At 28.1% G+C, this 55,826-nt stretch carries 51 protein-coding genes, 1 pseudogene, 1 riboswitch and 3 other annotated features; of the genes and pseudogenes, 5 read left to right on the top strand and 47 right to left on the bottom strand.

The features are described from left to right. Window positions 1-158: 158 nt before the first annotated feature. The 10 genes from NSA23_RS14670 to pdaB all read right to left on the bottom strand — a co-directional run bounded on the left by NSA23_RS14670 (window position 159) and on the right by pdaB (window position 10,941). Window positions 159-1,613 (bottom strand): glycoside hydrolase family 1 protein, encoded by a 1,455-nt coding sequence (locus NSA23_RS14670; protein ID WP_042683278.1) that lies wholly within the window; start codon window positions 1,611-1,613, stop codon window positions 159-161. 23 nt (window positions 1,614-1,636) lie between these two features. Then, complete coding sequence (locus tag NSA23_RS14665; protein WP_042683277.1) at window positions 1,637-1,942, bottom strand: PTS sugar transporter subunit IIB; 306 nt, start codon at window positions 1,940-1,942, stop codon at window positions 1,637-1,639. A 17-nt stretch (window positions 1,943-1,959) separates the two neighbouring features. After that, on the bottom strand, window positions 1,960-2,289 hold the full coding sequence (locus tag NSA23_RS14660) for a PTS lactose/cellobiose transporter subunit IIA (RefSeq protein ID WP_042683276.1): 330 nt from the start codon (window positions 2,287-2,289) through the stop codon (window positions 1,960-1,962). Window positions 2,290-2,309: 20 nt separating this feature from the next. Continuing rightward, window positions 2,310-3,410 (bottom strand): DUF871 domain-containing protein, encoded by a 1,101-nt coding sequence (locus NSA23_RS14655; protein WP_257490682.1) that lies wholly within the window; start codon window positions 3,408-3,410, stop codon window positions 2,310-2,312. A 111-nt stretch (window positions 3,411-3,521) separates the two neighbouring features. Beyond that, the gene (locus tag NSA23_RS14650) at window positions 3,522-4,799 is read right to left on the bottom strand and encodes a PTS sugar transporter subunit IIC (RefSeq protein WP_257490681.1); all 1,278 of its coding nucleotides are present in this window, start codon (window positions 4,797-4,799) and stop codon (window positions 3,522-3,524) included. A 44-nt stretch (window positions 4,800-4,843) separates the two neighbouring features. Further along, entirely contained in the window at window positions 4,844-6,796 is a 1,953-nt protein-coding gene (locus tag NSA23_RS14645) for a BglG family transcription antiterminator (RefSeq protein WP_257490680.1), read from the bottom strand. 582 nt (window positions 6,797-7,378) lie between these two features. After that, complete coding sequence (gene hpt, locus NSA23_RS14640) at window positions 7,379-7,897, bottom strand: hypoxanthine phosphoribosyltransferase (RefSeq protein WP_257490679.1); 519 nt, start codon at window positions 7,895-7,897, stop codon at window positions 7,379-7,381. A gap of 383 nt (window positions 7,898-8,280) precedes the next feature. Next, complete coding sequence (locus tag NSA23_RS14635) at window positions 8,281-8,973, bottom strand: single-stranded DNA-binding protein (RefSeq protein ID WP_042683272.1); 693 nt, start codon at window positions 8,971-8,973, stop codon at window positions 8,281-8,283. A gap of 92 nt (window positions 8,974-9,065) precedes the next feature. Then, entirely contained in the window at window positions 9,066-10,136 is a 1,071-nt protein-coding gene (locus NSA23_RS14630; RefSeq protein WP_257490678.1) for a UDP-N-acetylmuramoyl-tripeptide--D-alanyl-D-alanine ligase, read from the bottom strand. 40 nt (window positions 10,137-10,176) lie between these two features. Further along, window positions 10,177-10,941 (bottom strand): polysaccharide deacetylase family sporulation protein PdaB, encoded by a 765-nt coding sequence (pdaB, locus tag NSA23_RS14625; protein ID WP_257490683.1) that lies wholly within the window; start codon window positions 10,939-10,941, stop codon window positions 10,177-10,179. A 242-nt stretch (window positions 10,942-11,183) separates the two neighbouring features. On the opposite strand from pdaB, the gene NSA23_RS14620 reads away from it, so the two are divergent. Continuing rightward, the gene (locus tag NSA23_RS14620; protein ID WP_257490677.1) at window positions 11,184-11,387 is read left to right on the top strand and encodes an alpha/beta-type small acid-soluble spore protein; all 204 of its coding nucleotides are present in this window, start codon (window positions 11,184-11,186) and stop codon (window positions 11,385-11,387) included. Window positions 11,388-11,484: 97 nt separating this feature from the next. Then, complete coding sequence (locus tag NSA23_RS14615) at window positions 11,485-12,012, top strand: DUF4364 family protein (protein ID WP_257490676.1); 528 nt, start codon at window positions 11,485-11,487, stop codon at window positions 12,010-12,012. Window positions 12,013-12,014: 2 nt separating this feature from the next. Here NSA23_RS14615 and NSA23_RS14610 read toward each other — a convergent pair whose 3' ends face one another. The 6 genes from NSA23_RS14610 to pgsA all read right to left on the bottom strand — a co-directional run bounded on the left by NSA23_RS14610 (window position 12,015) and on the right by pgsA (window position 19,877). After that, complete coding sequence (locus NSA23_RS14610) at window positions 12,015-12,947, bottom strand: YncE family protein (protein WP_257490675.1); 933 nt, start codon at window positions 12,945-12,947, stop codon at window positions 12,015-12,017. A gap of 90 nt (window positions 12,948-13,037) precedes the next feature. After that, window positions 13,038-13,259 (bottom strand): hypothetical protein, encoded by a 222-nt coding sequence (locus NSA23_RS14605; RefSeq protein ID WP_257490674.1) that lies wholly within the window; start codon window positions 13,257-13,259, stop codon window positions 13,038-13,040. Window positions 13,260-13,316: 57 nt separating this feature from the next. Beyond that, window positions 13,317-14,609, bottom strand: a complete 1,293-nt coding sequence (locus NSA23_RS14600; protein ID WP_257490673.1) for a bifunctional folylpolyglutamate synthase/dihydrofolate synthase — start codon at window positions 14,607-14,609, stop codon at window positions 13,317-13,319. Window positions 14,610-14,637: 28 nt separating this feature from the next. Next, entirely contained in the window at window positions 14,638-16,287 is a 1,650-nt protein-coding gene (locus tag NSA23_RS14595; RefSeq protein ID WP_147525007.1) for a hypothetical protein, read from the bottom strand. A 78-nt stretch (window positions 16,288-16,365) separates the two neighbouring features. Further along, complete coding sequence (locus tag NSA23_RS14590) at window positions 16,366-19,017, bottom strand: valine--tRNA ligase (RefSeq protein WP_276506792.1); 2,652 nt, start codon at window positions 19,015-19,017, stop codon at window positions 16,366-16,368. 43 nt (window positions 19,018-19,060) lie between these two features. After that, window positions 19,061-19,280, bottom strand: a binding site (T-box leader). Window positions 19,281-19,340: 60 nt separating this feature from the next. Continuing rightward, window positions 19,341-19,877 (bottom strand): CDP-diacylglycerol--glycerol-3-phosphate 3-phosphatidyltransferase, encoded by a 537-nt coding sequence (gene pgsA / locus NSA23_RS14585; protein ID WP_042683264.1) that lies wholly within the window; start codon window positions 19,875-19,877, stop codon window positions 19,341-19,343. A gap of 96 nt (window positions 19,878-19,973) precedes the next feature. On the opposite strand from pgsA, the gene NSA23_RS14580 reads away from it, so the two are divergent. Continuing rightward, window positions 19,974-20,984, top strand: coding sequence for an ABC transporter substrate-binding protein (locus tag NSA23_RS14580; RefSeq protein WP_257490672.1), 1,011 nt, complete (start codon window positions 19,974-19,976; stop codon window positions 20,982-20,984). Window positions 20,985-21,017: 33 nt separating this feature from the next. On the opposite strand, the gene NSA23_RS14575 is transcribed toward NSA23_RS14580, so the two are convergent. From NSA23_RS14575 to NSA23_RS14555, 5 genes are all read right to left on the bottom strand, one after another. Next, on the bottom strand, window positions 21,018-21,509 hold the full coding sequence (locus NSA23_RS14575; protein ID WP_050069896.1) for a VanZ family protein: 492 nt from the start codon (window positions 21,507-21,509) through the stop codon (window positions 21,018-21,020). A gap of 28 nt (window positions 21,510-21,537) precedes the next feature. Continuing rightward, the gene (locus NSA23_RS14570) at window positions 21,538-22,302 is read right to left on the bottom strand and encodes a YwaF family protein (protein ID WP_257490671.1); all 765 of its coding nucleotides are present in this window, start codon (window positions 22,300-22,302) and stop codon (window positions 21,538-21,540) included. Window positions 22,303-22,413: 111 nt separating this feature from the next. Then, window positions 22,414-23,283, bottom strand: a complete 870-nt coding sequence (gene pdxS / locus NSA23_RS14565) for a pyridoxal 5'-phosphate synthase lyase subunit PdxS (RefSeq protein ID WP_042683260.1) — start codon at window positions 23,281-23,283, stop codon at window positions 22,414-22,416. 135 nt (window positions 23,284-23,418) lie between these two features. Beyond that, window positions 23,419-24,417, bottom strand: a complete 999-nt coding sequence (trpS, locus tag NSA23_RS14560) for a tryptophan--tRNA ligase (RefSeq protein WP_042683259.1) — start codon at window positions 24,415-24,417, stop codon at window positions 23,419-23,421. A 51-nt stretch (window positions 24,418-24,468) separates the two neighbouring features. Beyond that, window positions 24,469-24,675, bottom strand: a binding site (T-box leader). A 51-nt stretch (window positions 24,676-24,726) separates the two neighbouring features. Next, complete coding sequence (locus tag NSA23_RS14555; protein ID WP_257490670.1) at window positions 24,727-26,523, bottom strand: thioredoxin domain-containing protein; 1,797 nt, start codon at window positions 26,521-26,523, stop codon at window positions 24,727-24,729. A 240-nt stretch (window positions 26,524-26,763) separates the two neighbouring features. On the opposite strand from NSA23_RS14555, the pseudogene NSA23_RS14550 reads away from it, so the two are divergent. Next, window positions 26,764-27,345, top strand: a pseudogene (locus NSA23_RS14550) (IS3 family transposase); the annotation flags it as partial. 524 nt (window positions 27,346-27,869) lie between these two features. Here NSA23_RS14550 and NSA23_RS14545 read toward each other — a convergent pair. The 11 genes from NSA23_RS14545 to NSA23_RS14500 all read right to left on the bottom strand — a co-directional run bounded on the left by NSA23_RS14545 (window position 27,870) and on the right by NSA23_RS14500 (window position 39,150). Next, the gene (locus NSA23_RS14545; RefSeq protein WP_042683257.1) at window positions 27,870-29,633 is read right to left on the bottom strand and encodes an ABC transporter transmembrane domain-containing protein; all 1,764 of its coding nucleotides are present in this window, start codon (window positions 29,631-29,633) and stop codon (window positions 27,870-27,872) included. Between the two features lie 18 nt (window positions 29,634-29,651). Next, window positions 29,652-30,704 carry a M55 family metallopeptidase gene (locus tag NSA23_RS14540; protein WP_257490669.1) on the bottom strand — a complete coding sequence of 351 codons (1,053 nt, stop codon included), beginning with the start codon at window positions 30,702-30,704 and terminating at the stop codon, window positions 29,652-29,654. A 16-nt stretch (window positions 30,705-30,720) separates the two neighbouring features. Further along, complete coding sequence (locus NSA23_RS14535) at window positions 30,721-32,070, bottom strand: radical SAM/SPASM domain-containing protein (RefSeq protein ID WP_042683255.1); 1,350 nt, start codon at window positions 32,068-32,070, stop codon at window positions 30,721-30,723. A gap of 38 nt (window positions 32,071-32,108) precedes the next feature. Beyond that, complete coding sequence (locus NSA23_RS14530; protein ID WP_042683254.1) at window positions 32,109-33,470, bottom strand: radical SAM/SPASM domain-containing protein; 1,362 nt, start codon at window positions 33,468-33,470, stop codon at window positions 32,109-32,111. A gap of 45 nt (window positions 33,471-33,515) precedes the next feature. Next, window positions 33,516-33,971 (bottom strand): site-2 protease family protein, encoded by a 456-nt coding sequence (locus NSA23_RS16800; protein ID WP_368666062.1) that lies wholly within the window; start codon window positions 33,969-33,971, stop codon window positions 33,516-33,518. Between the two features lie 336 nt (window positions 33,972-34,307). Continuing rightward, on the bottom strand, window positions 34,308-34,469 hold the full coding sequence (locus tag NSA23_RS14525; protein ID WP_187116711.1) for a hypothetical protein: 162 nt from the start codon (window positions 34,467-34,469) through the stop codon (window positions 34,308-34,310). A gap of 157 nt (window positions 34,470-34,626) precedes the next feature. Beyond that, a complete protein-coding gene (locus tag NSA23_RS14520) occupies window positions 34,627-35,208 on the bottom strand; it encodes a SagB/ThcOx family dehydrogenase (protein WP_042683252.1) in 582 nt (193 codons plus the stop codon). A 155-nt stretch (window positions 35,209-35,363) separates the two neighbouring features. Then, the gene (locus NSA23_RS14515) at window positions 35,364-35,882 is read right to left on the bottom strand and encodes a GrpB family protein (RefSeq protein ID WP_042683251.1); all 519 of its coding nucleotides are present in this window, start codon (window positions 35,880-35,882) and stop codon (window positions 35,364-35,366) included. A 125-nt stretch (window positions 35,883-36,007) separates the two neighbouring features. Next, window positions 36,008-36,718: a hypothetical protein gene (locus NSA23_RS14510; protein ID WP_042683250.1), complete on the bottom strand. Its 711-nt coding sequence runs from the start codon at window positions 36,716-36,718 to the stop codon at window positions 36,008-36,010. Beyond that, on the bottom strand, window positions 36,696-37,571 hold the full coding sequence (locus NSA23_RS14505) for an ATP-binding cassette domain-containing protein (RefSeq protein WP_257490668.1): 876 nt from the start codon (window positions 37,569-37,571) through the stop codon (window positions 36,696-36,698). Before NSA23_RS14505 ends, NSA23_RS14510 begins: the two co-directional genes overlap by 23 nt. A 25-nt stretch (window positions 37,572-37,596) precedes the next feature. Beyond that, window positions 37,597-39,150 carry a hypothetical protein gene (locus NSA23_RS14500; RefSeq protein ID WP_257490667.1) on the bottom strand — a complete coding sequence of 518 codons (1,554 nt, stop codon included), beginning with the start codon at window positions 39,148-39,150 and terminating at the stop codon, window positions 37,597-37,599. A 484-nt stretch (window positions 39,151-39,634) separates the two neighbouring features. Continuing rightward, window positions 39,635-39,891: a binding site (T-box leader), on the top strand. Between the two features lie 127 nt (window positions 39,892-40,018). Between NSA23_RS14500 and NSA23_RS14495 the strand changes: the two genes are divergently transcribed. Beyond that, the gene (locus NSA23_RS14495; RefSeq protein ID WP_042683247.1) at window positions 40,019-40,546 is read left to right on the top strand and encodes a tryptophan transporter; all 528 of its coding nucleotides are present in this window, start codon (window positions 40,019-40,021) and stop codon (window positions 40,544-40,546) included. 123 nt (window positions 40,547-40,669) lie between these two features. Here the strand turns inward: NSA23_RS14495 and NSA23_RS14490 are convergent, their stop codons facing one another. The 15 genes from NSA23_RS14490 to NSA23_RS14420 form a co-directional block, all read right to left on the bottom strand. Next, complete coding sequence (locus NSA23_RS14490) at window positions 40,670-41,704, bottom strand: PocR ligand-binding domain-containing protein (protein ID WP_042683246.1); 1,035 nt, start codon at window positions 41,702-41,704, stop codon at window positions 40,670-40,672. Window positions 41,705-42,147: 443 nt separating this feature from the next. Next, the gene (locus NSA23_RS14485; RefSeq protein ID WP_257490666.1) at window positions 42,148-42,837 is read right to left on the bottom strand and encodes a radical SAM protein; all 690 of its coding nucleotides are present in this window, start codon (window positions 42,835-42,837) and stop codon (window positions 42,148-42,150) included. Between the two features lie 2 nt (window positions 42,838-42,839). Further along, window positions 42,840-43,397, bottom strand: a complete 558-nt coding sequence (locus tag NSA23_RS14480) for an ECF transporter S component (RefSeq protein WP_257490665.1) — start codon at window positions 43,395-43,397, stop codon at window positions 42,840-42,842. A gap of 140 nt (window positions 43,398-43,537) precedes the next feature. Continuing rightward, window positions 43,538-43,581: riboswitch (PreQ1 riboswitch) on the bottom strand. 127 nt (window positions 43,582-43,708) lie between these two features. Then, on the bottom strand, window positions 43,709-44,650 hold the full coding sequence (locus NSA23_RS14475; RefSeq protein ID WP_257490664.1) for an alpha/beta hydrolase: 942 nt from the start codon (window positions 44,648-44,650) through the stop codon (window positions 43,709-43,711). Window positions 44,651-44,846: 196 nt separating this feature from the next. After that, a complete protein-coding gene (locus NSA23_RS14470; RefSeq protein ID WP_257490663.1) occupies window positions 44,847-46,064 on the bottom strand; it encodes a hypothetical protein in 1,218 nt (405 codons plus the stop codon). Between the two features lie 127 nt (window positions 46,065-46,191). Next, window positions 46,192-46,878: a 5'-methylthioadenosine/adenosylhomocysteine nucleosidase gene (locus NSA23_RS14465; protein WP_042683242.1), complete on the bottom strand. Its 687-nt coding sequence runs from the start codon at window positions 46,876-46,878 to the stop codon at window positions 46,192-46,194. 33 nt (window positions 46,879-46,911) lie between these two features. Further along, complete coding sequence (locus NSA23_RS14460; protein WP_042683241.1) at window positions 46,912-47,577, bottom strand: class I SAM-dependent methyltransferase; 666 nt, start codon at window positions 47,575-47,577, stop codon at window positions 46,912-46,914. Between the two features lie 16 nt (window positions 47,578-47,593). Beyond that, window positions 47,594-48,010, bottom strand: coding sequence for a class I SAM-dependent methyltransferase (locus NSA23_RS14455; RefSeq protein WP_050069892.1), 417 nt, complete (start codon window positions 48,008-48,010; stop codon window positions 47,594-47,596). Continuing rightward, window positions 48,007-48,276 carry a methyltransferase domain-containing protein gene (locus NSA23_RS14450; protein WP_050069891.1) on the bottom strand — a complete coding sequence of 90 codons (270 nt, stop codon included), beginning with the start codon at window positions 48,274-48,276 and terminating at the stop codon, window positions 48,007-48,009. The genes NSA23_RS14455 and NSA23_RS14450 overlap by 4 nt, the downstream gene beginning before the upstream one ends. Window positions 48,277-48,358: 82 nt before the next feature. Then, a complete protein-coding gene (locus tag NSA23_RS14445) occupies window positions 48,359-49,075 on the bottom strand; it encodes a lysoplasmalogenase family protein (protein ID WP_042683240.1) in 717 nt (238 codons plus the stop codon). A gap of 120 nt (window positions 49,076-49,195) precedes the next feature. After that, complete coding sequence (locus NSA23_RS14440) at window positions 49,196-51,274, bottom strand: methyl-accepting chemotaxis protein (RefSeq protein ID WP_050069890.1); 2,079 nt, start codon at window positions 51,272-51,274, stop codon at window positions 49,196-49,198. Between the two features lie 313 nt (window positions 51,275-51,587). Beyond that, window positions 51,588-52,727 (bottom strand): DHHW family protein, encoded by a 1,140-nt coding sequence (locus NSA23_RS14435; RefSeq protein ID WP_042683239.1) that lies wholly within the window; start codon window positions 52,725-52,727, stop codon window positions 51,588-51,590. 19 nt (window positions 52,728-52,746) lie between these two features. Continuing rightward, the gene (locus tag NSA23_RS14430) at window positions 52,747-54,153 is read right to left on the bottom strand and encodes an MBOAT family O-acyltransferase (protein ID WP_042683238.1); all 1,407 of its coding nucleotides are present in this window, start codon (window positions 54,151-54,153) and stop codon (window positions 52,747-52,749) included. Window positions 54,154-54,193: 40 nt separating this feature from the next. Next, window positions 54,194-54,688: a DUF4358 domain-containing protein gene (locus tag NSA23_RS14425; protein WP_042683237.1), complete on the bottom strand. Its 495-nt coding sequence runs from the start codon at window positions 54,686-54,688 to the stop codon at window positions 54,194-54,196. A gap of 33 nt (window positions 54,689-54,721) precedes the next feature. Further along, on the bottom strand, window positions 54,722-55,549 hold the full coding sequence (locus NSA23_RS14420; protein WP_050069889.1) for a GDSL-type esterase/lipase family protein: 828 nt from the start codon (window positions 55,547-55,549) through the stop codon (window positions 54,722-54,724). Between the last annotated feature and the right edge of the window lie 277 nt (window positions 55,550-55,826).

Below are 55,826 nucleotides of genomic sequence, written 5' to 3'. Positions count from 1 at the left end.
CTATACCTAAAATTAGACTAAGAAAAATATATTTAAATTTATGGAAACTTAGGTACTTCAGTTGTCAACTTGAACATAAAAAAAGAGGCGTTTCATAACTGATAAATCAGTTATGAAACAGCCCCTTCTTTGAGTTTTTTCTGCTAATCATTATATTTTTAATCTAAATTTTTACCATTAGACTCTATTACTTTTTTATACCAGAAAAAAGAATCCTTCTTTAATCTTTTTAAACTTCCTTTACCATAGTCATCCATATCCACATATATAAATCCATATCTTTTAGACATTTCAGATGTAGAATCACTTACTAAATCAATGGGTCCCCAAGTTGTATAGCCCATTAAATCTACTCCATCTTTAATAGCTTCTCTCATTTGAATTATATGTTTCTTTAAATAATCAATTCTATATTCATCATGGATTCTATTGTCTTCTTCTAATTTATCATATGCTCCTAATCCATTCTCAACTATAAAAATTGGTATTTGATATCTATCATATAGATCATTTAAAGCCCATCTTAAACCTATTGGATCAATTTGCCATCCCCAATCCGTTGTTTCTAGATATGGATTTTTTACTCCTGTGAATAAACTATCTGGCAGTCTTTCAGCATCAGAATTAGAGCTTTCTGTAACAGATTTATAATAACTTATTGAAATAAAATCTACTGGATGAAGTTTTAGAATTTCATCATCGCCAACCTCTTTTTGTATAGAAATATTATTTTCTCTAAAATATCTTAAAATATAACCTGGATATTCTCCTCTTGCATGGACATCTGTAAAAAACAAGTTTATTTGATTTGCCTTTTGAGCTTTTATAATATCTAAAGGATTATTAGTTTCTGGATAGGTTACAGCTCTCGCCAACATACAGCCAACTTTATTATTAGGATTAATTTCATGAGCTATCTTAGTAGCCAATGCACTAGCAACAAATTGATGATGGGCTGCTTGATAGCTTAGTTGTAAAGGATTATCACTATCTTCTAAAAATACTCCCCCACCGGTATAAGGGTTCTTTGACATAACATTGACTTCATTAAAAGTTAACCATAAATCTACCTTATCCTTATATCTTTCAAATACTGTTCTCACATACTTAGCAAAAAAATCGATTAACTTTCTATTAGACCATCCATTATATTTTAATGCCAAATTTAATGGCGTATCATAATGGGACAATGTAACTAAAGGTTTTATATCATATTTCTTGCACTCATCAAACACGTTATCATAAAACTTTAATCCTTCTTCATTAGGTTGTTCATCATCTCCATTTGGAAATATCCTACTCCAACTTATTGATAATCTGAAAACATTAAAACCCATTTCAGCCAATAGTTTTATATCTTCTTTATATCTATGATAAAAGTCTATTCCATGCCTTTTGGGGAAGTAATAATCATTTTCATCCTTCAACATTTGTTGAATTTCCTTTCTGGTTACACTAGGTGGCCTATCGCCTTTTCTTTGTTCCTTGGGAACAAATTTAACCATATCAGCTGTAGATAAACCTCTCCCACCTAAATTATATCCACCTTCTATTTGACAAGCTGAAGTAGCTCCTCCCCATAAAAAACCTTCTGGAAATCTATTACTATCCATACTTAACCTCCTATTTAAATATTTTATAATTCTCCAAGTAACTTTCTAGCCTGATCTAATACTTTTTTTCCATCCATCATTCCATATGCAGTCATGTCTACTACATCAACAGGAATATTTTTAACTTCTTCTTCTACTCGCTCTTTATCAAATCTAACTTGAGGTCCTAATAGGATAACATCTGCTTCATCTTTTATATCTTTCAAATTAGCTAAAGATGTAGCAGCAATATCATATTCATAGCCTTGACTTTTTGCAGCCTCTTTCATTTTATTTACTAACAAGCTAGTTGACATACCTGCTGAACATAATAAAAATATCTTTTTCATAGTCAACATCCTTCCATTTAATATTTTTTTATTGTTTTATACAAATCTATAATTTCCCTTGCTAAATCATTAAAGGTTATACAATTCATTAAATGATCTTGAGCATGAACTATTAATAAATTTAATTCTATCCTTTGTCCATCAGATTCCTTAGCCAATAACTTAGTTTGTGCATTATGTGCTAATAACTCAGAATCCTTTGCTAACTTCAATTTTTCTTCAGCTAATTCAAAATCAAATTTTTTAGCAGCTCTAATAGCACCTATTGCATCAGATTTAGCATTTCCTGCATTAATTATAATGTTCATTATCACTTTAATTAAATCTTGATCTGTATTCTTTTCCATATAATCACTCCTATAATTAACTAATTATTAGCTATGATAAAATTAAATTTTTGATTTGGTTTTATAAAATCCAATATAAAAATTTCTTCTTCTTTGATTCTAGCAACCACATTAGATTTTCCACTATTCTCAAAATCCTTCAAAGCTATTTCTAGCTCTCCCTTGTAATTTCCATACTCATCACTTTCTATTAGAACATCTCCTCTTTTTATATTTTTAGGGACATTGTGAATAGGAAAGCTCTTATCCCCATATTTATCTCTACTATTTTTAGTAGACCTAATAACTGTATCAGAAACGTCCCCTCGCCTAAAGTGAATTTCATCTAGCAATATTGCTTTCTCAATTTCTGTAATATCTTCTTCAAAAATTATTTCAAAAGATACCATATCTAATCTCATGTTTTTTATTTTTAAGAATTCTTCTTCAGTTGCAAAACAATTAGATATAATAATATCATCAATATCATTTAAAGCTATCATATGCTTCAATTGAACTTCAATAGGCATATATCTGTGCATTTCCAAAGTTGGAATCTGCTTACCAATTGGCCAAGGCCCAAAAGCATTATCGTTTTGACTAGTAATAAAAGCAGCTGTATTCAGTCCATACTTTTTAAAATTATTAGTACATTTTTTGAAATAATCTAATGATAATCCAGTATGTTTATGAGGATAAAAATTATGGCAACCCATTAAATTATATCTGTTAGGCATATGATCCATAATTGTATCTATATATCTAGTATCATTGCTCATATTTATTTCAATTTTTAAATTATAGTCATTATATGTCATCATAGCCTCTTCACACCCAGAATATCCTCCATCCAATCTAAATCCACTTGCTTTAATGTCTTTAAAAAAGGATAAATCTTTACCATCAACTTTTAGCTTTTTTAATACAGATGGATTAACATCTACAATTGTTTCAAATCCTTTTTTATTTGCATAACCTATAATATTAGAAAATCTATGGACAATTTCGTCCTTTGATTTTTGAACTGATAACAAACAGGAAAATATTCTTTTAAATCCTACATCCTTTGCCATATCAATATAATCAAGCAATTCTCTATCTGTAGATTTCTCAGGATAAACTGAAATTCCTAAATTTTTCATTTATATCTCCCCTATTTTTATAATATATGTCATAAACTTAAATGAAAAATCGAGGACTTCTATCTCCTATAATGCAATGAAGTCCTCACACATTCATTCTAACTACTGATTCTATAAAGATTCTTTTTCTAATTCTAACTTATCAACTACTCTGAAAAATGGATAATAAATCAATCCATCTATGATTATCAATACTATCTGATGTAAAGCACCTCTCCACCCGCAAATAATCAATCCCGATAAGATAGGTGGTGTTGTCCATTGAATATTAATACCATTAGCTAATGGAACAATACCTGCTGCCATTACAAAATAAGTTAATAATATATTTACCAATGGTACCACTATAAAAGGTATTAACATAATTGGATTTAACACAAGTGGTAATCCAAAAATTATTGGTTCGTTAATATTAAATATACCAGCACCAACGGATAACTTACCCAGTGATTTAAATCTTTCTGATTTTGCTAAAAATAAAATTATTAAAACCAATGCTAAGGTTGCTCCTGCTCCACCAATATTAACATAGTTAGAATAAAATTGATAATTTAAAATATTTGGTAGTTCTTTTCCTGCTGCAAAGGCCTTAGCGTTTTCTGCTGTTTGAGCAAACATAATAGGTTTTGTAATTCCATCTGTTACATTTGAACCATGTATACCAAACATCCATAATATTTGCTGGATGATTACTACTATAATTAAGAAAATCAAGTTTCCTCCAATATTAGTTAAAGGTTTTTGAAGTATAGTATATACAAAAGCTTGTACTGTTTTAAAACTTGTAAAAGAAAAACCAATTCTAATAGCTGTAAATATTATAATAACAAATAGTTCAGGTACTAAAGCATTAAATGAAGTAGCTACATTCCCAGGAACATTTCCTGGCATATTAATAGTCCAGCCTTTATTCTGTACTACAGAAAATATTTTTAATGCAAATATAGTAGTAAATATACCAACAAATAATCCAGTTGCTGTAAAATTAGCAACAGGTAATCCTTCTCCCCCATCATTTATAAGTTCTACCATTGGGGTCAAAATAAGGAATGCTACAAGAGATGTTACAATACTTGTTACATCATCAACATCAAAAGATCTTCCTAAGCTTTTTGCCATACCAATAATTACAAAAATAGTCATCAAGTTCATAGTAGCATTAAAAGGAATTAAAATATAATCTGACCAATTCTCACCTAATTTACTTGCCATGAAATTTTGATATCCTTCACTTGGAATATTTGGTATTAAAAGAAATAATGAACCTATTATCAATAATGGCATTACCGCAAAAAAACCATCTTTAATTGCAGTTAAATATCTGTTCTGATCTAGCTTTCTGGCTACTGGCACTAATTTAATTTCTAAAAATTTCATCAATCCGTCCAAAATAATTCCTCCTTATATGATAATTTTATTAGTGAATAATATTTTTACCAATTCAGTTTTGCCATAAATTCATCAAAATTCTTAGATTGAGATATGTTTTCAACAATAGTCTTAGATTCTACTATTTTTTGAAGTAATCCATATAATAACTTTAGCTTTTCGTTTTCCTTGGCATTAAAAGCAAATAAAAGAAACATTTTTACTTTTTTACCACAACATATAACTGGATTCTTAAACACTCCAACTGCTACTACTGTGATTTTAGACATAGATTCCATAGGGTGAGGTATAGCTATCATACCTTCTAAAATAGTAGAAAATAAGTTTTCTCTTTCAACAACAGAAGCATAAAACGCTTCTACATCATCTATATAGCCTTGAGTCTTTAACACTTTACTGAATCTTAATATAGCTTTAAAGAAATCAATTTCCTCATCAAAATATTCAAATAGTTCATTTTTAAAAAATTCCTCTTTTATTCCGCTTATGCTTGTTTCTTTAGTTGTTATTAGGGGATTGCCTACGTAGTGTTCTATTCTCATCAGATCATCCCCAGTAATCAATGGATTTACCTGAACTATTGGTATATTACTTTTTGTTGTTAGTGGAATAGTTGAAATTATTAAATCTACTTTTCCATACTCACCTTTTAAAATATTATTTAATTTATATACAGGAAAATATCCTAAAATATTTACCCGTTCATTATAATAAGACACTATTTTACTCTTTACAAACTGAGCAGTACCTAAACCCGACCCACAGATAATGGCAATATTAGTTTTTCTATAGATTTTATCTAAGGCTACAGCAACATGTAAAGCTATATAAGAAACTTCTCCTTCGCTAATTACTATATTTAATTCTTTGTTAATTATTGGAACTATAATCATAGAAATTTCAAAAGCAAAAGGGTAATTTGTCTTTATTTGATTTTTAAAAGGATTATCTTCAAAATAATTAGCCTTTATTCTTTCAAGCATAGGATTTAAATGAAGTATAAGATTTCTTTTAAAATTAGTATTCTGTCTAAAATCAATATTGAATTTATTTCTAATCCCCTCTAAGAATTCATCAACTATGCTTTCACCTTCTTCTTTCAATACGCAAACTTTGCTGGTAACATTTAACAATCTTTTACTATTAAAACTTTGTTGAAAATATTCAAGTTCCTTATTATTTAGAGAAATATTAAAATAGCCTTCAATTTCTTTTTTAATAGCTTTTGCTATAGTTAAATCTAAATCTTCTCCTATTTCCTCTGTGATAGTAAAACCCATTTGAATTCTTTTTATACTAACTAAAATATCTTTCACTAACAAACTTACGTCTGCATCTGTTAAAATATATCCATATTTGTTCAAGACATTTATAATCGTTTCATATAAAAACAACATCTCTTTATTAAGATCTAAGTTTTCATCAGTAAAAGCATAATAAAAACTCCTACTTAACATTAATTTATCATTTTTCTTTTCCCTCTTAAGTACATTTGAAATTATAAGTCTCTTTGATCTTTCATCACCTTTTAATTTTAGTCCTCTTATAGGGGAAATTTCTAATGATAAATTTGAGAACTCATCTAAAAATTCAATTATGCCTTTTACGTCTAAATAAATAGTTGTCTTTGAAACAAATAACATATCTGCAAAATTTTCCATAGTAATAAAATCCCTTGCAAAGGTTAACTTGAATAATATAAAAGCAAATCTTTCAGATGGAGTATTAGGAACTTTAGTTAAAGCTTCTTCTTTATTAAAAACTTCTTTCACTAGTGATATTCCTATATTCTTTTGTTTTTCTGATATAAAATATCCCCCTTGTTTTGAAGAATCTATACTAATTCCATACTCTTTAATTAACTCATTTAAAAATTTGATATCAGATCTAATAGTTCTAGAACTTACATTGAATATTTTAGCTAACTCTTTTCCCGACAATCCTATGTCAGAATTTAACAAACATATAAATATATCTTTTCGCCTTCTATAAGCCATTTTTATCACCAGATCCTTACTTTACATTTTACAATCATTATTGAAAGTATGCCATTAAGTAAATTTCCTCATTCCATAGGAAACTATTTATAGATGCCTAGAACTAACTTATTAACTCTAGTCATGGAAAAATAAAAACCTAATTGGTAGTATTACCTAAAATAAATATGTCATAATTTTTGACCCTGTGATAATTATTAATTGTCATAAAATATTTACCGAAAGGGAGTTAAAACTAGGCCTACTATCATTGTAGATTACACTAAAGAGAAATCAACTTTTTAGAAGATGTAGAGATAGTGTCAAGTAATGGAAATTTGAATTTAATTTATGCATAACTATAGTTACTAACTTATAACAAACAAAGTAGCTAACGCCTTCAGGATTAACTACTTTGTTTGAAATAAAGATTGATTAGCTTAACAAAACTTAATAACCTAGTACCACCCATAGCCTTTCACATTGTCTAACTACGTTATCACTATAAACTCATCAATATAAAAAATAATTAAGACATAAAAGCCAGTCCTTCAGGACTGGCTTTTAAACAATAATTTTTCCAAAATACAAGGTTATTTATATCTAATCAAAGGTAAAAATATAAGGTATATTTCTATAATAATTTCCATAATTAAGACCATAGCCCACTATAAACACATCTGGTATAGTAAAACCTATATAATCTGGTTTTAGTTCTACCTTTCTCCTACTAGGCTTGTCTAACATAACGCAAACCTTAATACTCTTTGGATTATTTTTCTCTAAATGCTTTATTACATATTGCATAGTATATCCTGAATCCATTATATCATCAACAATAAGTACATTTCTTCCTTCTATATTAGATCTAATATCAGTAACAATATTTACTTTCCCAGATGTTTCTTCCATATTTCCATAGCTTGAGGTAGTTAAAAAGTCAATTTCAACAGGTACTTTTATATTTCTCACTAGATCAGAAGCAAATATAAAGCTACCTCTTAAAAGAGAAATTATTACTATTTTTTCATTCTCATAGTCTTTCGATATTTCTTCACCTAATTCAATATTTCTTTTGTTAATTTCTTCGGCACTAAAAAGTATCCTTCTTTCTTTATCCATAGTATATTACTCTCCCTCCACATATATCCAATGCATTTTTTCTTAATCACTTTTCCTTGTTCTATATAATATTTCTTTAATATTCCTAAGCTCAAACAAGATTCTATTTAAAGTATATTGTATACTTATTAAAATTATAAAAAAAACTACTATAATAATTGTTCTTAAATCCATTTAAACACCTCTTATTGATTTAATATACTATATCACCTTATTATTAGATAGATTATAACCTAATATAGGATAAATGGTCAACTAGTTCATTTAAATATTAATATAATAAAATAGCCATAATTTATTATATTAATATAATAAAATTATAGCTATTTTAAAAATATTCATATCATAATATTTTTTGAGCATTATTAAATTAAAAACTCCATCTAACAATACTCATATTCTACATCCTTTCCATCATCCCCTTTTTCTCTATTATTATCGTTTTCTATGTACTCAAGTTTAGATATTGATACTTCATAAGCAGTTCTTTTAATTGCCTCACCACTAGATAGCTTTTTCTGATAATCTCTACTTTGAACCCTTCCCCATAACCTCACATGATCTCCTACTAATAGTTTCTCGCAAAATCTAGCATTTCTTCCCCAAGATATGCATGGTATATAATCAGATTTGTTATAAGGTCTATTAACTGCTACTAATAAATCTGTTATCTCTCTGCCAAAAGGAGTAGTCCTATAAATAGGCGGCTTACATATATATCCATCGATAAAAATTTCATTTGGCTTTTTAAGCAATTCTTTAAGTTCTTCTTCATTTGGTTCATGTATATCTCTAGCAAATATAGTTAAAACTAGTCTATTAGAATTGTTTACATATCTATTATAGGATCTCAATTGTCCCTCAATTAAAACATATTCCCCCTTCATTAAATCCATATTTACAATCAATCTCTCTGAAATGGTTACGGGAAGAATATCAATATAATCACTAAGCCTGGGTACTCCTAACTTAAAAGTATAAAAACCTTCCCCATACATTTCATGGCTAAATTTTTTTTCAGAAACTACTTTTCCTACAACTGTAATTATATTTGTGTCTATTACCTTATCAACCATTAAATCTCCACTCCCCCTTATTCTTATGTTTTATAAACAACTTATTTTATATCTATTCAAAAGATACTCATAATATGATTATTTTCAAAATACTATTTCTCTATCTCATCCACTAATATATGTTTAGAATCTTTCAATATATCACTACCTAAAAATAAAAACATATCATCTTTTTCTATTAAATTAAGTCCAGTTTGTATACATTCTTTTAAATTATAATATATATTAAAAGGAAATCTTTTTTCAGTAAATAGATACTTTATATTCTCTTCTATAAGCCTATCTTTCTTATCAATATAAAATATAACTTTCTTAATTCCTAATATAGGAATCCAATTTAATACTATTTCTAAGTTTTCTTTAATTGTATGTATTCCTTGGTCTATTTCAATCCCATTCAATAAGACTATATTCTTATATTTCAAATGCTGAATAGTTTCAAAAACACTACTATAATCTTCTGGATTCATACAAAAATTATCTATAGCTATAAAATCATCTTCATGAATTTTTTCCATTTTTCTATAAGATCCTTCTACATTTAATACTCCATATCTAATATCATCTATATTTAATCCATAGCATAAAGCTACAGATATAGCTGCCAATGCACTATATATATATTCTTTACCAAATAAGTTTATTTCTACTGGAAATTCTAATGGTTCAATAGTATCTTTATATAATGTTTTAATTTCTCTCTGAAGACAGAAATTAAATCTTATTGAGTTATTTATATCTAAACTAGAGGCATTGACTGTAGCCTTATTATTTAATCCATACGTTATAACCAATGCTTTATCATTACCTTCTAATAGTTCAATATTATTTTCGTTATCTATATTTAAAATAATAATACCATTCAAATATGTGAAAAAGAGCTTTTCCTCTTTTCTAAGTAAAATTTTGTATCCTATATTTGTACAAACAACAATATCAAAATTTATTTCTAAACTAGAAAGATGTTTCAAATTCTCAAAAGAAATGTTTATTATCCCTATATAAATGTTTTCACTAGAACTTAAAAAAGCTATATTTCCATTCTTGTTCTCATGTATTAAAGAAAATCCAGACTCCATAAAGATATTCTTTATTATGTTAAAAGTTACATATCCTTTCCCATTTTCAACTACCCCAATTAGACTTATATTTTCTTCTTTCATTACTATACACCCCTTCTAGTTTGTCTTTAGTGAATCTCTACTAATCTTTCTTTTTATGTTGTCTTCCTGTATTATCCATATAATAATCCTCTTTATATATAAGCTGAGAAATAGGAACTATTTCATATCCCTCTTCCTGAAGCTTTTCTATTACTAAAGGTAGATATTCACTTACATATTTAGCATTATTATGAAATAAAACAATAGAACCATTTTGTACATTTCGAGATACTCTATCAACTACTGGCTGAACACCTAATTCTTTCCAATCCAAAGAGTCTACATCCCACTGTATAGCATAATAGTTATTTTCTCTACAAACTTTTATAAGCCTATCGTTATAATCTCCAAAAGGTGGTCTAAAAAGTATTGGCTCTTCTCCTACTAATTTCTCTATTTTATTGCCAGTCTTATCTAGCTCTTTCAATATTTGTTCTTCTGAAAGTTTACTCATATAGGGATGAGTTGTAGAGTGATTTCCTATATCATGACCTCTTTCATGAATTTCTTTAACCTTTTCAGGATATTTATCTACCCAAAATCCTACTAAAAAAAAGGTAGTTTTTATCTCGTACTTATCTAGTATGTCTAATATTTCATTAGTGTATTCATCACCCCAAGCAGCGTCAAAACTAATAGCTACTTTTTTTTCTTTTGTATTCACCGAATATATAGGAAGTTCTTTCTTTTCAGAGAAAACTTCTATAATACTCATTTCATTAGTAAAACTAGTATAAACAATTGATATACATAAAATAACAACAACTATAAAAATTCTCATAGTCATGTGTTTCTTCGTATCCATACCCTTCAATTTATTCCCTCCTACTAAAAATAATAATTATTAATTCATGCTAATATTTTAAATATTAATTCTCTATATAATACATGATATGATTATAGAAGATGAAAATATTATTTTTTTAATTTTTTTTTACTTTTTAGTATTTAAATTAAAACCCTCCCACATAATACTAGGATATATTTAATATTAAAGGTTAAATTAATAATGCATCTCCTAAAAATAAGTTTAAAGGAGGATGAAAAATGGCAAGAAATAATAATATTATTGTTCCAGAAGCCAGAACTGCATTAGATCAATTAAAACTTGAAATAGCAAATGAATTAGGAATTCAAAATTATGATAGTATAGATAAAGGGAATCTAACATCTAGAGAAAATGGGTATGTAGGAGGATACATGGTTAAAAAACTTGTTGAAGATGCACAAAAAGAAATAGCTAAAAAGTAATTTTTCCCACAAAAGGAGAAGTGATTTTTCACTTCTCCTTTTAAATATGATATAATCTAATTTAAAATAATATTATTTTTTCGAAGAAGGTGTTAGAATGTTTATTGACAGTACTGAAGAGCTTGCCCAAAATAAGCTTCTCTTGCTCTATATAATAGATAAATCTGATGCTCCTCTTACAAATGGAGAAATCACTGAATTTGTATTGGAAAATAATTATATGAATTATTTCTTAGTTCAACAATTTTTAAGTGAATTAATTGAATCTAAATTTATTGAATACACTAAGAAAGAAGGAAAAGAACGGTATACTATATTAAAAAAAGGAAAACTTACCCTTAATTATTTTATTAATAAAATACCTAATGAAGTAAAAAAAGATATAGATATAAAATTTCAAGTTAAAAAAGAAGAAATAGAAAGAGAGACTCAAATAATTGGAGATTATTATAAAAAAGGCAAGAATGAGTATGTGGTAAATTTGAAATTAGTAGAAAAAGATTCTACACTATTTAGTCTCTACTTAAATGTAGTCTCTAGTCAACAGGCAAAAATGATTTGCGACAATTGGAAATCAAGTCCAGACAAAGTTTATCAAGAAATATTGAACACTTTGATAAAATAAACTTATTTTATTAAAACTATACCATTAGGCTCTGAGCCTACTTTTATGTTTTTTATTATCTTATTATTACTTATATTAAATATAGTTAAAATATCTTTTGATATATTAGTTATAAACAATAATTTATTTCCATCCCAAAAAATTTTATTTGGCATTCCGTCCAAATAAATTTTTTTTATTATTTTATTATTACCTAAGTCCATTTTATACATATGTCCATCTTGAAGGCTTGTCAGAAAAAATATATCTCCTTTAATTTTTACCATATTACTAAAAATCCCTTCAATATCCAAACTTTTAACAATCTTGAGACTTTCTAAACTAAATACAGATATATTGCTATAGTCCGAAAAACCTCCATTGGAATAAGAAAGTATATACATATATTTTTTCTCTAAACATAATTTAATAGGATTGTTACTTAATTTTATTCTCTTATTTTTATTGTTTATTATATCTATTATATCTATACTATAGCTATTGTTATTAGCCACAAATATCTTTTCAGATGGCCTATATATTTCCATATCCTTAGGTCTATCTCCTACAGATATATTTTCTATAAGTCTAAATTTTTTCTCATCTACTATAGAAATTGAGTTAGAATCCTCATTTAATACAAACACAAAGCCATTATAATATTTTATAGTAGTCGGATATTTTCCTACAACTAGTACATCTTCAATTTCCATTTTATTTATATCAAGCTTAAAAATAGAGTTATTATAAGCATTTGCTAAATAGATTTTATTCTCTATACTACCTTTAACTAAGTCCCAAGGTCCAATAGGTTGACTATCTAGATATAAATTCATATTCTCTTTTCTGTTCAATAATGATAATAACGATATATTTTCTTTTTTATAATTTCTCTTTAAATCAATAAATGTAATAGAATCTTCACCTGTATTAGCCACAACTACTTTCCATTCCATTGTTAATTTTCACCTCCAACGCCTATATAAACAATCTATGCATTACTTTAAATGAAGGTGATTATTAAAAAAACAGATGCAAATTCGCATCTATTTTTTAAGTATATTCTCTATTAACTTTTCTTTATCTATCTTTAGGTTTCTCTTCTTTATTTCTATTATCATAGAGTTTATTATCATAGCTTCTTTCCAATACTCTTCATTGTTTTCTTTTTCTAATAGTTCTTTCAACCTATCTATTTTTCTACAAGTGTTTTCTATTAACTCCTCATCTTTCCACTTTTTAAAAGTTGGAAATTCTACTATATTCATAATAGACCTCCTAGAAATATTATATTCATATATATTCCCCTAAAGGCCTATTAATTACTAATTATTTAGTAAAATCTTTCTTACATCTCCTATAAGATATATAGAACCTGCAAATACAATTAAGTCATTTTCATTAGCTATACTAAAAGATTTATCTATTGCATCCTTAATATCCTTCTCTACTATTATGTTTTTATTAACCTTTTCAATCTCTTTAGCTAAATCTTCAGCTTCCGTTTTTCTTGGACTATCTATTTCAGTAATTATTATTTCATCTGCTAATGGCACTATGTTTTCTACCATATGAATTATATCTTTGTCTTTTAAAATACTTATTCCTAAAATCAATCTATTATATTTAAACAATTTTAACGAATCTACTAAAGCTCTTATACCTTGTGAATTATGTGCCCCATCTATTAAAAATGTAGGTTTTCTTTGTAATACTTCTAGTCTGCCCTTCCAAACAGTTTTTTCCAGTCCTCTTTTTATAGTCTCATTATCTATTCCTACAAGTCCATTATTTCTCAACATAACTATTGCAGATATTGCCAAGGAAGCATTATAAACTTGGTGAAGTCCTAAAAGGTTAATTTTCATATCTTTGAAAATAGTATTTTCATATTTAAAATCAAATATAGCTCCATATTCATTTAAATCTTTTATATCTATATTTTCTATAGGACATATTGAAAAATCTGCATTTTTCTTCCTTGCTGTCTCTATTAACGCTTTAACTGCCTCCTCTTTTTGTGGATAAAATAAAACTTTACCCTTTTCTTTGATGATACCAGACTTTTCCCTAGCTATTTTATATAAACTATCTCCTAATACATCCATATGATCATAATCAATAGTAGTTATAATAGAAAGTAAAGAACTGTCAATTACATTAGTAGAATCCAATCTTCCACCTAATCCTACTTCCAATACTGCAAAATCTACATTTTCTTCTTTAAAATACATAAAAGAAATAGCAGTAATTAATTCAAATACAGTAGGATGAGGATAGCCTTCCCTAACTATCTTTTCAGTTTTAGCCTTTACATTTTTAGTGATTTTAGCAAAGGTTTCATCTGATATGTCAACTCCATTTATTTGAATTCTCTCATTAAATCTTTCTAAATAAGGGGATGTGAACACACCTACTTTATAATCTGCTTCCCTTAATATATTAGATATATAAGAGACAGTAGAACCTTTTCCATTAGTTCCTGCAATATGAATACATTTTAAATGTTTTTGAGGATTTCCTAATTCATCCATTAATTTTTTTATTGTTTTCAATCCTAGCTTAGAGCCCAATCCTTCAGCTTCATGAATAAAATTTAAAGCTTCTTCATAATTCATATTTATTTCCTCCTAAGTACATCTACATTTATTTATACATGAATAAAAAAGGTGCATATAAATGATTCATAAGTAAGTAAGAAAATATTAGAAAGGTTAGATAAATTTTATAACCTTCTCTAATTTTTGTTTCTCTTGAAAATAATTTTGCAATATAATAACTAATTAAAACAAAAATAGCAGGAATAATAAATTTAGACCCTTTGAATATCATAATCTTAGGCATGAATTCAATAGTACTAGGATTATAGAAATCCTTTATAGTTACTATTTGAAATATGTAAAAAATAATCATTCCAACTATAACCATCTTGTCCCAACTTTTTCTCAATTTTTCATTTCTAATAGATAAATATACATACCATATAATAGCTGGTAGTATAGATAAAATTCTTACTACAAAAGATAAAAGAAAGTTATAACTTGTAATAACCGGAATTTCCTCTCCTATACTTTCTCTTATATTAGATTTTGTCACCTTAGTTGTTCTCTCTACAACAGATTTCTCTGTAGTTGCTCCTAATACCTTACTATACTCGCCTTTTTCTGGTTCATTCCAAAAAATATATTCATTATTTCCTTTTACATAACTTGGCCTATTAGACCAACTTTTAGTCTTTGAAAGCAATTTCCCACCTATAATACCTTTTTCATTCAATTGCAATTTTACCACATTTGAGGCATTTCTACTATATAAATCTAGATTAGTTGGAGCTGTAGTAATTATTTTTATTCCATCATTATTGCTACCAATTATAAGGGGTATACTTGAAAAATAACCTATTCCAAAGTTCATTCCATGATCAAGTCTTAAATCTTCAAAAATTTTACTAGTGTTTTTTTCATACCCATTTACTAAATAAGTAAATTTAGATTTGTCATCATTTTGAATAGTAATTATAGAATAGATATTCTTATCATCAGATGAAATAGCAATATCTCTTATTTTTATTTTCATATCATTTATTTCTTTAATCTTTACAGGCTCCATCCATTCATTATTCATATACTGACTAATAGTTATATTCTTGAGTCCTGTTTCCTTATCTTTATTCATTATCTGTAGATATAAATTATCCTTACTACTATATATTTTAAACTTTTCAATATTTGATAAATCCTTAGGTCCTTCTATATCTTTTATTTTGTCATCTTCAAACTTCTTTATTAAAACATTTCCATCTTCTTTCATCAGTGCCAAATAACTAATATTATGTTCTGAGAAATGATGGAAGTACTTTATTCTATTGAAACTATGTTGAATATTTATTCTATCATAGGAGTCTGAAATCTCTCCTACATATACTATATTTTTCTCATTATCTCTCCAATAAACTTTATTCCTATCAACAAATATTTCATCCATACTTATCTTATTAAAATTTAATTCATCTACATCTACTATTTTTTCATTTACAATATTCATTTCTTCATTATATATTTTAAATCCTACTTTATCTTGCCCCTTTTCATAGGGATACAATAAAAAAATATTTTTATGACTATCTATAGATGCTAAAGGATTTCTATTAAATAATATATTTTGTATAAATATATCTTTGCTCCAATTTTCAGAAGGAGGCATGGAGATTAATTTAACATTATAAACTATATGGAAAATTGAAATAATTAAAAAAATAATTATAAATAAAATAATTGTCTTTCTAATTTTTCTCACCCCTTATATTTTAGAACTTATATTAATATTATATAATAATTGGCTGAGTTTTTACCCAGCCAGTTATAAAAAAATTATTTAAATATTTTCTTTAATATACTCAAGTCTCTCTAGTACTTTTTCCATCATATCTTTATATTTTATCTCTTTTTGTCTTTCAGCCTCTACTATATTTTCAGGAGCTTTATTTAAAAATCCTTCATTAGAAAGTTTTCCTCTAACTCTTTTTAATTCTCCTTCTAATTTTTCTTTTTCTTTCTCTAATCTTTCTAATTCCTTTTCAAAATCAATTAGATCTTTTAATGGTAAAAATATTTCTGATCTATCCATTACTATTTGTATATTGTCCTCACCTATTTTATCTTTATCTTCTTCTATTTCTATATCTTGAGCATACGCTAAGTTTATAAAATATCTTTCCCCATATTCTAATATGGATTTTACACCTTCATCCTTAGTAATAAATATAACTTTAGACCTTCTAGAAGGTGCTACATCCATTTCTGCTCTTACATTTCTAATACCCTTTATCGCTTTCATTATATATACTATTCTTTCTTCTGAGTCTTTAAAATTATATTCATCTTTATATTCTGGCCATGAACTAATTATTAAAGCCTCCATATTCTTAGGTAAATGACTCCATATTTCTTCTGTTATAAAAGGCATAAAAGGATGGAGTAGTTTTAATATATCTTTTAATACAATCAGGAGCACTTTTTGTGCTGTATGGTTGCTATCTTCGTTGTCACCATATAATCTTGGCTTAACCATTTCTATATACCAATCACAATATTCATCCCAAATAAAATCATATATCTTTTGTCCAGCAATACCTATTTCATATTTAGATAAATTTTCTGTCATTTCCTTAGTTACATTGTTTACTCTAGATAGTATCCACCTATCTTCCTCTTCTAAGTTTTCTAAGTTCAATTCCTCATCTATTACATCTTCATCTAAGTTCATAAGCACAAATCTAGTAGCATTCCAAAGTTTGTTTGCAAAATTTCTATTGGCTTCTACTCTCTCCATATAAAATCTCATATCATTGCCAGGAGAATTTCCTGTTATCAATGTAAATCTCAATGCATCTGCACCATATTCATCTATAACTTCTAATGGGTCAATTCCATTACCTAAGGATTTACTCATTTTTCTACCTTGTTCATCTCTTATAAGTCCAGTTAAAAATACATCCTCAAAAGGCAATTCTCCCATTTGCTCTATTCCTGAGAAAACCATTCTAACAATCCAGAAAAATATAATATCATATCCAGTTACTAATACATTAGTAGGATAAAAATATTTTAACTCCTCTGTTTTTTCTGGCCAACCTAAGGTGGAGAATGGCCACAATGCAGAAGAAAACCAAGTATCAAGGGTATCTTCATCCTGATGAATATTAGTACTATTACATTTGCTACACTTTTCTGGAGCTTCCCTAGAAACCATTATTTCATCACAATCTTTACAATAGTATACTGGCAGTCTATGTCCCCACCAAAGTTGTCTTGAAATACACCAATCTCTAATATTTTCTAGCCAATGGGAATAAATTTTGCCGAATCTCTTAGGAATAAATTTCAAATTTCCATTTCTATAAGCCTCAAGGGCTGGCTTTGCTAAAGGTTCCATTTTCACAAACCATTGTTTAGATATTATAGGTTCAACTACAGTCTTACACCTCTCACAATGACCTACATTATTCTCATGGTCTTCTATTTTTAATAAATATCCCTCTTTATCTAAATCTCTGACAATCTTCTCTCTAGCTTCATATCTATCAAGTCCCTCATATTCTCCACCATTTTCATTTATTGTAGCATCATCATTCATAATTTTGTATTGACCTAGATTATGTCTGTGGCCAACTTCAAAATCATTTGGATCATGGGATGGTGTTATCTTAACAGCACCAGTACCAAATTCCATATCTACATACTCATCTGCTACTATAGGAATTTCCCTATTCACTAGTGGAAGTATGGCATATTTTCCAACTAATCTAGTATATCTTTCATCTTCTGGATGTACTGCTATAGCTAAGTCTCCTAAAATCGTTTCTGGTCTGGTAGTTGCAATAGTTATAAAGTCTTCACTATCTTTTATAGGATATTTTATATGCCAAAGATGTCCATGGGAATCCTCATGGTCCACTTCTGCATCAGAAATAGCTGTTTTACAAGTTGGACACCAATTTATTATTCTATCTCCTCTATAAATAAGGCCTTTGTTATAAAGTCTTATAAATACTTCTTCTACTGCATTACTTAAACCTTTATCTAATGTAAATCTTTCCTTGGACCAATCACAAGAAACACCTAATTTTCTTAATTGATTATTTATATTGCCTCCATATTCTCTAGTCCAATCCCATGCTTCTTCTAAAAATTTTTCTCTTCCTAAATTTTCTTTACTTTTTCCTTCTTTTTTCAATTTTTCCACTACTTTAGCTTCAGTAGATATACTAGCATGATCTGTTCCTGGAAGCCATAATGCCTCATATCCTTCCATTCTCTTCCATCTTATCAATATATCTTGTATTGTATTGTTTAAAGCATGCCCCATATGAAGATTTCCAGTAACATTTGGTGGAGGCATCATAATTGTAAAAGGTTCTTTTTCTTTGTTTACATCAGCCTCAAAATATCTCTTGTCATTCCAAAACTTATAAATTTTTTCTTCAAAATCCTTAGGATTATATGTCTTAGGTAAATTTTCAATCATATTATAAATCCTCCTTTTAAATATAAAAAAACCCTCATCCATATATAAGGACGAAGGAAATTTTCGCGGTACCACCTTAGTTTCCATAGCTAAAAACTATGGCTCTCAAATATATAACGGTATTAACCGTTCAAACCTACTAAGATTCAGCTTGAAAACTCAGAAGCTACTTTCAGAAAACATTGCCTAGAAAAGTCTTTCAGCCTATGGACTATTCTCTCTATATAGGATATATTCTTACTCCTCTTCTTCATAGTCTAAATATAGGGTTATTCATTTAGTTATAGTTATTATATATAAGTATCCCCTTATTTGTCAACAATTTAAGCTTCATCTTTATCTCTCATAATAGTTTTAAATATAGTTAGATAATTTAAAAAAGCAAATAAGTGGAAAGTTATTGCAATATATAATAATATATTTGTCATCATCTGCGATAAAGACAAAATTACAGAAATTATTGCTACATAGAAAGAAAAAGTAGCTACCTTCCCAAACTTATTTGCAGGTATTACCTTTTCTCCTCCAAAATAATATAATATACCACCCCCCACTATAAGGGCTAATTCTTTCATTCCCAATACGATTAAAATCCATGGAGGAATTAGTCCATAAGAATTAAAGCTTACTAAAACTGCAAAGGTAGTTAGCTTATCTGCCACAGGATCAAGGGCTGTTCCAAGTTTTGTTATCATATCGTATTTTCTTGCTATATATCCATCTAGTATATCTGTTATCCCTGATAATATAAGTACTATACCTGCATAAACTATTCTCTTTTCAAGAGTAGAATAAAAAAATAACAAATAAATAGGTATTAAAAAAATTCTACTTAATGTAAGGCCATTTGCTAAATTCATATTATTCTCCTTTTCCATTATTTTTGTAACTCTTTATCTATTATAATCATATAATAAAAATAATCTAGTCTCCATTAATTTTTAGGAGGGATTCTAATGAAAAAAAGTATTAAACTTTTTTCCTTGGTATTAGTATTGACAATTTTTATAAGTTTTAGTTTAACTGGATGCAAAAAAAACAATTTAAAAACTATTAAACTTATAGAAGTAACTCACTCTTTATTTTATACCCCTCAATACGTAGCTATAACTCAAGGATTTTTTGAAGAAGAAGGACTTGAAATTGAACTGATTAATGGAAAGGGAGCAGACAAATGCATGACTGCACTACTAAGTGGAGAAGCAGATATTGGATTCATGGGACCAGAAGCGTCAGTATATGTGTATAATCAAGGAAAATCAAACTATGCTATTAATTTTGCTCAATTAACACAAAAAGATGGCTCTTTTCTTGTAGGAAGAGAAAAAGAAGAAAACTTTAAATTTGAAAATTTAAAAGGAAAAACTATTATTGGAGGCAGAAAAGGTGGCATGCCAGAAATGACCTTAGAATATGTCCTCAAAAAACATGGACTAGAACCAGGAACTGATGTAAATGTAAGGACCGATATTCAATTTGATGTCATGGCAGGAGCCTTTACTGGAGGAGAAGGAGATTATGTAGCCTTATTTGAACCAGTAGCTGCTACATTAGAAAAAGAAGATAAAGGTCATGTAGTTGCTTCTATTGGAGAAGAAGCTGGCTATCTTCCGTATACATGCTATTCTGCAACAAAGGATTATATAGATAAAAATGAAGAAACAGTCCAAAAATTCACCAATGCTATATATAAAAGCATGCTTTGGGTCCAATCTCATAGTGTAGAAGAAATAGCCAAAGCTGTAAAACCCCAATTCCCTGATACTGATGATGAAGTACTTATAGCCCTTATAACTAGATATAAAGAACAAGACACTTGGAAGCCAGATTTGATTCTTACGGAAGAAGGATTAAATCATATGATGGATATTATGGAAATAGCAGGAGAACTAGAAGAAAGAGCAGATTATAGCGAAATAGTAATAACTAAATTTGCTGAAAAAGCAATGAAGAAAATAACCAAGTAATTAAAAAATCTATTTGTAGCAAATAAAAATGAATTATTTATTTTTATTTGCTACAAAACTATGATCATATATTTTATAGAAAATCTTATATATTAAAAAACCTAGTACTCCACCTAAAACATTTAAAATTATATCATCTACATCAAATTGTCCAAGACCTGTTATTAACTGTATAACTTCAAAAGTTAGACTGATTATAAATGCAATTTTAAATATTTTTTTAAGTTCCTTTAGTCTTTCCTTAAGTAAAGGTAATAAAAATCCTAAAGGCATAAATGCAATAATATTGCCCAAAATATTTGATACACTTATATTAAATCCTATATCTCCAGTTGAGTACTCATAAATAGTCCTAAAAGGTATAAAATTGCTAAAGTATAATATTCTTCTTTTTAAATTAGCCATATTGTTGTTTTTAAGAATTTCAACTGACATAGGATATTTAAAAAGTATCACCTTAATTAGCAATAAAATATATAAACAAAATAAAATCCAAAGAATAGTTTTAAAAGTTTTGTTTTTCACGCTGTCCCCCCTAAAAATCATATTAATCCTAATACACTTTAAACATATTTTTTATAGTCCTCTTTTTTAAAAGATGTATATATAATATTTTATATATTAAATAAAACATTGTAATTGATATATTGAATACACTAAATGCAATAAAAGTATATTTAAACTGAGACATTCTATCTATAAAATCAATAGAAAAAGGTGGAGCATTTAAATAGCAATAATTTGAGTTAGTTAATTTATTAAAAATAAATATTATTCCATGATATATATTAGTAAAAGTTAAAACTGACTCTAAACTTTTCTTATCTACAATATGTTTTTCAACTACTAAAAAATAAACTCCTGACCACAATAATAATCCATGTCCTACAAAAAATGATATTCCAGTATAGTGGGGAAATCTAAAAGGATCTAGAACTGGAGATGCAAGAGCTAAAACAGCACCAATCATTCCCCAATAACAGCAAATATTTTTATAAAATTTCTTCCCACTATTAAAAGCAAATATAGTAAAAATAATTGCTAATCTACAATTATAAAGGGGTAAACTCTCATGAATTGTAAAATATCCTGAAATCTTATACCATGAATATAAAACAATTTGTTGTATAGCCAATATAGTGATTATAAAAGTCTTAAATATCTTTTTATATTTATCCTCTCTTAACTCATTCCTATATTTAAAAATTAATTCTATTCCAAGTAAAATAAATAATACTATAATCCAATGTATTGTAGAACCTGTTGAGAAAATATAATCATCTGGTGTTCCTCTAAAAAAGTATTTTATATTGTCCAACATATAACCCCCTGCATTTTAAAAAGTTATAGGAATTTATCCTATTTTTATATAAGGACAAATTCCTATAAAAATTATACTATAAATTATTAAATTTTACATTAAATATTTTTATATTCCTCTTTTCGCATATAAATTTTCTTCTGATATTTCACTTATTTCTAACCCTTCCATTGCATTTCCTAAATTTCTTGAAACTTCAACTAATTTTTTAGGATTATTATAGTTTTTTGTGGCTTCTACAATAGCCTTAGCCATTTTTTCTGGATTAGAAGATTTAAATATTCCTGAACCAACGAATATCCCATCACAACCAAGTTGCATCATAAGTGCTGCATCAGCAGGTGTAGCAATTCCTCCTGCTGCAAAATTAACTACAGGTAATTTTCCATTTTCAGCTACATATAAAACTAAATCATAAGGTGCTGCCATTTCTTTAGCAGCAGTCATAAGTTCTTCCTTAGGCATATTTTCTAATTTTCTTATTTGTGACATAACAGTTCTCATATGTCTTACTGCCTCTACTACATTCCCTGTTCCTGCCTCTCCCTTAGTTCTTATCATTAAAGCTCCTTCACCTATTCTCCTCAAAGCTTCTCCTAAATTTCTTGCACCACAAACAAAAGGTATTCCAAATTTTTTCTTATCAATATGATAATTATCATCTGCAGGTGTTAGTACCTCACTTTCATCTATGTAATCTACACCTATAGCTTCAAGAATCTGTGCTTCTACAAAATGACCTATTCTTACCTTTGCCATGACAGGAATTGAAACAGCTCCTAATATTTCTTCTATCAACTTAGGGTCAGACATTCTTGCTACTCCACCATCTTTTCTGATATCTGCTGGAACCCTTTCTAATGCCATAACTGCTACTGCACCAGCTTCTTCTGCAATTTTTGCCTCTTCTACATTTACTACATCCATTATTACTCCGCCTCTAAACTTCTCATTTAATTCTAATATTTTCTCATTCATAAATACACTCCTCCTTATTTATACATAAACCAATACACTTTTATTAATCACTTTCATTGTATGCATACAATAAGATTTTGTCAATACACTTTTATCAAAAAATACATAAAAAATAGAGAGTGCAATTTGTACTCTCTATCTTCTTGGAATAAATCCAACTTTTTTATATACTTTTCTCAATGTCTTTCTAGCTACTATTTCTGCCTTTTCTGCTCCTTCTTTATATATCTCTTCTAAATAATCTTTATTTTTCATGTAGTAATCATATTTTTCTTGAAGAGGTTTTAACCCTTCCACAACTACTTCCGATAAGTCTTTTTTAAATTGTCCATATCCAGTACCTTCATATTTTCTTTCAATCTCTTTAATAGAATCTCCACTAAATGCAGAATAGATATTTATTAAATTTTTAACTCCTGGCTGTTCATCTCTGTATTTTACCTCACCATAGGAATCTGTTACAGCTCTCTTTATTTTTCTATTTATAGCATCTGGTTTGTCTAATAGAAGAATATAGCCATTTTCATTGTCATCAGATTTAGACATTTTAAATTCTGGATTTTGGAGACTCATAATTCTTGCTCCTACCTTTTTAATCAATGGGTCTGGAACTTTAAAAGTTTCACTGTACCTATTATTAAATCTTTCAGCTAAATCCCTTGCCAATTCTAAATGTTGTTTTTGATCTTCTCCTACAGGTACTAAATCTGCTTGATATAAAAGTATATCAGAAGCCATTAGTACAGGATAAGTAAACAGTCCAGCATTTAAATTTTCTTCGCTTCTTTTAGATTTTTCTTTAAATTGGGTCATTCTGTTAAGCTGACCCATGTAAGTTATGGTATCTAGTACCCAAGTAAGTTCAGCATGAGGACTAATATGAGATTGAATAAATATAGCGGATTTTTTTGGATCTAATCCACTAGCTAAATATAAAGCAAGTAAATCTAAAGTATTTTTTCTTAAGTCCTTTGGAACTTGTGGAACAGTTATAGCATGAAGATCAACTATACAATAAAAACAATTATAATCATCTTGAAGGTCTACCCAATTTCTAATAGAACCTATATAATTTCCAATAGTCAACGCTCCTGAAGGTTGCACTCCACTAAATACTGTCTTTTTCTCTTCCATAAAAAAACCTCCTATTTCTAATTTATATAAATAAAAAACCTTCCATCTCAAAAAAGAGACGAAAGGTAGTTTCCGTGGTACCACTCCAGTTGGCTAAAAGCCCACTTTAATCTTTAACGGTGATAAGCCGTAAAATCCTACTATATTTCAGATTTAATCTCCCAAGTCCATTCAATATAAGAGTATCGCCAAGTTTCCACCATTCTTGACTCTCTATAGACCCTTCTTATATATACTACTCTTGGTCATAGATTTCATATTTACCTATTAATATACATTATATATAATTTTCTAAAAAAGTAAACAGTTTTATTCCACATATTCATCTAATACTAAACTTAATATATAAGCATATGATAGTGGATTTTTATTTATTTCTTCTCCAAAAACATATAATATTTCCTCAGCCTTGTCTTTCAAACTTTTATCATCAGTTAGTTTAAATAATTTCATCATATTTAAAGTCCCTATGGAATTTCCTGAAGGAATTGCTCCATCATATATACTTTTAGGCCTTATTACAAGCTTTTCTCCATCATTACCATATAAGAATAATCCTCCGTTTTTGTTATCCCAAAATAATTTCAACATATCCTCGTTTAATTTTAAAGCTTTTTCAAGATAGTTTTCATTCCTTGTTGACTCATATAATTCAATAAGCCCCCATATAAGGAAACTATAATCTGGTAATAGTCCTAAGTTATAACTTTCTCCTTTAGAATAAGTGGATAAAAGCCTTCCATCTTCTCTTGATAAATTGTTAAATATAAAATCACAAGCCTTCTCTGCTCTAGTTATATACTCTTCTTTTTTTAAGATCCTACCACTATAAGCAAGAGATGCAATCATAAGTCCATTCCAAGAAGTAAGAATCTTTTCATCCCTATGAGGATGAACCCTTTTTTCCCTATAATCAAATAATTTTTTTCTAATACTTTCTACCCTTTTAAAAGTTTCCTTGTCTATAAAATATAAATCCTTCCCTATTAAATTCGGAATACTTTTTCCTTCAAAATTACCTGATTTAGTTATATCATAGAAACTAGAAATAAATTCTCCATCTTCTTCTCCTAGTATATCAATTATTTCATCATAATCCCAAACATAAAACTTTCCTTCTACCCCTTCTGAATCTGCATCTAATGCTGAGTAAAATCCTCCTTCATCTGAAGTCATATCTCTAAATACAAATTCATATATTTTCTCAGCTATTTCTTTATATAATTCCTCTCTAGTTATATGACAAGCTTTTGAATAAGCAATTCCTAATAGTGCATTATCATATAGCATTTTTTCAAAATGGGGAACAAGCCATTTTTCATCTACAGAATATCTGCAAAATCCAAACCCTATATGGTCAAAAATTCCCCCTTTATACATACTATCTAAAGTAACTTTAGCCGTATAAACAGATTCACTATCATTGTTTTTTGCTCCATAATCTAATAATAAAAATATATTTTGAGGTATAGGAAATTTAGGTCTTCTTCCAAAACCTCCATATATTCTGTCAAAAGTATTTTTCAATTCTTCAATTGCTTCATCTAGTTCTGTTTTTCCTACTTTTCCCTTTGAATAAGTAAGATATGAATTTTCTATTGCATTTAATATATGATTACTTTCTTCAATTAGTTCATTCTTACTTTTCTTCCATAAATCATTCATTTTATTCAATATTTCAATTAATCCAGTATATCTATAACTTGATTTTTTAGGAAAATAGGTCCCAGTATAAAAGGGTTTTCCATCAGGAGTAGTGAATACATTAAGTGGCCACCCTCCACTACCTGTTAAAGCTTGAGCAAAAGTCATATATACTTCATCAATATCTGGTCTTTCTTCTCTATCCACTTTTATAGGTATAAAATATTTATTTAAAAGTTCTGCCACTTCTTCATCTTCAAAGGATTCTTCATTCATTACATGGCACCAGTGACAGGTAGAATAACCTATAGATAAGAATATAGGTTTATCTTCTCTATTAGCCTTTTCAAAGGCTTCATCTCCCCATGGATACCATTGTACTGGATTGTATGCATGTTGAAGTAAATATGGCGACTTTTCATGAATTAATTTATTTGGAGTTTTATTATTATTTACATTCACAAAATCAGATCCCTTCTTTATATCCTGTTATATAAATTCTACCCATGATAGTAGGAAGATATGCTAAAAACAAAAAAATCCTGTGCTTAAATTTATATTGCACAAGATTATTTGTTTAATGGTACTAGCATAATATTATAGATACAGTTTTCCAAACACCTTAAGAGTGAGAAAATAATTCCAAGAAAATATCATAAAATTTGTTCGAGAAAATGTGTCTACTATATTGATGTAGGTCCAGTATGTAAGAAGTTTAGACCATTTCCATCGAAGAATAAGGTTGAAAATAGAGAAAACATAATCAATAGAGACTTCTCTACAACTGGTATCAATCAGAAATGGGTAACCGATATTACATATATTCATACAATTAAAGATGGTTGGTGCTATCTAGCTTCAGTTATGGATCTTAATAGTAGGAAGATAGTTGGATACTCTATGTCTAAAAATATAGATACTACATTGGCTATAAAAGCCTTAGATAATGCCTATAAACTTCAGAAACCTGCTGAAAGTCTAATTCTTCATAGTGATTTAGGAAGTCAATATACAAGTTATGAATTTGGAGAATATGTTAAAAATCACAAGCTAATTCACTCCTTTAGCGGTAAAGGAAATCCCTATGACAATGCTTGTATAGAATCCTTTCACTCAGTATTGAAGAAAGAAGAAGTTAATCTAGTTAAATATTTTGACTTTGATGCTGCTAGACTTGCAATATTTGAATATATAGAGTCATGGTATAACAGAGAAAGAATACACAGCTCTTTAGGTTATATTACTCCCCAAGAGTGGGAAGATAAGTCTAAGAGGGTTTCATAAATTTTATTCGGGAAAATGTGTCTACTATATTGACATAGGTCAAATTATCATAATGCCCAATTCTCGCATGTGCACCATTTTTTGACGATTCTGTTTATTTTTCTTTATTGGTTGAAGCCACAGCATGTTCCTTGATAATTGCATCACAAAAGATTACGATTAAATGCTCTCTATCAAAGTCTAGGACTTGAAAACCTTTGCGAAAACGCGAGAGCTGGAATTTTTGCTTACTGCGGCGGCAGCCTCTTTTGTCATTGCAATAAGACTATCCTGCGTCAAATCATTCGTATAAGTATATATAGCATTAAATCCAGTGACTATTCACATACACACACTATAGTCCACTCTAGAGAAGGCTGTATCAATTATACCGTTTTTTGCGGCTATCCCATTCTTGCGGTTTTCCTCAACAAATATTTCTGCAAAATCTCCGACCGTGGAAAGAGCGACTATTAATTCATCATGCAATCAAGACTCTATCAACATTTACTGACGTCTCTTCTCTGTATATGACTAACTAGTGGTCATATTTGCACAATCTCATCACAACAACCTTTAACATATTCGTCATGTGTTACAATGATGATAATTTTATCGCTCTTTATTTTCTGTAAATAGTTAATGAACTTCCTAGTGGTATTCATATCTAAAGCTGAGGTTGGTTCATCGAAAATCATCACTTCAGGGTTTTTATATAGTACTTTTAAAATGGATATTTTTTGTTTTTCACCTCCAGATATATTGGTATTTTTTTCGTTAATGATGAATGAAAAGCTGTTTTGGTTAATGAAGCTCTCCATATTCAAGATTTTTATACATTCATCCAGCGAAACCGTTCTGCTGTTCGCACACATATTATCAGTATTCTTCAACAAATCAATGCCGTTTATACTAGCGTTATCATTGTAATCAAGGTTATATCTAATGCTGTCATTGATTAGTAATGGCTCTTGTTCTGCGAATCCAATTAATCTTTTTCTAGTTGTAACCATATCTATTTCGCGAATACATACATCATCATATTTTATTTCCCCATCGTATTCATGAATGTAAAGCCCCATTATCAGACTAATAATGGTAGATTTACCTGCTCCATTCGGACCAGATAATGCATACATATTCCCTTTTGAGAATTTAGCACTAAAAGAATCAATTACATTTTCCACTCTAACTTGTGCCGTATCAAACGCCCTATCCTCTACAATCGTCTCTTGTTCTTGATTCGAGCTACTCGCTTCACATGCATAATTATTGTTTGGGAAAGTATTATAATTAAAACTTATGTCTAACAGCTCAATCCTATCTATACTCTCAACAATCTTTTCTCCATAACTCTCGCCTCTACACTTAAGGATATCTTTAATTCTATTATAAGAACCCATTGCATTTTGATATGTAGCCCCTAAACCAAAGAAATATCTACTTGCGTTAAGCATCATACTAAAGTAACTGTTGAAGATAGTAAACATACCCACAGTAAAATTTCCATTAAATATTTGTAATCCACCAATCACAAATAAAGTTATCTGAGCAATTGAAGCTATCATACCTTCCAAGCTTGAATACACGAAATTCGCTTTCTGGCTGTGTATAGCGGTTGCTTTAAAATCTGTAAAGCTATCTTCTGCTCTTTTGTTCAGCTCAGATTGAATAGAATTTATCTTTATGAGTTTAATGTGTTTTAACTGCTCATATAACTTTGAAATAAATTTTGCCTGACTCTCCTTAAAGACCAATCCTGCTTTGTAAAGCCATTCCCTAAGAGCTAGATAAAGAGTTATGTATACTAAAATAAATCCAATCATTAGCACTGTAATTAACCAGTTATTAGCTAGTAATATCACAAACGGCACAACAATTAGTATAATGTTTGTTATTACTCCCTGTAGTGTTGTTAGGCAGAAAGTAATAAGGTTATAGGAATCACCATTGAAACGTTGATTTAAATACATACCATCTTTTTGGTTAATAAATGACAAAGACAAACTTTGGACATGTTTAATTACTCTGATGTTTAAATCATAACCCATCTGAACTTGCATTTTTGTATACATAATGGAAGTTATATAATCCTTGAGTATTTTAAGTATGCTCAGTCCTCCAAAAATTATACAAAAACGAAAAATAACACTTTTATCGGCACTGATGACTAGATCGTCTAAAAAATTTCCTATAACATAGGGGGATATAATGCCTATGGCAGAGGACAGAAGTGTCAGTGCTATATAAGCTACAATAGTATATTTCTGTGATAGCAAGTACGGCTTGCAGAAAAAGAAAATTTTCATTGATATCACCTGATCCTATTATTCAATATCATGTGGTAAAGTCAAATTATTTGTCATAGCTAATATCCCCTTCATTATTTTGTCCCTTGACTTGCTATCTAAAAACAAGAGATTGTTGTAAAGTAGCGGTCCAATTTCAGATTTTGCCAGATCCTCTTTTTTCAGAGAAACAGCTAACTTTCTTACTTCCTTTATGAAAGCTGAATTTAATGCTACATTGGCATTATTAATCTCATTTAATCTATCTATGAGAGGATAGAGATTATTTACAAGCTCTGAACAACTATCAAAAATAATACTGTTCTCTTTTCTATTATAGCTTGCATCGCCTAAAGCTTCCACAACATCCGGGTTATTGAATTCAATCGCAATTTCGTTACTGTCTTCAGATAAGCAAATATCCCAATTTAAGCTTAACGAACATTTTATACAATAGGCTATCTTCTCATAAAAATGAATTCTGTCTATTTGATTCATCTGGAAATAGCTCTTGACACAGCACGTTTGACGGTAGGGGTTAAAACAATTAGCCTCATACACTGCTTCCCTATCACCAGTGACAAGTATTACAGGTATTCCTTGGGCCCCTAGCCACCTAGTATATAATTCAACCTCACCGATAGGAATCCTTGCTTGGAGCTTTGTGCAAAATGAGGAGATTAATTTAAAATCAAAACGTAGTGTGTGTGGTAAAATACCAGGACTTCCATTCATACCATGAAAACCAGCAAGTATCGCAAAGTCATATTTTTCGTCGAAAGATAAATTTTCCACCTTTGAGACGATCCTTACATCACCTCTACCAAAATCTCCATGCGTAATGATTTTTCGTGAAATCAGATTGCCCTCGTCATGCGCGTCACAAACCGTGATTTTTGTAACGTCGTTCTCAAAGAGAGTCTTGATATACACTTGAATTTCAGAAGTGTACAATTCAACGCAATCATCAATATTTTTCAAATCATATATATCGGTAATACCTTCTATATCAGCGATTATAAGTGCATGCACCATATGCTTGTCCTCCCTTAATTTGAACTCCTTCAAAGGAATTTCAATTTCTAATTGCATAGCGTTCAGTCTTATTTTATTCACATTCTGTTTTGGCGGCGTAAAACATCGGTAAAATATTGTGAATCTGGTTTTTGATGGAGAAGCATTCTGGCTTATAGAAGTCACTATAATCATTTAAGGATACAGGACAACCTCCTCCACACAACAAAGAGTACCTACATTCTCTGCACTCTGAAATGTTTTCAATACTTCGATTGCGAATGCTATTCTCAAACCATTCCACAACAGGGTAATATTTGCCTATTGCAAGCGGTTTTTTACCAACTGATAATAAACATGGGTAAATATAACCGTATGGGTCAACAATAGGCCCACTATAGTGTGCAGAACAGAAAGAATAGGTGGGTCTAAGCTTCGCACCTGTAGTTAACGCATTGAGAATTGGACTGAATCTACTAAGAATCTGATTCATTTGTATCCGTCCTTCTGAACTATATTCAATATCTGCTTTATATAAGTCCATAAACATATTGTTTCTATCAGTGGATAACATTTCTATCATGGGGGATATTTCAAAGCTTAGTAAACTTTCATACATCTTGAATTGATCCAGAAGCTTTGTTCTTAGAGCGATACATTCATTAAAATTACTATAATCTAAATTCATCCTTATTCGAATAGGAATATTTCTCTCCAAACATTTCTCTATATTGGTTAAGATTTTCCTAAACGTAGGCCTTCCATTAGCTAAAAACCTACGACTGTCATGTGTCTCTTCATCGCCATCTAATGTGATCATGATGTATGAAATCTTGATCTTTGATAGCAGGTTAAGAAATGCGTCTAGATAATAGCCATTTGTAGTAATATTATATATCTTGTCAGGGGCTCTATAGATTATATACTCCAAAGCTGGCATATTTTTAGACAATAATGGTTCACCACCGAACAAACCGATTGTCTTCAGGGAATCTCCTACCAAGTCAAAGGCGGCGTCAATTAAGACGCGATCCATTATAGTCTTTCTTGGAGCAGAGTTCAGGGATCGTGAATCATCATTACCACCAAATGTGAAATCTTCAAAACAATATGGACATCGGAAATTACAGTCATAAGTCATTACAAATGTTATATTGGTATTATTCGCCTTGATTTTAGCGTGTTTTTCACGTAAAGCGCAAATGATTTCTTCTTTTTTTTCCCTCTCCTCTTTATGGCTGTTACATAAATACCCTCGCGATTTTAGTTTGTTAAATAAAACTTCTTCGTAATTGCCCACCGGAACAATCTCATCACATTCATGCCATTTAGCAATTATAGCTAAAGTTGAATAGTCTATCCTGTCTATAATACCGTTAAGCGAATTTATTAAGAGATATTTATCACCAATTTCAGTAATTATTAAGTTTTTTATAAGTTTCATTCCTTCTCCTCCAGTTTCTATGTTTCTTTAGATTTTTATTACCGTATCCAGCGATAATCATATTCTAGATTATCAAGAATATCCTCATCTGCATAAATTCCACATGACATTTCTGCATTTTTTGTTCGAGCAGATATTGGGCACCCACCCAAACATATAAATTTATATGCGCATTTTTTACATCTTTCATTTCTCATAACACTACGGTTTAGAAGATTGGATACAGCAGTCTCATCGATACTGATATTAGGAAAATACGTGCCAACTACACCGTCATTTTCGTCAACGCAGTCACAAAAATACACTTTCCCATTGCAGGAAAAATAATAATTTGCGAGGAACTGACTGTTACACCTTTGATATTTTGGCATATAAGGCTCATTTTTAGGTCTATTAAGAACCTTAAACAACGTCGAATAGCTTGGAAATGTGGGTGAAATCGGGTTAAGGCCTGCTATGTACTTTTGTATTTTTCGAATATCGTATTTATTGTTGGATTCTTCGGATATATCTAATGAATTTTGATAATCAAGCGTTATCCCCGGAAGGTGCTCGTAATATGGTGAGTTTGAGATATCATTTTCTTCTAAGAAATCTTTAAATTCTTCAAATCTTCGATAATTTGTTTTGTCTAAAGTCGTTTTGATTTTTATGTTTACCCCATCAGTTAATAACTTTTGCACACCGGAGATTATTTCGTCGTATATTCTATTATCTGGTTTCACGCCAGAAAAACGGCGATTCATATGTACATCCTTTATCCCATCTATTGAAATATGAATCTCCCCAAATCTTGAAAGAGGAAGATCATCGTAATATTTCAATAGATTCACACCATTTGTAAACAACAAGAGTTTTGACTTCTCCCATTTTGAAGCTATGTAATTTATCAAGTCGACAGTACCTCTATTTATCAGTGGTTCACCGCCAGTTATCCTAATATATGGGGTTTCAGCAATTTTGTTTTTATCATCAGCATAGGTACTATAAAATTCAAAAATAGCATTCACATGGTCTTTTGTCATATTCTGACCACTGTTTAAGCGTGAACGTACATAACAATAAGAACAACTCATGTTACATGCTCTTGTCAACTCTATAGAAAATCTATAATCTTCAGCATACTTGTTTTTTAGATTAAAATATCCCGACTCAATTAGTTTATCTTCGATAAGTCTACGTGTCTCATCTATCAGAAACTGTTTCTCAATGATTAACTTATTGTATAATTCAGCTTCAGCTTCATTGAAAGAGGCTGGCCTATCCTTATTACTCATACTTCTTACTAAGGCGACTTCATCATCGTTAAGTAACCTTCTCCTACCCGAAAGCAGGTTAACCAGAAAAGGTTGAAACTTATCCGAGTTTTTGTTTACCAATAAATTGTTAAAGATTAACACAGTTATACCTCCACCATTTTTGTTTTTGTGAAAAAACAGTCGTTCTTAACTCTTGTTAGTTTCTGTAGCCTTCTTTAAAATCCTCATTCCATCACTTAATAAGCCTTTGTAAGGCCAAAACAAGTACTTCATCGGAACCACAGTGCCAACAAATTGAAATACATTCGCCCGAAAAGTAAATCCCAAAAACCAAACTAAATTGGGCTGTTCGAACTTTAGTTCGTTAGCCTTAATGATTTGTGATAAAAAACTCAGTACAATAATAAAGAATACATTTGCCAAGGGGCCACCGAGATACATCATGATGTACTGAAGCTTGGATCCCTTATATTCGGATTCAACGTGGTAAAACCCCACTATCGGAAAGACTCTTAAAGTAAACCTTTTAAGCTTAATAAATGTCCTACCTGTGCCAATTGTAATATGCCAGTCTTTATTGCGAAAGAATATACGGTACATAAGAACATGACCCATTTCGTGACCAAATATGACCAAAAACATGCAAATCCACACAAGTAGTAGAAGTAATAGAATATTCAACAAAAATACCGCAATATACATAATAGAATACCATCCTCTACATTATTTTAGAACAATCCTTATTTTACTATTCCCAGTTAGCAACTTAACCATCTCTAGTCTATATGGCAAGGTATATAAGATGCGTGTCCATTGCCGCTGCTCGATGGATTGTGGAGGGGAACCTAATGGACAAATTGTAATTTATCTATGTAGGCTCCCACCCATTTGCTGGTTTGTTGCAAGTCTTATGCTGCTTTCGTTACGTACTCATAAACTTCAGTTCTGTTTTCTGGCTGATGAACAAATCTAACAAATTTAGGTACAAATCCATTTCGTTACAACGTTAGGTACAGTACAACAACAACAACAAGAACCACCACAGTTAGCACTGATCTTCTGATCGCTGTTTAAATCAATAGGTTCATCTTCTTCAACAGACCATATTAAATCAATAATAGGTTCCATCTTTGGTTCCATCTTTTGCACCTCCTTTCCTACTAAAATTGTTATCAAAAAACTTGACCGTTTAAATCGTTAAACAGCAAGCTTATAATACTTGAAAATTGACGCGGTATTATAATGTTCTAACAGCATAAACCTTATCTAGTCCAACTGCTGATTTCAAAAAAGAGGGTTAATCTGTGACAAAATGAGGCAATCCCACTGCGAAGCCACAAAAAACGTTTTCGACTTTATGAACAAGGCCTATTAGGTCGTCGATTTCATCATCATTATTCACTCCAGCTCCAAGGGCCACCACACCCAAATCCAGATATTCCGCTGTCAGATATAGATTTTGGCTCATATGACCAGCATCAAGAAAAATAAACCTGTAACCTCTTTCACCATATTTACCCATACTTCTTTCAAAAACCATGGAAAAGAAAATTATACAGGGAGCGTTCAATACAAATTGTTGGTTTTTGTAGAACTCATACATTTGATTAGTGTAATCCCCTGTCTTAATTAGCTCTAATGAGTTTTCAACAACATTGTAGTGGTAGATTCCCAACTCAATGTCGTTCGACCTTAAGATTACCGGATATACCTCTATAGGATAACGGGCACCTGCGCTAGCATATGTACGCAAACTTATACCTGAAAAATCAATACCACGCAACCCAAAGCTAAGTGTCAATAACTGTGAAAGCTCCCGAAAGCTAATACCATCCTGCGCAAAAGCCCTTGTACTTTTACGCGATAATAATGTTCGAATAAATCCACAAAATCTTTCGAACTTTTTTAATAAGAGTTAATATTTTAAGAACTACTTATAATTTATCTTCCTAAGCCCGTTTATTAGTTAGTTTATAATTTGATAGACTATACTAAATAGGACAATTAAATTGCAAATAACAATACTATATAAAATTACTTAGTGATTATTTTCAATAAATTTTTAATAAAATTTGACTTTCCCGCTGTATATTCAGATCTATTGTCTTTATACCTTCTATAAAGATCTTTTTTTAGTTGAGCATATTCTTCTGCGATTTCTTTATGATTTCTTAGGTAATCTCTAAATAATATTTGATTTGTATAATTTACGCTATCTTGGGGATATCCATGTATATGATAGTATGAATCTCTATTTATTCTTTTTACAAAAAATAGTCTATCTATAACATCAGTTTCTTGTATAAATTCATAACTTAAAGATACAATAGATTCAATTATTTTATCTCTTTTCTCTTTATTATCAAAAGTTAAAGCTATATCAATTATAGGTTTGGCAATAAGACCTGGTATTGAAGTACTACCAATATGTTCAATTGTCATTATATTATCTCCACATATATTTAATATTTTTCGTTTTTCCTCTTCAAAGACCTTTTCCCAACCTTTATCATATTCACTTAATATAACTTTATTTCGTGGCACCCCTATCATTTTACCATCTCCTATTTACTTACTCTTTTTAATTGTTTTTTATTATATTCGCTCAATATATTAGATAATTGTTCTAAACTATTAATTCTACATTAAAATAGATTCAATTAATAATTTTATAAACATCAAATTTTAGCACTTATCCTACATGCAAAATATACAAATATAACTGATATAATAGTTAGTGAAAGTCTATTTATATAAAAAAGACTCTTATTCTCTAAAAAAAATGAATTCCCCATTAAAGTAAATACTTTAAATAGTCTTCCACCACTAAATTGGTCAAGTACTACATATATTATGGAAACAACAAAGGCTGGAATAAAATTTTTAAAAATTACTATTACAAACAAACATAAAGAACTTATAAATAGTATGGGAGGAATAAACCTCATCATTAGAATTAAAACATCTAATATACTTCCTATACTGTATATGTACTGAATAAATACATTAGCCAAAGCTATAAATAATATTATCACTGTATATATAAGCCATCTTGAAAATACTAAAGTATTAAATTTTTCTTTATTGTAAAATGTTAATATTTCATAGGCATTTCCTATATAGTCTTCATAAAATGCAAAACATATTACAATTATCATAAATATTGGAACATCTCTTTCTAATAATGGCTCACTCCACAATAAACCTCCATTAGCATAATTTTCATTGATATCTATACCATCAATTAAAGGTAAAGGATTGATTTTTATATAATATACTCCCAATAAAATCAAGGCAATTCCAAAGGCTATAATAATACTATTAAGTATATATTTCTTTTTATAAAATATATCTAAATATAATTTTTTATCTTGCTTGAAAATACACATAAGCATTCTCCAATGATGGTTTGACTTTAGTAAATCTATCTGAAATATTATTGTCTTCACATATAACCCTTAGCTTTACTTTGCCTCTTTCGCTTCCAGACTGTTCTATTATTCTAAAGTTTTCTTTTACTTTATCATATTCTTCGATATTTATAATACCTTCATATATTTTTCCATCTACTATTTCAATTAAATCATCTCTATATCCATCAAAAGTAATTTTGCCTTGATTTAATATAATAATCTTGTCACAATAAAAAGATATGTCTTCTACTATATGAGTAGATATCAATATAATACTTTCCTTACCTATACCTGCAAGATATTGTCTAAATTCAAATCTTTGCTCAGGATCTAATCCAACAGTAGGTTCATCAATTATTATAAATTGTGGATTGCCTATCATTGCCTGGGCAATTCCTAGTCGTCTTTTATATCCTCCAGAATAGCTTCCAAATCTTTTTTTAATGACACTTGATAAATTAAATTTTTCTACTAAATAATCTATTTGCTCCTTTTTTTCCTTATTATTTAATCCCTTTATATCACATACATATGACAAAAAATCTAATCCAGATATATAATTATATATTTCAAAATTTTGAGGAAGATATCCTACCATATTAACTAATTCTTTTCTGTTATCTAATATAGATTTGTTGTTGAGTAGTACTTGTCCAGTTTTTGGAGTCTTTAGACCTACTAATATTCTCATAAGTGTAGTTTTTCCAGAACCATTAGGTCCTAACAATCCTATTACTCCTCTATCTTCATATTCAAAATTAATATCTAAAAGAATTTTTTTATTCAAATAATTAAAACTTATGTTTTCAACTTTTAATTGATTTTTCATGTTCACACCTCCATATCTACATTTACTAATATATTGGCATAAAAATAGTTTCATCTATTACTATACCATTTCCTCCAGAACTAATTATTATCTTGTTAATTCTTGAAATATCTAAAGTTGGATAAAAATCCTGATTTAAATGCTCATCTACCCAAATTTTAATATTAGATTCTGAAATACATTTTGGGTACACAATTTCCAGATTTTCATAATTCATCGTAGTATAATTTCCGGACAATATATTTAATCCACTTCCTTCACCTTTTAGCCTAGTATAATAGTAAGATTCATTTTTATCTTCCTTTATTTTAGGTAAATTGCTATATATTTTTGATTTGCTTTTTACATCTATTTGAAAATTACTAGATTTTTGATTATTATCTAACGTAGGATACCAATAGATTATATTATCTAATAAGGATATATCTCTATTTGACGTATATAATACATGAGCTCTATTAAAACTCTCCACGTAAACTTTTCCGGAGTATTCTATATCAACTATAAGTTCACTATCTTCAATATTATTAGTTTCTATAATAATCTTATCATTAACTCTAGAATATTTAGCTTTATTGCCATTAATAAAAACCTTGTCTACTTTAAATATTTCACTTAAGAAAAACTCTAATTGATTTTTCTCTAAATTATTTGTAGTCAAGTTAATAGAACATTTATTATTCAATTTATTGAAAACATCAATATTCATAGAATATCCTTTTATACTATATCCTGCATGTTGAATATTTTTATTTTCTACTTCTGATATAGGATCGTTAGCTATATTTAATAAAGGATAAGTCATGTAGATCATAGATGATTGTATTATAAAAAAAACAACTAAAGCACCAATATAATACCTATACTTATTTTTATTTGTCTTTATGTTTGTTTTAACATATACAAGTGTAATCATAAATAAAATATTAAATATGATAAATAGCTTGTCTAATAAATAAATCCTATTAAATAGTATAGGAGAAGTATAATTGACTGGAGCTGTTACCTTATCTGTAAATATACTTAAAAAATCACTAAATATAGTTAAAAATTTGTTTGTTGGGGGAAATAATGTCATAGAACTACCCATTGAAAACAAATATATAATTATACAAATAATATAACGAAGAAAATTATCAACAAAAGTTCCTACAGTTCCTCCAAGGACTACAGCAAATATATTAGCACAATACCATATGATAGCATAATTAAAGAATTCTCTAATTGTATACACATTTACACCTATATAATTGATATGTGAAAATATAATAATACATGGTATAGCAAACAACAGAGTAGAAACCTTTATACCTGCTAAGATATTACTTAAGAAAAGTTTATTTTTGTTAGGCACTATTGTTTCTATTATCTCATATTTATTTCCACCAATATATGTACTGATTATCATCATTCCTATAGTAGTACAATATAAAGAATATGATGACAATCTAGTAAACAAAGAAATAGACATTTCTAGAACTTCTTTATGATAATAGCAAAAAAAACTTACTGCAATAACCATTAATAAAAATACAATATTTTTTACATAAACTTTAAAATAAAATCTAGATGTTTTCATATAAATATATCACCAACTTATCATTTAAAATTTAATATAAGGTGTCAAAACTGACACCTTATATTATTTGTAGCATATTTTCACATTGACTTAATAACTTATATATTATTTTATACTTATTTAAGTACTTAAAATTTAATTTCATACCTATTATTAATTATATCTAAATACCTTTTAAACAACAATGACTTTAACTCGTTGTTTTTCCCTATATTTCAACATTTTTTGCCAAAAATACAATCTATAAAACTATGTAGAATTTAAAACTTGATTTGACACTGAAAAAGATACAATGTAATTTGTAGAAATTTTTTTATTGTAAAATATATATTTTGTAACAATATGTTATTGCCTACATATAAGTAATATATAACTCATATATAAAAACATTTATTATGTGAAAGGTTATTATAATATATTATTAATGTTTATACTTTGAGGTTGACTTTTTAACTGTATTGTATTAAACTAGTATAAATAAAAGATAAATTCGATGCGTAGAAATAGTAGTTAACTAAGTGAGATTTTAGCGAATCAGGGATAGTGAAAGCCTGATATTAGCTTGTTAATGAATGGGTCTACAAGAAACTTGATGAAATGAAATGTTTAGAGTAGTCAATGTCGGGGATTTCCCGTTATAGAAATAGGATATCAAATCATAAGATTTCGTATCTGTAGAGAAGGGCTATCTATTAGATAGTCTAAAGGTGGTACCACGAAAATATGTCTTTCGTCCTTTTTACAAGGATGAAGGACTTTTTTTATATAATTTATTAATTAAAAAATAAAGGTGGTGAGTGGTATGTTGTGAACTGAAGAAAGTGACTGGAAATATAAAACAATAGAACAAGACAGGGAGGATGTTATTATGAAATTGAAAAACAATATTTTAACAGCATTACTGCTAACCATTGGATTTATTTTGCATCAAATTACACCAGGTATATTAGGAGGAATGAAATTTGACTTTTTGTTAGCATTCATCTTTATATCCCTATTTATAAATAGTACATTTAGTAATACTATATTAACAGCATTATTAGGTGGTATACTTTCTGCTATGACTACTAATTTTCCAGGAGGTCAAATATCTAATTTAATTGACAAACTAGTTACATGTTTAATTTTATTTATTATCATTAAAGGTATTCAACATTTTAAACTTAATTCTTTCATAGTAGCTTTAATTAGTGGATTAGGAACTTTTATAAGTGGAACAACGTTTCTAATATCTGCTCTTTTAATTACTGGATTGCCTGTACCATTGAAAGTTTTAATGATAACTGTAGTTCTACCTACCATAGTAATCAATGGGTTAGGAACTGCTTTTCTTTATAAAATAGTAAAACGGACATTAAAAATATCGGGAATTGCTATAGATAATTTCAATTCTTAATTATATAAATAAAGAAGAAGTAAAATACTATAAAATCATATTTTTTATAGTGTTTTACTTCTTTTCTTTCTATATATTATTATTAAATTTTAATAAAAATTTATAAATAATATGTAAAATCTACTATTTATTTATAGCAAGTTCATTTAAATTTTCTGATAAAGCTGTTATTTCTTCTATACTTGCAGTTACTTCCTGCACAGCTGCCGCCTGTTGTTCTGTAACTGAAGCAGTATTATCTCCCATTTTCACAGTATTATTTACTGATGATTGAATATTAGAAATAAAAGATTTTATTTTTTCTACAGTTTCCTTAGATTGACTTGATAACTTTCTTATTTCTTCTGCAACAACTCCAAAACCTAATCCAGCACTTCCAGCTCTTGCTGCTTCAATAGCAGCATTTAAACCTAACATATGGGTTTGGTCAGCTATTTTCTTGATAAACTCCAAAACTTCACTAATCTGTTCAGACATAGTATTAACGTTATTAATTTCTTTGTTTAAATGTTGTTGAGTATTGCTCACTTCCTGTGCTGATGCTGATAATTCTTCCATAGTAGCTACTATTTGATTTAAATTTTCATTTAATTTATTTGAAACTTCTTTCAACTTGTATTGATTATACCAATCTTTTACCATATTATTAGCTAAGAAATATAAAACTTCAGCAGCAGCAAGAATTTCGGATTTGGACATCTTCCTTACTTTCTTTGAAGCCTCTACAAGACTTGAACCTTCAACTCCAATTTCAGAAGCTATTTTTTCATATTTTTCATCATCTTGTAAACTCTCTATTACTTGTCCGCCTAGAATTGTTCCAATTAATCTTCCTTCAAGCATTATAGGTGCTGCAAAATCAATTAATCCTGCATGACACTGATGTACAACAGGCTTACCCGTTCTCATAGCTTTTTCTCCACCTTCTCTATCACATGCTGCACATCGATCATGCCCTATTTCAGTAGAATGTACTAAATTACAGAATTCAGTAAATTTACTTGGCTTCGTAACATGATTTCCATCTAAATCTACAGTAATACTTGCTAAACCAACTGCTGTAGCAAAACCATCTTGAATTTTTTGTAAAAACTTAATATCAATTACATCTTCTATTTTTACATTTTCCAGATTTAAATTAAGATATGTATTACTCACAAATAATCTCTCCTTATTTATATAAATATAGTTTAAATATAAAGATTTTAAAGTATTAAATTTTCATTACAAATATATTTATAGTTGTTATACTAGGATAAGTTATTATTTGATAATCTATAATAGTTTTATATAAATCATTTTTACATTTACAGTACTCTATAGCATTTTTTACTGATCATATATTCCCTGTAAATACTAATAACCCTTTTCCTCCTATACTATTTCCTAGTTTTATCTTCATTATTTTTACATCTGAGTTATCGCAATACTATATGCTAATTAATCTAAAAGCCATTTTTTTAAATTTTTTCTCTAAATTTCTAAAAATCTTTTAAAAAAGAATTTCTGATTTTATTTATTTCTGTCATTATGTATTTCTTCGTATGTTTCATATAAAAAACAGATAAACTTGATAAGTTATTTCTTAAATACAGCATATTTTAATCTCCTACTCCAAAATCTGTGTTTTCATATAATATCTCTATATTTGGTTTTGTACTTAGAAAAGAATACTTTTCTTTAAACCATTCTATTAGCCCTTCATCTTTTTCCAATTTTGATGTATTAGGAGTAAATATATTTATAGTAGCATAGGAAAAATAATTTAATACAATTTCTATGTCTCTTTCTACCATCTCTTTTGTCTGCCCCTTTATTCCTACCATTATACAAGGAGAGTCAAAATATTCTTTTACCTCTTCTGGTGTAATAAAATTTGCATTTTTATTTAAAACTTTATTCCTAAAATCATAGTCAAATGTTTCTATACCTATTTTAAAAACTATTGGTATACTAAAAAAATCTCTCATTTCATTAAGTCTATCTTTATAGCACCAATGGCTTTCTAAATATAATTTTTGTATTTTCTTTTCTATAATAATGCTTTTTATTTTTTCTAAAGTTTCTTTAGGAAGTTCAAAACAGCTTCCTGAATTAATTACCTCTAAAACATCATACTTACCTGTTATATTTTTAAGAACTTCTATATTTACATTATTAATTTCTTTTTCTGATGTTGAATTGTCCAATATATAATCACAAAAACTACATTTTCCCCATATACATGGAAAGCTTTTTAAAAGAACAATCTCTCTTTTATTTTTATTTTCAATAATACTATATCTATTCATGATTAATTATTTATCAACTCCTGTTTTATATTGTTTGGAATTTTTAATATTACTAAAATAACTAAAGAAACTGCTACAAATCTATCCAAATAATCTATTAAGAATTGTACTATAAATACACTTAATACTTTGCTAATCCCCATATTTGATAATATAGCCACTATATACGAAGAACTAGAAGATGTTATACCTCCAAATACAAAAGCTGCTATTATGGCACCAATAAATGATGAAAATATAGAAATTACAAATACTCCTAAAAATCTTTTATTGTCTTTCATAAGACCTTTATTATACACTAATGAACTAAAAAATCCTACAAATATTTGAACTGGTGCAAAGTATAGTGAATAAATATCAAAAGTAATACCACTAACTATACTACCACATAGACCTGTGATAATTCCATAATATGGTCCTAGCAAAAAAGAAACCATTATAGTTCCTATAGAATCTAAAAGTATTGGCAATTTGAGACTAAATGCTGTAAAAGTTCCTATTACATTTAATGCAATTCCAAGTCCTACTATACTTAATTTGAACGATGGTATTTTTTTCATTTTTTCTCCTTTCTTTTTTATTCCCATTAGTTCAAATTCCCAATTACAAAATTTTATTTTTTAAAATAAAAAACTGTATCTAAGGATACAGGCAAACTAAAATAAATCTATTATAAATGCAAAATAGATTTAAATAATGCAAATCCTTAGTTTTTTATCCTGGGAGTTCACGAACCAGTCCCATTAAAACTTAATTTAATGGATTTAGGGATTTAAATATTCTATTTTTATTTATTATAACATATTTATTTCTTTTATAACAACTTTACATTCTAAAAAATAAAATTCCCGTACAATTTTGTACAGGAATTTTATTTTTTATCTTCACTTAGAGCATTGTCTACAAACTCATATACTCTTTTTTTATATTCACCCCTATTATTTTTAAAACTCTCACCATGACCTGCATTTTCTGCTATATATATATCCTTTAAACCTTTGTTTTTTGAATCAAAAAGTTCTTTACACATAGAAACTGGTACAAGTTCATCTTTTTCACCATGAATAAACATTATTGGTGTACTTACATTTTTAACTGATTTCCTAGGTGAAACATCACTATACTTAAAATCAGATTTTAATTTCGTAACAGCACTTGCACAAAATGCTATAGTATCTAAAGGTATAGTTAATTTCCCTTTTTCTCCAATATATAAAAATTCATCTTTCAAATCAGAATATGAGCAGTCTGAAACATAAAATTTTACCTTTTTATGCTTTTCATTAAGTTCTGAATGTAAAAGTGCTGTTGCAGCTCCCATTGACCTGCCATGTACACCTATATTACCACCTGGATTTTTCCTAGATATATATTTTACCCATTCGTCTAAATCATATTTTTCAAAATGTCCATATGTCGTGTCTTCTCCTTCGCTTTCACCGTTATTTCTTGAATCATATACTAGTACATTAAATCCTTTATCTAAGTATAATCTTGCAGTAGAAAGCATACTTTTTCTTGTTCTAGCAAGACCATGTACCAATATAACAGTGTCTTTAGTTTCTTTTGGATTTTTTACATATGTTCCATTCAGTGTATAACCCTGATTTGACTTTATAGTAACATTTTCTTCTTCATATTTATTATTTGAGCCTAAAACTTTTGATACCTCATGAACAACATCATCATCTTCCCCTCGTCTAAGGCACATTTGTTTATGGCAAAAATTACCTATAGAAAATCCTATAAAATTAACTATCATAAAGATTATTAGAAAAAAAGTTAGGAAAACTTTTAATTTAGATTTCTTCATAAATACCTCCTTGAAAAACTTGTTTTAGGCAAATTTAGATTTACCTAATCAGTTAGTATTTAAATAACATCTTTAATTAAAAGTTTTCCCTTGATTTTTGTTTTAACTCTTTCACTTTTAGGAAATAAAAACATATATATGCTATATGTTATTTTTCTTCAAATTATAACTTCTTAAAAAAATTTACTATTTCAATTTAAATATATACTTTCCTATCATTATAATTTTTAATTGAAAAACTTCTCAGATACCTTCCTTCTCCTTCTATGTATTTTGGTGATTCTACAAATCCTATTCCTGCTAAATATTCATTAGTCAATCCAAAAACCTGATGCCATAATTCAATTGCTATTTCTTTTATATTTACTTTATGTTTTATTGCTGTTAAATCTATAGCTTCTTTTGAAAAATCCTCAAATATAGTTTTAACTATTATATATATATCATTTAAGATAATATCTGAAACTTCGTGAATAATCTCTCTATCGCTATATTGAAATACAGGTACATTACATGAGACTATATAATTTGTCTTATCAATATTTAAATATCCCATTTGAATAAGAAAATGCACTAAATTTTTTTCAGTATCATTTAATTCATAATAATCCATTTCATTTTTAAAACTTTTCCATATTAATTCACCACATTTTTCTGCAATTTCTTTATTCTTCTCTTCTATGACCTTTATATAAGCTAAGTTTAAATCCTTAAATAGAGTCACACCTTCAAGTGTTTTCTCAACTTTATTAAAAAATCTAAACATATCTTTCCTTATACCATTTGAATCACCAAAGCTATTAAATACAAAACTTTGACTATCATAATTGTTGCTACTACATAATATTTTATCACTATATCTTTCTACTCTTTTATTATCTTCATATCCAAAAATTATATAATCTCTATTTCCTGGTTGATTTCTATGAGGAGAAAAAATATTCTTTTCTTCAAAAAAATCAAAAGCAATGCCATCAAAAATATCATCACAAATTACATGATATAAGAGTCTCTCTTTACTAAAATAAGGATAGTTTGATAACCTAGATATTTTCTCATAAATTACTTTTCTATTCTCAATTATTTTATCTCCTATAATCTTACCTATATTTGAAAAATGTTTGTCCAATAATGGAATATCATCTTCTAAAAATACTGGAAAATTTAATTTATATTTATCTCTCTTTATTTCTATAGCGTTTATTCTGTCTAAGCCATTAATTATATAGCTAATTTCTTCTTCATTAATTCTTAATATTTTAGTTATTTCTTTTTTCGATATACAGAATGGCTCATTATATGCGATTAAATATAAAATATATGGTACAAATTCTCTATTACAAACATATGCTGGATTATATTCATCATATACTCCTAGCTCTCCAAAAAAATATAGGTTTATCTTCTTATCCATACATTCCACATCCTTACAATTAGTTTTACAATCCTTTTTTAGCAATTAATGAATACTAATCCATATCCTCAAATTTCTCATAAATACCACCTTTCACATAAAACACCTTCTTTTATATAAAAATATATTAAATTATTTTCATCATGTTAAGTACTATATTAGCTGAATGTTCTGCTGAGATCTTTTCAAAGATATCATAATTTGTATATGCTTCATCATCTGCATTATCAGATATACCCCTTATAACAACAAATGGCACATTATTTATATAAGCTACATGACCAATAGCTGCCCCTTCCATCTCAACACAATATGGTGAATATTCTTCTATTATACTTTTTTTCATTTTACTATCTGATATAAAGCGTTCTCCACTAACTATTCTACCTATGTGATAGTTCCAATTATCAAGTTTATATTTTTCACATGCTTTTATTGCTAATTCAATTAACTTTTTATCACCTTCAAAATATTCTTTAAAGGGAAAAAAATTTTTCATCTGATTTTTAGTTACATCATGATATGTAACATTTTTTGATATAACTACATCACATATTTTAACTTCATTATGTAAACTACCAGCTATTCCTGTATTTATAATACAATCTATATTAAATTTATCTATTAAAATCTGTGTACAAGATGCTGCATTTACTTTTCCTACACTACAACAAGCTATAACTACATCTTTTCCTTGTATTCTCCCAAGATAGTAATTGAAACCTGCTATACTTTCCTTCTTAGATAAGCTCATTTTATCTTTTAATAATCTTATTTCCAAATCCATAGCTCCAATTATTCCTACAGTATTCATATAATTTCCTCCTGTCATTTTAAAGTATAATTTTTATTTATTTCTTAAATAATACATGCGATTTATTATGTTAAATTCTTTAAATTCGATTTTCTCGTGTTTTTCAATAATAAAATATGGACTAATTATTTCGTGAAGCTTAGCCTCAGTTAGATTCCATAGATACAATCCTGATTCTTCTTTGTAAAACTCTTGGGAAATTTCTATGAAATTATACTCTTTTCTTTCTTCTGCTGTAATATATGGGTTAAGTTTTAATAAAATCTTGCCATTAGGTTTTACTATTCTATGGATTTGTTTAATTAAATTAATAGAATCTTCAGGCTTTAAATTATCTAAAATATTAAATAATACAGCACTTTCAAAAGAATTGCTATTTACTCCACTTAATTTCTCTATTCCACCACAAATTACATCAACCTTATTTTCAAGATTAAACTCTCTTATAATCTTATTTGCTATTTTTATTGCATTATTTGAAATATCTATGCCATAACCATACTCTATCCCTTGATATAAACTTCGAAACAATACTGCCCCATTTCCACAACCAAAATCAACTATAGATTTGCTATCTTTCACAAGCCAACTAATACCTTTTTCTATTTTTTGTATTTTTATCACCTTTCTTGGATCATAAATATTAGCTTGTCCAAAAATATTATCCCAATATTTTATAGTATCATTATACTCTCTCATGATAATTCAACTCCTTTTATTTTATAGCCTCAATATCAAAAACTTTAGAAATAAATTCTTTATCTTTTCCTGAGTCGAATATATATTCTGAACTGTCTATTTTAAGTTCATTAAACCTACTAAATAATTCTTTTATTTCTTCTTCATTAGTATAATGATGTGGTATAGCTTCTTCTCCTTCTCTACTACCAATAAATGTACTTTTCTCTATTTGCTTACCTATTCTAAAAGAATTATTCTCTATTGAAAGAATATCTGTTATTAACATCCCTTTTGGTTTTAGTACTCTATACATTTCATTTATATAATTTCTTATATCATCAAATGTACCATGGCTTAATGTGGAAACACATACGATTCCATCAAATCTATTGTCATTAAATGGTAATTCCTTCATATTAAATACCATGCACTTAATATTTTCCAATTTCATTTTTTAGCTTTATTTTCCACTATATTAGTGTATTTTTCATATATATCTGCTGCACATACTTGGAAACCTTCTTTGGCTAAATATATAGAATTTACTCCTAAGCCACATCCTAAGTCTAAGATTTTATTTATATTTTTAGATTTAAATATTTTAACTGCCTCTCTGACTTTAGGGAAAACTTTAAATTGAACTTGTTCAAATTCTTCTTTTCTTCCTATATGTATTTTTTTCTTCTTATGATTAATTTTGATATTTGCATTTTCCATGTTACTATCACCTCATTATTGTATCTATTCCACTCTGATTATAAAAAACCCTTCTATTTATATATTTAATAAAATTAAAATCTTAAAATCGGTATCCACTTAATGAAAGTGACACTTGGGACGGAATGTAAAAAATCCAAACTAATGAGGAAATAGTATATCTAAATAAATAAGGAAAATTCCATACTGAATATATATCTCCTGATATACTACGAAGAGCAACATTTATATCACATAAAAGAAATAGTATCATTCCTATAGCTATCATGTATTTATTTGGATATGGATATAAATTATTTTTACAAATTTTTACTGAGTCTACAACATTTCTTATTAAAAATATCGAATAATATAAAGATACACCAATTAAAATATCCATATCTGCAATGAAATGATTTACTGTTAAATAAAATATTAATACTAATAAGAAAATAATTATAGAATTTTTAAGTACTAATTCAAATTTGCCAAATCTATACCTAATAGAATAAAATAATTGAGTAAAACAGAAAAATACTACTCCTAAAGTATTATTAACAAGTATAATAAGAAAAAAATCTGCAATAACAGTAAAAAATAGTCCTATTTGAAGTAAAAATACATCCCTTTTATTAAGTGCATCTTTACCAGTAAGAAGAGATATTAAAAAACATAGAACTATACATATGTATTTAATTCTATCTAATGGTATTGGAAATTTTCCATTAAATATATCTATATATATAAATAATATATATAAGACACTAATTATTATTAGTAAAGTTTTAATAATTAATGATTTATAGTTTTTATTCTTCATCTTCCATCACCCTAATAGTAGCTTACTTCATTTAAGATTATTTTATAACTTTTTAAATGTATATTAATGATAAAAGTCCTGAAAACAAAATGTATTTCAGGACTTTTATCGTTTTATTTTTTATATTTTAAATTTTGATATTAATTCTACTAAATTCTCTGATGCTTTCACAGCATTACTAGATTGATTTACAATATTATTTCCATTCTCAACAACTAAGTAGGTCTTTTCTGCAATATCTGATGTTCCAGAAGCACCTTCATTATTTGCATTAGCTATTTCTTCAATCCCTTTAATAATATTTTGAATTGATGCAAGTAATTCTTCTGAAGTCGCACTAAAATCAGATACTAAATCATTTATAAGTTCTATATCATTTGTATATTCTTCTGTTGATTTTAACATTGATTTATAATCTGCATCTACATTAACAGAAATAAAATCTAATAGAGCACTGGAACTAGTAGCTAAATTTTCTGCTGAATCAATTACTTCCTGAGTTATACCCTGTATTTCTTCAACAGTACCTTTTGAACTTTCTGCAAGTTTTCTTATTTCATCTGCTACAACTGCAAATCCTCTACCTGCTTCTCCAGCCCTAGCTGCTTCTATAGTAGCATTTAACGCTAATAAATTAGTCTGAGATGTTATTTCCATAATACTTTCAGATAGTAAATGTATTTGATCTATAGATTTTATATCATCTAAAGCCTTTTCTAACTTTTCCTTATTAGATAAAAATATCTCCATTTCTTTTTTCTGAGATTGAATAAAATTATTTCTTAATTTTACTACCTTTGCATTAATATTGCTAACTGATTTTGAGCCTTCTTCTGCCTTATTTGCTACAGATTCTGCAGCTTGTTCTATTTCTAAAGAAGAAGCATTGATCTCTTCAGTAGAAGCTGCTGTTTCTTCCATACCTGCTGACAATTCCTCTGTAGTTGCGGAAATCTCTTCTAAATTTCCTCTAAGTTCATTTACATTTTCTTCTGTTTCCCTAGATGTTTTTTCAACATTATTTGATTCCAAAATAATTCCCTCAATCATTAGCTTTAATGATTCTTGCATTTTTGACAATGAATTTAAAATACTTCCTACCTCATCTTCATTATTTAAATATTTTTCTGGCATTGTCTTAGTTAAATCTCCATTGGCAATTAGAGCTATATGTTCTTTTGCTACACTTAGGCCCTTTAAAAAATGTCTTATTACAAGCATAACTATGAATATTATACCTATAATAGATATTGTTGCTATTAATATTATTATTTTAACAAGCTCCCTATAGTCTTTTAAAATATTATTCTTTGGTACAATAGATTTGAAAGACCAAGTTATATCTGTTCCCTTTAAAGTTACTGGTATATACATTTCAATAAAATCTTTTTTATTCTTTCCTTTTTCATAATTTAAAACTACTTCTTCTCCTTTTTTAATTTTATCTACTATGCTATTATCCTCATTCTTAACCTCATTAAGGATTAGATCTTCATTTTTACCATTTGCTATATAAACTCCATTATTATCTAGAATGGCACTATATCCTTCATAAGGCTTAATCTTTTTAATAGATTCTTGTATATTTTCCAGTGAAACATCTATGGAAACTACACCGACAAATTTATTACCTCTCATTATCGGTGTTGCAACAGATACCATTATTAAATCCTTTCCATTAACATTATATGTAGTAGGATTAGTTAAATACAATTTACCTGTATCCTTAGGAATATTGTACCAATCCATATCAGTACTTTCATCATAGGCAGCATTTACTTTTCCATCAGTAATATAAGGCATAAAAACTCCTTTATCATTACTACCAGCTTTATTAATATTTTCCTTATCCTTTCCATCAAAAGCATTAGGCTCATAAGCAATAGTAGCTCCCATTAAGTCTGGATTCTTTTCTAATACTTTTTTAAGCATCTCAATTACATCTTCTCTTTTTATGGAATCCTTTGATATAAGCATTTCAATATTTTCTATAAGAGTCTTCTCAATATTCCCTATTTTTTCAAATTGCTCTAATATTTCTTTTCCATTTTTTAAAGAAGCTTGTCTCACAATTTCTTCTGCTTCCGATATACTCTTATCATGTATTCGGTCCAAGCATATGTAGAAAACAAGTCCAAGTGTAACTACTAACATTAATCCAATAGCAATACTAATTTTAGTTGAAATTTTATTTTTCATATATATCTCCCCTCCCATATGTCTAACATTAAAAGTATAACAAATTTAAACTGATTTATATCATAAAAATTATAGGATATCTTGAACTTATTTGCCTTTTTAAAAAAGAAAATGTACTGCAAATAAAATACAGTACATTTATATTCTTGAGGGGTTTTTAGCATTTTACTTGTCTAGGATTTCTTGATATAATAATTCTTTTTATAAAAGTATACGAGTATGAACATCAAGTGCTCCAATTATAAATGGTTAGTACTTTTTTAAATATATTTTATAAAAAAGCATATTGTTTAGAACAGTATGCTTTAAAATTTTACCATGAAATCTTTTTTATGGAATCATCTTCAAAAAATGATTTTACATTATATAAAATTAATATATCATCTATATCATTATTTTTTATAAACTTACTTAGATCTTCTTCAAAATATCTTAAATCTATCATATATATTTCATTAAAATGTCCCGTTAAAAAAGGAACTAAACTATTAGCATAGGAATCTTTAATAATTAATAGCTTTTTTCCATTATGAATATTAGTATTTATCTTTAATAATGGATGGTTACCATTTAAAAACACTGTATATTTATCTTTTTTATTTAAATTATCCATATTGTATAATGAATCAGAAGTATTATTTTCTTCATAATACTTTACTGTATAATTTTCACTTTTTTTAGGAATATATAATTTGATATCATCAGAATCTATATTTCTAAACCCACCCTTAGAATAAAGAGAGCCATAAAAATTATCAGCAACATTTTCTATATTAAAATAGTCTTCTTCATGAGGGTAAAATCCCATACTTTTAGCTAGTTTCTCATATGCATAAAAAGCACCTTTAGTAGTCCAATGATGATCAGTTTTATAATATATATATTCATCTTTTTTATCCCAAAAGATATCGTATACATCTACAAATTTTATATTTTTATCAAGACCGTTTTTAACCTTGTTCATATAAAAATATTCATCATCTACAGGAGCAGAGTATGGAAGTTTATCTTCCAATATCTTGACTGAATTTGGAACTAGGATAAAATACTTATTAATATTGGCAGTATTTTCAGCAAAAGAATTTATTACATCAATTCTATTTTTGAAATCTTTATCATGTGGCTTATTAAATTTTTCCATTAAATATCCATCTTCTCCTAAAAACACGCCATTATTTTCTTTTTTTCCTGAAATTCTTTCACAGTATGATTTCACTCCTATAAAAAAATCCCTAAAAGGAAATTGATCTGAAATATATTTTTCAAAGTTTGATATAAATTGCCCTTTAAAAATATTTTCAAAAGAAAACTTAGGTAGCTGTTCAAGTCTTCTGTTTTCCATATCTGAAAAATCTTTATCTGAAATTATTATATTAAAAAGCATTATAAGACCAATATATATTAATAGTATTGAACCAATAATGTTTTTATGTGAATTATTAGTCTTATTCAAAATAGCACCTCTTCTCCTATTAGAACCTAAAATACAAAAATGGATTATAGCTTTCATCTACAAGATAAGCTGTACATATAAATAACAGTACTGCCAATATTATAGGTATAACTACATATTCACCTATTTTAAATCTCCCCTTTAACTTTTTTATTGCTTTACCAACAAATGGTGTAGAACATATGCCTAATAAAGCTAACAATATTGCATTAGTATATAAATAATATATAGTTCTACTGTCATAAAGTGGGTTTGAACCAAACCCAAACATAATTTTAATGAAAATTAAGCCCTTACTTATATCTTCAAATTCAAAAAGTACCCATCCTACTATTATTACTAAAAGAGTATATATATGACTAATAAATATAGGCTTGTCCTTTAACCATTTTTGTAAAAAAGTTTTTTCTATAATTAAAAATATACAATAATATAATCCCCACAAAATAAAGTTCCAATTTGCTCCATGCCATAGCCCTGTTAAAAACCAAACTATGAATAAATTTCTGTATTGTTTTGTTCTTCCTTCTCTATTTCCACCAAGAGGAATATATACATACTCCCTAAACCAAGAACCTAAGGAAATATGCCATCTTCTCCAAAATTCAGTTACACTTTTAGAAATATAAGGATAATCAAAATTCTTCATAAGTTTGAACCCAAACATCTTTCCTAATCCTATGGCCATATCAGAATATCCGCTAAAATCAAAGTATATTTGAAATGTAAAAGCTATTATTCCAAGCCATGTTGAAAGAATAGAAAGTTCACTGGTAGGAATAGCTTTTATAGTATTCCAAAGTATTCCTATATTGTTTGCAAGAACGACTTTTTTTGAAAGTCCTATAATAAATAACTCTGCTCCCTCTCCAAATAATTTAGAGCTTTCAATTCTATTATCTATTTCCCAAGCTACATCACTATATCTAACTATAGGACCTGCTACTAGCTGAGGAAACATAGTCACATAAGTCCCGAAGGAAATAATGTTTTTTTGTGGTTTAACCTTATCTAAATACACATCTATTGTGTAAGATAGAGTTTGGAATGTATAAAAAGAAATTCCTAGTGGGAGAGGTAATTTTATTACTTTTATATTAATATCAAAAAGACTATTTATATTATTAACTATGAATCCATAGTATTTAAAAAAGCAAAGAATTCCTAAATTAATAACTATGGAGTTAATTAAAACCAATTTTGTAATATGCGAATTCTCCCTGTACTTATCTATAAGCAATCCATTTAAATAATCAAATACTGTAGAAAACAACATAATAAGTATATATACTGGTTCTCCCCAAGCATAAAATATGAGACTAGCTATAAAAAAAACAAGGTTTCTCATTTCTCTAGGACTTATATAATACACTAGTAAAACCAAAGGTAAAAATACAAATATAAATATTAGACTACTAAAAACCAAACCTTGTCCACCACCTAAAAAATATTTATTAATCTTTTACTTACTTAAGTATACTATCAAATGCATTCTCTATTTTATCTACATCCTTTGACACTGCAAATAATATGTAATTATTATTAGTCTTTAATACATGCTTTTCCATCAAATAGTATTCATCTGGAAGATAATCTTTAAAACTATCAGACTGGTTTTCTATTCTTTTATTAATCTTATCTTCTATATTAGGCAAATCTTTTTCATCTTTAACTTTTAATATCAATAACTCATCAGCTTTAAGATTGGAAGATGCTGTATATAATGCAAATTCTTCAATTTCATCACTATTGATATCATACAATTTCTCAAGTTTTTCGTTGTTTCTCTCCTTTAAGCTAGATATATCTGATTCATTTTTAATTTCTTCAACTATTTTATTTACTGAAATTTCTTTTACCTCTTTCTTAGAAGAACAGCCTGTTGAAATAATTGATATAGAAAATACTAAAACGGCTATTATAAAGATTTTTTTATACTTTTCTTTAAATAATTTTGTCATCTTAAAAATCCTCCTCTAATTTATATTCTTATATTATTTGCTATTTACAAGATAATTTAACCATTGACCATAAAAAGCATATTTAGGATGTATTCCATCTGGTTCACGTAAATCTTCTTTTCCTTCTAATAATGGCCTTAAATTTATATAATTTATATTTTCATCCTTACACATCCTGATTAGTCCATTGTTAAACTCCTCTATCCGTAAATTAGTTAATAATGGTTTTTTGTTTTGAACATTTGATGAAACAGGAAGAATAGATTGAACATAAATATTGGCATTTGGCAATTTTTTTCGAATTATATTTATTAAATCAATATAATCTTGCACAAATTTTTGCGTATCAATTCCCGTAAGAATATCATTCATTCCAAATAATATATAAATATTGGAAAAGTTTCTATCTTCAACATTACCAATTTCATTTTTAGCCTTCGATGCTGTAAGACCTAGTTTAGCAATAATATTTCTATCATTAATGATTTCATATCCAGATAAACTATCAGTAATTGAATCGCCAATAAATAAACTGTCCTTAAAAATTTCTTTATAATCCTGATTTTTATCCTTTTTATTCTCTTTTTCCTCTTCTTTCACTATAAAGGTTTTATCTTCAATATTTAAATTTTGTTCTGGATTTTTTTCATCTTTCTTTCCTTCATCTTCTTTTAACTTTTTAGATAATTTATCCTTAGATTCTTCAGCAATAAAACTTGAGCTTTCTTTATCTGAAACAATTTTTCTTTTATTAATCACTCCCTTTACAGTAATACTTAGAATAAATATAAACCCAACAATTAAAATTAACGAAAAAATAAATCTTTTTTTGTTTACTATTTTAACTCTTTTTCTCGCCATTATATGCCTCCACTATGTCTTGAATAAATGATTTTAATGTATATTTATTATAATACTTATTTATATTCTAAAAGTTACAATCTAGTATCAAACTTTTGGTAATTATAGCTAATCATTTATTGCTTTTTAATAAAATATTCTATAAAAACAAATAAAAAAGGGGCTGTTTCAAAATAAAAAGCCCATAAAAGTAAAACAGGCCGAAGAGCGGTAGCTCTTCGACCTGTTTTTTAGTATAATTTATCTGCAATGAAATCACATACTAAAATTAATTATA

The organism is Anaerosalibacter massiliensis (assembly GCF_024623155.1).
Lineage (GTDB): Bacteria > Bacillota > Clostridia > Tissierellales > Sporanaerobacteraceae > Anaerosalibacter > Anaerosalibacter massiliensis.
Note: the sequence above shows the minus strand (reverse complement) of the source record. Positions and strands in the feature narration are given on the sequence as shown.

Coding starts and splice junctions, on each gene's coding strand:
- NSA23_RS14670 (WP_042683278.1), bottom strand. CDS start 1,613: ATGGATAGTAATAGATTTCCAGAAGGTTTTTTATGGGGAGGAGCTACT.
- NSA23_RS14665 (WP_042683277.1), bottom strand. CDS start 1,942: ATGAAAAAGATATTTTTATTATGTTCAGCAGGTATGTCAACTAGCTTG.
- NSA23_RS14660 (WP_042683276.1), bottom strand. CDS start 2,289: ATGGAAAAGAATACAGATCAAGATTTAATTAAAGTGATAATGAACATT.
- NSA23_RS14655 (WP_257490682.1), bottom strand. CDS start 3,410: ATGAAAAATTTAGGAATTTCAGTTTATCCTGAGAAATCTACAGATAGA.
- NSA23_RS14645 (WP_257490680.1), bottom strand. CDS start 6,796: ATGGCTTATAGAAGGCGAAAAGATATATTTATATGTTTGTTAAATTCT.
- hpt (WP_257490679.1), bottom strand. CDS start 7,897: ATGGATAAAGAAAGAAGGATACTTTTTAGTGCCGAAGAAATTAACAAA.
- NSA23_RS14635 (WP_042683272.1), bottom strand. CDS start 8,973: ATGGTTGATAAGGTAATAGACACAAATATAATTACAGTTGTAGGAAAA.
- NSA23_RS14630 (WP_257490678.1), bottom strand. CDS start 10,136: ATGAAAGAAGAAAATATAAGTCTAATTGGGGTAGTTGAAAATGGGAAA.
- pdaB (WP_257490683.1), bottom strand. CDS start 10,941: ATGGATACGAAGAAACACATGACTATGAGAATTTTTATAGTTGTTGTT.
- NSA23_RS14620 (WP_257490677.1), top strand. CDS start 11,184: ATGGCAAGAAATAATAATATTATTGTTCCAGAAGCCAGAACTGCATTA.
- NSA23_RS14615 (WP_257490676.1), top strand. CDS start 11,485: ATGTTTATTGACAGTACTGAAGAGCTTGCCCAAAATAAGCTTCTCTTG.
- NSA23_RS14610 (WP_257490675.1), bottom strand. CDS start 12,947: ATGGAATGGAAAGTAGTTGTGGCTAATACAGGTGAAGATTCTATTACA.
- NSA23_RS14605 (WP_257490674.1), bottom strand. CDS start 13,259: ATGAATATAGTAGAATTTCCAACTTTTAAAAAGTGGAAAGATGAGGAG.
- NSA23_RS14600 (WP_257490673.1), bottom strand. CDS start 14,609: ATGAATTATGAAGAAGCTTTAAATTTTATTCATGAAGCTGAAGGATTG.
- NSA23_RS14590 (WP_276506792.1), bottom strand. CDS start 19,017: ATGATTGAAAATTTACCTAAGACATATAATCCTAAGGATTTTGAAGAA.
- pgsA (WP_042683264.1), bottom strand. CDS start 19,877: ATGAATTTAGCAAATGGCCTTACATTAAGTAGAATTTTTTTAATACCT.
- NSA23_RS14580 (WP_257490672.1), top strand. CDS start 19,974: ATGAAAAAAAGTATTAAACTTTTTTCCTTGGTATTAGTATTGACAATT.
- pdxS (WP_042683260.1), bottom strand. CDS start 23,283: ATGAATGAGAAAATATTAGAATTAAATGAGAAGTTTAGAGGCGGAGTA.
- trpS (WP_042683259.1), bottom strand. CDS start 24,417: ATGGAAGAGAAAAAGACAGTATTTAGTGGAGTGCAACCTTCAGGAGCG.
- NSA23_RS14545 (WP_042683257.1), bottom strand. CDS start 29,633: ATGAAAATTTTCTTTTTCTGCAAGCCGTACTTGCTATCACAGAAATAT.
- NSA23_RS14540 (WP_257490669.1), bottom strand. CDS start 30,704: ATGCAATTAGAAATTGAAATTCCTTTGAAGGAGTTCAAATTAAGGGAG.
- NSA23_RS14535 (WP_042683255.1), bottom strand. CDS start 32,070: ATGAAACTTATAAAAAACTTAATAATTACTGAAATTGGTGATAAATAT.
- NSA23_RS16800 (WP_368666062.1), bottom strand. CDS start 33,971: ATGTTTTTGGTCATATTTGGTCACGAAATGGGTCATGTTCTTATGTAC.
- NSA23_RS14525 (WP_187116711.1), bottom strand. CDS start 34,469: ATGGAACCAAAGATGGAACCTATTATTGATTTAATATGGTCTGTTGAA.
- NSA23_RS14515 (WP_042683251.1), bottom strand. CDS start 35,882: ATGATAGGGGTGCCACGAAATAAAGTTATATTAAGTGAATATGATAAA.
- NSA23_RS14510 (WP_042683250.1), bottom strand. CDS start 36,718: ATGTGTATTTTCAAGCAAGATAAAAAATTATATTTAGATATATTTTAT.
- NSA23_RS14505 (WP_257490668.1), bottom strand. CDS start 37,571: ATGAAAAATCAATTAAAAGTTGAAAACATAAGTTTTAATTATTTGAAT.
- NSA23_RS14500 (WP_257490667.1), bottom strand. CDS start 39,150: ATGAAAACATCTAGATTTTATTTTAAAGTTTATGTAAAAAATATTGTA.
- NSA23_RS14495 (WP_042683247.1), top strand. CDS start 40,019: ATGAAATTGAAAAACAATATTTTAACAGCATTACTGCTAACCATTGGA.
- NSA23_RS14485 (WP_257490666.1), bottom strand. CDS start 42,837: ATGAATAGATATAGTATTATTGAAAATAAAAATAAAAGAGAGATTGTT.
- NSA23_RS14480 (WP_257490665.1), bottom strand. CDS start 43,397: ATGAAAAAAATACCATCGTTCAAATTAAGTATAGTAGGACTTGGAATT.
- NSA23_RS14475 (WP_257490664.1), bottom strand. CDS start 44,650: ATGAAGAAATCTAAATTAAAAGTTTTCCTAACTTTTTTTCTAATAATC.
- NSA23_RS14470 (WP_257490663.1), bottom strand. CDS start 46,064: ATGGATAAGAAGATAAACCTATATTTTTTTGGAGAGCTAGGAGTATAT.
- NSA23_RS14465 (WP_042683242.1), bottom strand. CDS start 46,878: ATGAATACTGTAGGAATAATTGGAGCTATGGATTTGGAAATAAGATTA.
- NSA23_RS14460 (WP_042683241.1), bottom strand. CDS start 47,577: ATGAGAGAGTATAATGATACTATAAAATATTGGGATAATATTTTTGGA.
- NSA23_RS14455 (WP_050069892.1), bottom strand. CDS start 48,010: ATGAAATTGGAAAATATTAAGTGCATGGTATTTAATATGAAGGAATTA.
- NSA23_RS14450 (WP_050069891.1), bottom strand. CDS start 48,276: ATGGAAAATGCAAATATCAAAATTAATCATAAGAAGAAAAAAATACAT.
- NSA23_RS14445 (WP_042683240.1), bottom strand. CDS start 49,075: ATGAAGAATAAAAACTATAAATCATTAATTATTAAAACTTTACTAATA.
- NSA23_RS14440 (WP_050069890.1), bottom strand. CDS start 51,274: ATGAAAAATAAAATTTCAACTAAAATTAGTATTGCTATTGGATTAATG.
- NSA23_RS14425 (WP_042683237.1), bottom strand. CDS start 54,688: ATGACAAAATTATTTAAAGAAAAGTATAAAAAAATCTTTATAATAGCC.
- NSA23_RS14420 (WP_050069889.1), bottom strand. CDS start 55,549: ATGGCGAGAAAAAGAGTTAAAATAGTAAACAAAAAAAGATTTATTTTT.